The following is a 56,879-nucleotide window of genomic DNA, read 5'->3' on the forward strand; positions in this document are numbered from 1 at the left end:
GAATAGCCAACCCTGCTGATTACCTCTGCCCCGCAGTTGGGACAAAACGTGTCGCTGGCACCCGGCAGCTGGGCGTTGCCGATATAAACGTAGGAGAGTTTCTTTCGGGCTATTTCCCTGGCCTGGGTGGGTTTTCCCATAATTTGGGGACATACCTCGTCCCCAGAGATAGGCTACTAATAGAGATGTGTCCCCATTCCTCGACATTATTTGTCGACATTCCAAGGACGCCTGTTTACCGGGCGTCTTTTATTTTTTTAGCAGTATTTTTTGTTTTTTGGGCAAAAGTAATTAAAAGAATATAAAAAGCGGGGGGCTTTCGGGGTGGCTGAACAGGAACCTTCTATCGGCAAAATTGAAAAGGAAATTGACTGGTCAAGTTCAATCGGGGTGCCTATGCCAGTTTCTGAAGTTGAGGTTTACCAGCGGGTGGAGAAGATCGAGCCGTCTCTTTTAGAAAACGGTGTCCTGAGAATACAAGCGTTAATAAAACTCTTTGCCCTGACTGCAAGCAGTGTTGATGAAAAACATGTGTTTAACCCGGCCAAAGTTTTTACCAATGAAGTCGAGATTAACTCTTTTATCAACCTTAACGCGAAGATTAGCCGGGAAGACATATTGTCCATCGACCACCAGGCCGCCGTGAAAAATTATGCCATCAGGCCCGGTCACATCATTATCAGCGGGACAATGAAGTTAAACATAAATTATATCCTTCACCTGGTCCTGGACGGCACGGTAACAGACTTTGTCAACAACTCCCCGATCAACGGCGCCACTATTAATGTGAGAGCTATTGAAAGCGGTGAGATAAAAGCTACTACCAACACCGGGAGCAACGGCAGGTATTTTTTCAACAAGCTGCCGCCGGGCATCTACCAGATCGAGGCTAACACCGATACCCATATGCCCGATCAAAAAATCAGCGTGATTAAAACAAAGGACACAGTAAATTTTGTGCTGCACCAGTAGGGAAATAAGAGATAATTGGATGATTCTAGAAAAGGGCCATCAGAAATTTGCGCGTAAAAAACTCCATTATCATATATTAATTGATTGGTGAGCCTTAACAATTGCGAAGTAATTTCGTTTTGTCTTGCTTCCTAAAGCCATCCCCCTATCAGCACCCCATACTATCAACCCCATTAAATTAAATATTTGGAGAGTTTGGTAGGAATATCTATATTTTTGCAGAAATTCTTTAGTAAAGCCTAAGCATAGTACTTGTTAATGCAGCCGGGCCTGCCGGAAAAGAAGACATAATTTTATTTAGCCGAATATGAGCTCCTCCCGGTGCCGGGACGGGCTTTGTTTTTTTGTTTTTTTGATCCTTCCGTGATTAAAGATGCAAATGACCCTTTCATACACCAAAAGGACCCTTTCACGCAGACATGGCAGGAAGGGAAGTCCGTAAAAACTATCAACTTTTCGAAGCGGCAGCCAAAAGAAGTGTAATAGGGCTACAGATCATACTCCAGTATAGAATAGCTACTTTGCTTTTGGTTTTATCTTCACTGGTACTACCCCAATTAATACAAAAACTTCAGCATCACGGATTAAGATTAGCAAAAACAATACCAATAATTAGTTATTAAGTGAAAAATACAGAGTTATGCAAAACAAGGAGGAATGGTGTTTATGTCAAAAAAAATCAGTAATCACTTACAGGTGATGCTAGTAATTGTATTATCTATAGCATTACTAGCAACGCCAGCTATGGCAGGTTACGCTTCAGCAAAGGTTTTGTCGGAAAAATTTGAGGATATTGGCTCAGGTTGTGCTCCTTGTACTGAAGTAGCTAATATGATACAAGTTGACCCCAATTTGAAGTTCATATTTAATGGAAAAGATTTAAAAGACTCAAAACTTAGTGATGGTAAAATTGTTACTGAAAAGGAATTTACCGGAAGAGAGCTTGCTTACATTACAGAAACTGCCTTAGCTGATAAGCAAGTTAATGCCCTGTATCAGAATTTGGTTGAGCGTGGTTTTGTATTAGCAAAAGAAAATGTAATAGCTACAAAAATTACAGCTGAGTTCAATAATAGTGAGCTTGGTGAACTCGAGAAGATTGATAATACAATAGTGAATCTACATCTAGTTAAGAACGACACGAATGAGACAGCAATTATTAGCTTTGTATCAAATAAATTTGGCACAGGAGCGGCAGCTCTTGCAAAAAATAATGATAATTCCAAGAATCTTTTGTTCTATGATAGTAAGGCGGATAAAATAGTAGCATCCTCAAGTTTAAACTGTTGGGTTTGCCAACAAATAGTTACTTTAGTTAAGAACTGGCCTCAAGGTGTTAGCTGTTTGATAATGTGTGGTAGTCTTTGCTTGGTATTTGTTGAGTATCCACCTGCGATGGCTGCGTGTAATATCATATGCAACCCCGTATGCCGTTACGTTACCAAAAACCCAAACACTAATGCATATGAAGCCTGCCTAAATTTAGGTTATTGCCCGTAAGTATTTATAATAATGAATCTTTTTAAAAACATATTATGGATGAACAACAGTTTATATGATGGGGAGGCATTTTCACAAAGCGAGTATATAATATATAATAATATTAAAGGCGCGGATAAAAACGTCCGCGCTATCCTCTGTATAAACTAGAACTGTTGATTCTTAAATAATTGCTTTTGGGGAGGAATAAAGTTTGGTTCATAGTTTTAAAATAGCTCCTCTAGACAGGACTGGAAAATTTATGTCCAACCCTTTAATACTTGTGTTGACAATATGTAGCATAGGGTTTATCTTGTTAATTCCTTTTTTATTTTCGCCGCGTGGTTACATGATATCGACAGAAGGAATTGTTATTCTCTTAAGAACATACAAAAAATCTATTCCTAAGACCCAAATCAGATCTATTGAAATAGTTGAATACACACAGCCCGGAGTTGGGTTGACGTGGGTTACAGGTTTGTTCGGTTATGCCGGTCTTTTTGCTTTGAAAGATGGCAGTACAGCACAAGTTTACGCCACGCGTTGGGACCGTATGGTACGTGTCAACATCATAAGTGGAGACCCCTATCTTCTTTCACCGGCAGAACCAGAGACCTTTTTAGAAACTGCAAAAAAAATAATTTTAGAGAGGTAGATTTAAAAATGGTAATAAAAGAATTCTTAAGGGAAATTATTACAAAAGGGTATTTTAATAAAACAGTTCTCCTTTTTTCACTACTCAATGCTTTACTACTTTGCTATCTGGGATGGGAGAAAAACACAGGGTGTTCTCTATGTCATCGAGTACCCTTTCTGCCTGTAACAGACGTTACTTTAGCAGTAACAGGGGTAATTGCATCTTTAGCTTTAGCTATCATGATAGTATTTGCCAATCGAGTAAAACTATTGAACTGCGCGGCTTTTCTTTTAGCTTTTATTACTGCCAGTTTTAGCTTTTTTCTATTAACGAGTCAGGTGCTTATAAACAAGGCGCTTTGCTACCCTTGTCTGTTATCATCGATAATTTTTTATATTATCTTTTTTGTATTGTTTTACGATCTTGTTATTAAATCGGTATGGAGTAAACACTTATCCCGCTGAAAACGTGTAATTATGAGCTTAAGCGAACTTACCATCCTATGGCGTAATGTGCTCTACTTCCTTGAAAGCATGGGTCGAGTAGAAGAGAGCCTCACGGCTCGGCGTCCTCACGCCCTACTGAGGCATCCGGCTCCTCACAACACCCATTCACAGAGGTGGTGTCAAGGGGACGGGGTTATTGACAACATTCTGATTCCAGGTAAACTTGAATTGGAGGATATGGGGAAGCAAGGGGACGTTCTTTTTGCTTCCCTTTTTGCTTCCCAGTTTTCACCACTTTCCCTTATCCAACCATATAGATGCTTTACAGGCTGCTCTTGCCCTTGAAGCCGCAGGCAGGCAAAATAGATATTGGGATATGTATAACCTCCTAAACCCCCATGCCCATGAGGGCACAATCTATAATGAAAATGGGGTTATATCATAAGGATTTTCACAGCCGCATTCATTTCGGCGGGTTATATCCTGACCGCACCTTCTGAGGCAATGGAAATTGTTGACAATTTTTTTATGGTCTGTGCCGTAGTAAGACATCGGGTGCCCTCCAGGACAAAAGGGTGTGCCCTCATCGGTGTAATCCGAAGAAGTGTTCTTATGGCCACGGTGGTTAAGCTTGATGATTGCCTGACCGCCCTGGTCAAGTGCCTGGTTGTAGATGGGGGCAAGTAGGGACGGTTCTTGCCTTGGCAGGTAAAATATGTAAATAGTACCGTGTGCTTAGTGAATAAAAGCATTGACGCATGTAGATACTATGTATATACTTATATTAGAGGTGACGCACATGTATACTACCATTCAAAAATGGGGAAACAGTCAGGCGGTACGTTTGCCAAAAGGATTATTAGAGGATGCCGCCATGCGTGAGAACGACAGGGTGGAAATAAAAGTAGAAAACGGGTGCATCATTATTAGTCGTATAAATAAAAAACACAAAACGATAGAAGAACGCTTGGCTGATTATAATGGTGATTATAGAAGCACAGAGTGGGATACAGGTAACCCGCGGGGAAAAGAGGTGTGGTAATGGCCTCCTATACACCCGCACAGGGAGATATCATAACTCTTGAATTCGACCCACAGGCAGGACATGAACAAAAAGGCAGGCGTCCGGCGTTGGTGGTCAGTAATAACACTTTTAACAGCTTTACAAAAATTGCGGTTGTGTGTCCGATAACAAACACCAACCGCGGGTTTCCATTGCATGTACCTCTTGATGAAAGAACTGCCACCACAGGCGTGATAATGTGCGAGCAGGTAAAGGCATTGGATGTACTCGCCAGGAATGCAAGGTATAAGGAAAAAGCTCCGGCAGACATTCTTGAAGAGGCGGTTGATATATTGTTTGGGTTTTTTGAAAATGACAACAAGGACAGGAATTATCGAAATACTTGACGGGAGGAAGCCTCCATTGTTCTTTCTCCCGAAAGAGGCTGTCGCCTATATAATTCGGACAAAGCTAAAGACATGGCTGGCAACCGCGTAAGCGGCTTGGCCTTGACCGCCGTGGTAAAATTCCCAGGCGGGGACGGGCGAGATAACAATGATACCGTCTGCCATCACCCTCGCCCGTCCCCCATACATCTTAATCCATGGCGAGTCAAGACTTGCTGGCCAGGTCGCGGTAATAAAGCAACCAGTGATGGAATTAGAGTTGTTTTGTCCCAGATGGATATTTTTAAATTCTATGTAAACAAGAGAATAAGGGAGTAAACTCTAAAATTAGGGGTTTGAACGGCTTTACTTTTAATATGGGTGATACTACCACATATAACGGGTTTTTTAACTAGAAATAGGATTTACCGCGAGACCGACGTTATAGCGGTTGATTTTCATTTCCTGCGTCGTCACCTGCCCGGTGATCTCAGCGGTAAAAATATTATTACAAGCTCAAAACATACCCATCTAAAAGGCGGGATCAAAAAATCTCTGGCCTAAACATAGTGTCTGTCAATGCAGCCGGGCTTGCCGGAAAATAAAAGATATAATTTACGTTAAAAGGGTCTAACGACACAACTAAAACGTCCCCATGTGTCTACAAAACGTCCCCATGTGTCTATCCATTACCGGCTTAATTTATAGACCAGATATTGGTTAAGCGATATCCCTTCCTTTTGGGCCTCGATTGCTAGGCGTCTATGGAGGGATTTTGGAACCCTTACTATGAATTTTCCGCTGTAATTATCGTCATTTACCGGTTCCGGAATGTGGTCTCCGTGCTCAAGTTTGACGGACAGCCATCCTTTCATGGCTTCGCGAAGGTTCCTGCTGGCCTCTTCAAAGCTGTCTCCATGGCTCTGGCAGCCGTCCAGTTCCAGCACTTGGCCGTAATAATAATTGCCGCTTTCGTCGGAGAGCGAACGTATTAAAAAATTGTATGGTAAATTCATGTAGTAATCGACGCTCTTTTTTTCCATCGTTCCACAGGGGTTTTCGGCGATAAGATTATTTTCCGATCCTTCTGAGCACATCCCTGACATATGCAACTTTCACTGGCTGGCTCTTTTTAATCGTAACAACATCGCCGTTTTTATTGCGGAAATGGTGATGAGAACCGTCCGACCTCACTTCAATGTATCCGAAATAATTTAAAACCTTTGATATTTCTTCAAACCGTATGCCATGAGGTTGACGATTCATTTTTTCAACAATTTTTTCTACCCCTGCCATGTCACCCCCTCCCTTATATATAAGATACCAAATATAGTATCATTGTCAAGGGGGCTTTGTAGATTCATCCCCTTCTCTTTGCCGGCTTATCCCGGCGCTTTCGAACCGTCCCCTTCTTCCTTGTTGTAGACCTTTTACTTTCGGGCAGCCTTGCTCTTTCACGTTCCAATGCGGACCTTTCCAGTTTGGCCAGCCCTGCGTTCCCTTCCCGTTCGGAGGTTCCCAGTGCGGCGCCTTGGGAGGCTTTACCTGCGCCGGCCAGCAGTTTTTCGTGCGGGACGAGGGGACAGGTTCCTTGTCCCTAGAAAGTTGCAGAGGTATCAGGTAAGGGTTACCCTTGAGAATTCTTATTTCAGATTTTACTCAAAAATCTTCCCGACAAACTTGATCTCTGTGCCGCATTCGCTGCAGTTCCTGCCGGCCAGACCTACCCCGCGGGCTGAATAGCCAACCCTGCTGATTACCTCAGCCCCGCAGTTGGGACAAAACGTGTCACTGGCCCCCGGCAGCTGGGCGTTGCCGATATAAACGTAAGAAAGCTTTTTCTGAGCTATTTCCCTGGCCTGGGTGAGTTTTTCCAGAGGCGTGGCCGGCAGGGTAAGCTTGTACATGGGGAAGTAGCGTGAAAAATGCAGCGGGATATCCCGGTCCAAGGCAGCAACCCAGTCGGTAAGCCTCTCGATTTCGTCCGGCGAGTCGTTCAAACCGGGTACCAGGAGAGTGGTCAGTTCAACATGACATTCCCGGCAGGCTGTTTCAACCGTGCGCAGCACCGGCGCGAGACTGCCCTTGCAGTACTTTTTATAATAGTCTTCCGTGAAACCCTTTAGGTCTATATTCATGGCGTCAATAAAGGGGAGGATTTCGCGCAGGGGCGCCTCATTGACAGAGCCGTTGGTAACCAGGACATTTTTCAGGCCAGCTTCTTTAACCAGGCGGGCGGTGTCCAATACAAACTCGTACCACATAAAGGGTTCATTATAAGTGTAGGCAATACCTATATTGGGATAGCCCATGTCGATATAATCGCGCGCGTTCTCAACCAGCTGTTTGGGAGTAATATCAGTCATAGAAGGATCACCATGAGCAATCTGCCAGTTTTGGCAAAACTCGCAGCCAAAATTACAGCCTACAGTGCCGACGGAAAAGATATAAAAACCCGGGTAAAAATGATACAAAGGTTTTTTCTCAATCGGATCGAGGCCGAAGGACGACGCCCGGCCATAGTTTGCCGCCACAAGAGTGCCCCGCCGGTTTTGCCTGAAACGGCAGATCCCGGCTTTCCCTTCCCTGATCACGCACAGATGCGGGCACAGAGCACAGGCGACAGTATCTTTCTCCTTCTTTTCATAATACAAGGCTTCGCGCATTATTATCACCTCATACTTTAAGAATAGAGGAGTCAGTAGTCAGAATTCAGAATCCCGTCAACTTTTTTATTCTGTCTCCTGAATTCTGAATTCTGAATTCTGTCTTCTGTTTTACTATTTGTATCTTGTCACTTCAAACCGCTCCATCCTTACCGGTTCGTCTGGTCCGATGCCGGCTTTCTGGCGGGCAATCTCAACCTGCTCCACTGCCGAATTGATTCCTTCCAAATTAGGCAATAGCAGCCCGCTTTTCCTGCCGGAGCGGACGATGACCCCGTATTTTTTAGGATCAAGCTCATCTATATCATCTATTGGCTCGGGTGGCTGAAGCACATCCACGGAGTATTCCAGATCGCTCAATTCTTCCCGGCGCACCGGCTGGAACCGCGGGTCATGGATGCCGGCGTTGATGGCGTTGGCTGTTACTTCATCAACTATACTCGCTTTGGTTGGCTCAATGGTCCCTATGCAGCCGCGCAGGCTGCCGTTTTTCTTGATTGATACGAATACACCAGCCCTGCCCCTGAATTCTTCAGGCACCTCAGCTGTATCCGGAGGCGGCGACCCGCTGACGTGGCTTTCCAGAGTGGCGCGGGCAAGCTTGACCAGGTAGCTTTCCCTGGCCTGCCGCTGTGCCGCCTTTTCTTTCTTTTCAGCTTGTATTTTCTTAAACAAAGAGCGTTCCGGGTTTGCTCCAAGCGGCTGAAAAGAGGCTGTCAGGTAGCCCACACCGAAAGGGCCCTCGTAGGAAAGGACCTCTACCTTGACATCAAGCCCGTCCATAGCTCCCAGCATCATGATAATAGACCTGTAGCCGCACTCACCGGCCTGCTCGACCAGGTCCCGGTCCAACGTAACCACCCCATCAACATCAAAATCCGCTAACAGGCTTGCTAACTTCCTGTCAAACTCCTGGCCTCTCGGCAGGTAGCCGCCGGGCGCGTCATGGGTCAGCCCATGCGAGAGATCGCCGCTGGCAATTAGGGCTACCTTGCGGCCAAGTCTTTGCGCCGCCTGGCGCACAGCGAGGCCAAACAGGTAAAGTTTTTCAGGCGGCGCCACCGCCATAGAAACATGCACCAGAGGCAGTTTCACCCCGGCCTTGTGCAGGAAGTACCAAGGAACAACCACCCCGTGATCAAGACGAAGGCTGATACCGTAAAGGTCCTCCTCTTTAGCAGTCAGAGCCACGGCCATAATTCCCAAACCATTGGCCTGCGCACGGATATCCCGCGCCAGCTCAAGGTCGTTATCCAGCATGAACCTGACATGCCCGGCTCTGAAATTTCCAAGGTCGCCCATTAGCTCCGGTGCGAAATTGATGCCTACCATATCCCGGAAAACTGAAGCATGAGGTGAAATAATGACGATTGTCTCGGCACCGCTCTTTTTGATCAGCCTGCCTATCTCCAGCATAGCGTCCTGAGTGGCCGAGACCTTAGCTGCCTCATCGCCGCCCACTTCCGGCACAGCTATCGGAGGATGAGGGCAAATTCCACAAAATACTACAGTCATATTGTCTCACACTCCTAAAAACATTATTTGTTAGTTCAAGTATACCCTGGTTTTTTAGGTTAGCCGTTAATTCAGCCAGACATGCAAAAAATACTCGTTTTCAAGTAAAAATCCCGTAATAAATGAAGCCGCCGCCGAGTACTAAAAGAAAAATACCGCATGCTGCCAGAATGCCCCGGTAAATCTTGTCGCTTAAGAACTTAATACCGCCTGCCACTGCCGCCGAGACCAGGCTGTACCAGACCAGGTCCGCCAGAATGTGGCCGCTGAAAAACAGGGAAAGGCCCAAAACCCCTTTTTGCATAGACAAGGTAATATATCCCAGGCCGATTGTAGCCCACCACAATAACCAGTAAGGGTTGGAAACGCTAAACAAGATGCCTGCCAGAACCGGGTACAAGCTGTTAAGGCCGCTTGCCTGGCTAACATGTTTTACAGCAGCGTTATCTTGTGAGACAGGAGAACCGTCCCCTTGTCTCACCTGGCTGACTGCTTTTAGTGAAACCTTCCCGGTATAAGCATCCCTGGCTATACCCCAGCCCATATAAATTAAAAAAGCGCCGCCCAGCACAGCTATGGTATGGGACACAGAGGTTTTTGTCAAAAAGGCCGAAAGGCCGGCGGCCAGGGCCAGGATCAGGGCAAACTCAAGAGTCGCGTGTCCGAGTATAAGCAGCGGGCCGGCAAGAAAGCCCCGGCGGGCGCTTTCATTTATGGTTACAGTAAGCAGCGGGCCGGGCATCATCGCCCCTGAAAAGGCGACCACAAACGCAGATGTGAATATTGCAATAACTTCCAATTTATTACCACCTCCAGTATTCTCCAAGTTTCTTTCTTTTCATTAAAAATCCTGCTTTGAGAAAAAATCCTTTTAACACTCTTTACAAAAGGCAGATTAAGTACGATATTTTATTATATGAACATCTATGGAATAACAGCCATCCTGCAGGAATTGGCTTACCAGAGCAACAGCTTAACATCTCCCGCCGCCAGGACAGAAGCCACTGCGCCTGTGCATGACGTGACTATGGCGGCTCAAAAGGTGGTTGAGGCCGAAGGTTTAAACCTGGCGGCCGGACAGCCTGTGCAGGTAGAAGCGCAGCAAACTTCACCGCAGCCTCTTCCTGTTCCTGTCTTTCTTCCCCTTCCTCTGCGTTCGGATATTTTCCCGGAGGCCCGCTTTTTTGTGCGTCCGGAGGATGAAAAACCAGAGGCGAAAGCCGCGGAACATGATCAAATCATGGATATTTTTATCTGCCTGATCACGGAGACAATGGGACGCGTATGGGTGGGCCTTTTCTGCAGGAAGGAATACCTGTCGGTCAAGTGCTTTACTGATCAGGAAAGTACCAATAAATTATTGAGACAGAATTTCACCCCTTTAAGAGAAAGTTTAAAAGAGATTGGGTTTAAAGAGGTATCCTTAACCAGTCAGGCCAGGTTGGAACTCGGCGCCGTAGTGGAAGGATTGCTTCCTAAATTTGAGAGCCACCTTCTCGACCATAAGGTATGAGGTGAGGTCATGAAAGAAGACCTGAGAAAAGAATTTGCCACCGCACTGCGCTATGAGCCAGGCAAGGACAAGGCCCCTGTTGTAGTTGCGGCCGGACGGGGACTTCAGGCAAAACAGATTAAGGAAATAGCCGAAAAGGCGGGAGTTCCAATATATCAGGATCAAGCTCTGGCCAAAACCTTGTATGACCTGGGTATCGGCGTGGAAATACCACCCCACTTGTACGAAGCTATTGCCAAGATCATTGTTCACGTGGCGAGACTGGATAAGAAAGCTTAATTACAGAATACAGGAGTCAGGAGTCATAATGAAAAAACCAGCCAAGAACCTTCAGGATTTAATTGTCTGGCAAAAAGCTATCTATCCCCGCTAACATTGCTGAAGGCTTCAAAAAGAAAGGAAAAGCGGACAAAGCCCGCTTTTTTAACATAGCCCAGGGTTCCCTAGAAGAATGCCGGTATTATCTGATTTTATCAAGTGACCTAAACTACTGTAATTCCTCTCAATTAATACAACAGCTCGAAGAAATCAGCAAACTACTAGAATCTTATGCAAATTCCATCCTAAATCCAAACTCCTGAATTCTTTTAAATTCTTGTCTTTTATCCTTTCTCCTGAATTCTGAATTCTGAATTCTGTCTCCTATTAAATTTCAGTGCCGAAACGGCTTCCTGCATCTCGCTGACCACTTCGTCCAGGGTCTCCGCGGCAGCGGTGAACCTGTCAACCAGCGCTGTCTGATCAACAGTTGCTTTATTAACGCTGTTAATACCGTCAGTAACCTGCTGCGAGTATGCTATTATTTCCCTGACCAGGACGATCAGGTCTTTTAAGTCCGCGACCAGTGATTTGACAAACTGGGAAGCCTCGCTGGCGGCGCTGTATCCTTCCGAAACCACCTGCTGGTCCTTCTCCAGGCTGAGCGAAGCCTGACGGGCGTGCTGCAGCGCTTTTTCGAACAGGCTGTATATCCCTTTGGTAGCATTGGCGGCATCCTGAGAGCGTTTTTGGATTTCCGCGGCCAGTGCCGAAAAATTGCTTTCTTCTTTCGCGTCAGGCCCGGGCTCCTTAATAGTGGCTTGGGGCGCCGGTACTTTGCCCTCCTTGGATGTCGACATTTCCGTAACAGCTTTCTGGGCCAAAAGGTTGGCCTGGTCCGCTATCAGCGCTATAAACTGGATGATGTCACCGATCTTTTCCAGGTGAGATTCCAGTTCCTTGACCGACTCGCTGGTGCGCAGCATAGCGACACTGCTCGATTTCATCTGCTTCAGGAATTTTTCTGATGTTTCTTCAGCCCTGGTAAGGCTTGCCACTGTCTTTTCAGATACTTCGATTACAGCCTCGGAGCCCTTTTCCATCTTTTTCACTGTTTCCGAAAGCTGGTTCATTTTTGCCGCTGTGGTGTTTGAAGTTTCCGCTGCCTTGCGGATGCTTTCCTGCAGTTCACTGGTGTAATCGGCGACAGTATCGGCGGAGCGGTTGGTCCTTTCAACCAGACTTCTGAGTTTGTCCACCATGTTGCCGAAAGAGCGAATCAGGTTGCCAAGCTCGTCTTTTGAGGTGGTTTCCAGATTAATACCTGTAAAATCACCTTCGGCGATACGGTCGGCTTCAATCTCCAGTCTTTTTACAGTGCCGGTAATCCGGTTGGAAATGTAGATAATGACAAATAGCAGGGCGATGGTCAGAGCGGCTACTCCTCCAATAATCTGATTCCTGGCCACGGCTATTTGCCTGTTAGTTTCATCAATGGAAAAGCCGACTCTGAAAGCCCCCCAGTGGCGCCCGTTAACATATATGGGCGACGATATGTCCCACATGATCTCCCCGGTGTCGCCCCTCTGGTAAACCTGCAGCAGGTAGGGCTCTACGTTGAGTGACGCAGCCAGGCCAACGGTGTCGTTGAAAATCCGCTTGGAGCGCGCGGGGTTGTCCCCTATGCCGCCGGGCAGAAAAACCCCGCTCTTGGGATATACGTTATTGTGAGTAGGTACATAGCCGTTTATATCCTGAGTTACCGCGTAGATAACCACCTTGTCATTGAGAAAGGTATCCTGCACACTGCTCAGATTGGTGTCTGTAAAAGAATCAAACGCAGTGTGGTATTTGGGAGGTTCGACATTGGGGATACGCTGGTAGTTCGTGTCAAATACCTGTTCATCCGTCAGGGTACCGTTTTTGATGGAGTCGGTCAGTATTTTCCCGGAGGCGGCGGCGCCCGTCTGAGCGAGAATAATACCCCTGCCCAGCAATGCGTTGCGCAATGTCTCGGACTGCCGGTACAAGTCATACGCTAAAAAGCCGATAAGTAAAGGCAGCATTACACTGATAATGATAATGCCATTCTTAAGTTTCAAAGATCTCGGCTTAAAAAGTTCCATCACAGTCCCCCCTCTGGTATGGTCTTGCTGGAACGCCTGAATTATCCGGTCTTTGCAGCTGACTTTATCTCCAAAACCATGGATTTCTTGCGCTAATAATATAATAGCAGAAAAAAGAGCTTTTTATATAAATAGTAGTATTTTCAAAAAAATATTGTGCGAAATGAATTCGCACTTACGAATTGAGAAGTGAGACATGAGAAGTAAGAAGTGAGGGATAGACTCAAGGGTTAAAAAAGACCTGAGAGAAATACCCGGATACTCACGACTCACGACCCACGACTAAAATGTCCCACGTCTCATTTCCCACAACCCATTTATATACCAAGGTACGCTTCTTTGATGTGCTCGTTATTCAGGAGTTCCTGGCCGGTGCCTTGAATAAATACTTTACCGTTCTCCAAAACATAGGCCCGGTGGCACATGTTCAGGGTCTGCACCACATTCTGCTCAACCTGCAGCACAGTGACACCCTCGTTGTTGATATCCCTTATATTTTCAAAGATCTGTTTGACCAGAACCGGCGCCAGGCCCAGGGACGGCTCGTCCAGAATAAGCAGCTTGGGCAGCGCCATCAGTCCCCTGCCCAGAGCCAACATCTGCTGCTGGCCGCCGCTCAGGGTGCCTGCTTCTTTATGCTGCTTTTCCTCCAGGATGGGAAAGTGCTCAAACACTTTTTTCATGGTTTCCTTACGTTTTGACTTTGCTTCGGGAAACAGCGAACCCATTTCCAGATTCTCCCGGACGGTCATTTCCGGGAAAAGCCGCCTGCCTTCAGGCACGTGAATAATTCCCAATTCCGCTACTTTATAGCCGGGTATTTGGGTTATATCTTTACCCATAAACTCGATGCTGCCCTTGCCAACCTTGAGCAGGCCGGAAATGGCGTTAAGCGTGGTTGTTTTGCCGGCCCCGTTGGCGCCGAGGATGGCGACAAACTCCCCTTCTTTCACCTCAAAAGAAACATCCCACAGCACCTGAACGTCTTTATAGGATACATTAATATCTTTTACCTTAAGCATAAGCATCTCCTAAATATGCTTTAATTACCTCAGGAGTATTGGCAACTTCCTGCGGTTTTCCCATGGCAATTTCTTTGCCGAAGTTGATCGCCAGGATCCGGTCGGAAATACCCATCATTACTTTCATGATGTGTTCAATAATGATGATGGTCACACCGGTGTCACGGATACGCCTGATCAGCGCTATGGCTGCTTCAGACTCTTTGGGGTTAAGCCCGGCGCAGGTTTCATCCAGCAGCAGCAATTCCGGTTCCGTGGCCAGCGCCCTGGCAATTTCCAGCCTTTTGCGCAGCGGAATGGGCAGTCCTTTGGCCTCCCGGTCGGTATACTTGCCAAGGTTGCAGAACTCGATTATCTCTTCCGCCTTGTGCCTGGCCTTGCTGATGCTGCCTGTGCGCAAGAAGGCGCCGGCCATAACATTTTCAATGACGGTCATGCGTCTTAGAGGCTTGACCACCTGAAAAGTCCGGCCGATCCCTATTTTACAAATGTCATGCGCGGGCAGCGTATCGATCCTTTTACCTTTAAAATATATCTCGCCCGAAGTAAGCGGGAAAAAGCGGCTGATCATGTTGAAAACAGTGGTCTTCCCGGACCCGTTGGGTCCGATGACACCAAATATTTCCCCCTGCTCAACGGTAAAACTTAAATTTGAGACCGCGGTCAGGCCGCCAAACTTTTTAGTGATTGCCTTTGCTTCAAAAAAACTCATCTACACACCCCCGGACAAGCTTGCTTTTTTGCGCTGAGTTAAACGTTTCAGTAAATCCAGCTCACCTGCGATACCATTGGGCAGGAACATGATAATAAGACATACCAGGATACCAAAGATAAGCACGTTGGCCGAACCGAGCGTGGTGCGGAAATACTCACCCAGGAAAATGTAGATGGCCGCGCCGATAGTCGGGCCCCAGGTAGTGGCGACACCACCGAGCATGACCACCAGGATTACCATAACAGAAACGTTAGTCAGGTTGAACACAATGTTCGGATCGATAAAAGCCACGTAATTCATATAAAAGGCTCCTGCCAGGCCGGTAAAGAAGGCGCTCGGCAGCAGCGCCAGGTTCTTGTATAAAGTTGTGGGTATGCCCAGGGAAGTGGCAGCGTCCTGGTCTTCCCTGATGGAAACCAGGTAGTAGCCGATCTTTGAGTTCACGATCAGGTAGGTTGCCAGCAGGGTCAGGGCGAGCATGCCCAACCCGGTGTAATAGTAAAACATTTTATTAGTAATGGCCGGCATAATCAGAATACCCTTGGCGCCATTGGTAAAGTCCGTGAGATTCAAAAAAACCAGCCTGAAGATTTCACCCAGAGCCAGCATGGCCAGGGCAAAATAAGGGCCCCTCAAACGGAAACAAATCATCCCGATGGGCAGGGCGGCCAGCGCGGCTACCAGCGGGCCCAGGAGTATGCCCCACCAGGGGGAAAGGGCGCAGTGCAAAGTTAAAAGACCCGCCGAGTAAGCGCCCAGTCCAAAGAAAGCGGCGTGACCGAATGAGACTTGACCCGCGTATCCGCCTAAAAGGTTCCACGATGTGCCGATGATGGCCCAGATGATAATCAAAATTAATATGTGCAGTTGATATGGGGCCTTAATAACCACTGGAATTAATACAGCTAATATTATAAAAGCAATTGTCAATAAAAACTTTTTATTTAACATGTTCATTCTCACCTCTTAACTAAACTCCTGAAACCACCGGGCAGGAACAAGAGCACAAGTATAAATATAACTAGGCCCACTACATCTTTATAACCCATGTTTATATAAGTGGCGCCCAATGATTCCGAGAGCCCCAGGATCAGCCCGCCAACCGCGGCGCCCATGGTGCTGCCCATGCCGCCCAAAATTGTAATGATAAAGGATTTGGCGGTAAACAGGTGGCCAACATCGGGAAAAAGGTAAAACAGCGGCAGCAGCAGCGACCCGCCGGCAGCGGCCAGGGCGGCGCCTATGCCAAATGTGATCATGGTGATTTTTGAGGAGTTTATGCCCATATACACTGCGGCGTCCCGGTCCTGGGAAGTGGCCCTGATCGACTTGCCGATATCTGTTTTGGTTAGGAACAGGTGGAGCAGCAAAGTAAAGACCATGGCAATAAAGAAACCGATTAACAAAGGCACGCTGATCGACATGGCTCCCAGGAAGACCGTATCGGAGGAATAGCTGGTGGTAACTGAGCGGTAATCAGACTTGAACATCAGCCTGGCCGCCTCGGTTAATACCAGCATGATGCCGACCGTGAGCAGCACCTGGTTTTCCGGCAGGATGGAATCTACTTCAACCAGCCGGTTAATCATGTATTTTTGAATAAGGCAGCCCAGTAAAAACAGAACCGGCATCGCTATGAACATGCCGATATAGGGATCTATGCCATAATTTTTGGAACAAACGTAGGTTACATACATTCCTACCATCACCAGAGCGCCGTGCGCCAGGTTGATGATTTTCATGACACCCATGATCAAGGTCATACCTATAGCAATTAAAGCATACATCCCCCCCAGCAGCAGGCCGCAAATAATTGTCTGTCCTAACAACATCTCAAATGTACCCCCTAAGTTCTAGCAAAAAGTTCTTTCTTTTATCCGGTGCAAACGGAAGGAGCCTGCGCTCCTCCCGTTCTGCACACTATATTCTTGTCAGCGGGACTTACCTCTCACTCCACTTGGGGGCGGGGTAAACATAACTGGCGGATTTTACGTCTTCAGGCCAGATAACTTCCAATTTCCCTTTTTGCCATTGTACTACGTAGGTGTTGGGCCTGTCCTGGTTGGTGTAGCCATCCCAGTCCTCAAACTTGATCGGCCCCATGATAGTCATCATATCGGTTTGCTTCAGCGCCTGCTGGATCCCGGTGTTGGTCATGTCTTTGGCCCTGCCGAGTGCATCGGCAATGATGTACATGGTAGCGTAGGCCTGCGCTCCGTGGTAATCCGGCTCTTTCCCGTATTTTTGCTTGTACTTGTTGAAGTAGTCAGCCGCGCCAGGCCATGTCACGTTGGGAACCCACAAAGCTGTGGAAGCGACATAATCCGTAGCCGCACCGGCATTTTCATAGAACTCGGGCATGGTGTAGCCGGCGCCGTTGCCGACAAATAGCTTGGTGTTGAAATCAAGCTCTTTCATCTGCTTGACAATCATGGAAGCGTCCATGACGTAGGAAGTCGCGAAAATCATATCAGGGTTGGTGCTTCTCATATTGGCCAGCATCGGTTTGAAGTCGATGGCGCCGTGCTCGTAGGCCTGGTCAAAAGCTATTTTTATGCCTCTCTTATTGCATTCTTCCCTGAAGCCTTTAGCCCCCGAAGTGCCAAAGTCAGTATTTTCATAAATGATAGCGACGCTTTGCGGCTTCACAACCTTCTCGAGCATATCCCAGAAGGATATGGTATACTTGCTGGCGGGAGCGGCAGAGCCTCTAAATACATACTGCCAGCCTTTTTTGGTGATGTCATCGGAAGAGCCCGTTACCACCAGGAACGGTGTGTTCAGCGTCTGGGCTGAACCGGCGATAACGTTGGTGCAGGCGCTGCTGTAGCCGCCGCTGAGCATGTTAACCTTGTCCTGGTTTACCAGCTTTTCAGTAGCGGATTTCGCCACATCCTGCTTGCCCTGGTCGTCTTCATACATGAGCTTGATCTCTTTGCCGCCCACAGTCGTTTTGCCGGCAGCTTTCAATTCCTCATAGGCCAGTTCAAAAGAGTTCTTTTCCATTTCCCCGAACATGGCTTCACTGCCTGTTAAGGGTAGTATTATACCTACTTTAACCGTGTCTTTTCCACCACTGCTGCTGCCGCCGCCGCAGCCGCCGGCAAGCAATCCTACTAAAGCGACAACCAATAATACAGCTATGATTTGCCACCTGAATTTTTTCACTTAAATCCCCCTTACACTAAGTAGTTGACCGAATAACCCATTCGTGCTATGTAACCCTCTAAATGTCTTTCCGCCCAAACTTTTAACCCCTAAGAACAGTTACACTAGTCCAGTTAAAGAGAGATCATTAGCCATAAGTTTTACGTAATTTAACGCTGCTCCAACCACCTCCCTGGCCAGTTTTTACAATTGGTGTGGTAGACACACATTATTAATTAACCTTTTTGATAACCTATCGATTAATTCTGTTCTTCTCAGGCATTGTTAGGCAGTATTATTATAACACAATAAGTATCAGGTCCAGCTATAAATTTTCACAATTTTCTATGTATTTTGAATACATGAATACACGGATACAAGCATACAGGAATACCGGGATACATGAATACATGAATACATGAATACATGAATACATGAATACGTGAATACCTGAATACAATAATACATGAATACAGTATAACAATTGATTCGTTTTAGTGGGTTGCCGGTTAAACAGCTGGAATCAAAAAGCCGGGGCACATATTGCTCCAGCTTTCCGATAGAACTTTATATTATAAAACCGTATTGGGTGTGGTTTTTCTAAGCTTGGCTTTGAAAATCTTCGCCTAACCAACCAAAATTTTTTCTTCCGGATAGCGAAGGTGTGATTTTAATTTTGACCTGGATAAAGCGAAGGCTAAAGTTAAGGGGCCTACCCTGCCCAGGAACATGGTGATTATTATTAAAATCCTGCCCATGGAAGTAAGTTTTGGCGTAACTCCCATGGAAAGGCCCACCGTGCCGAAGGCGGAGGTTGTTTCAAACAGCAGTGTCAGGAAATCGGCTTTTTCAGTAATAGAAAGCAGCAGGGTTACAACTACAACTAATAAAGAGGCTATGAACATAATCGCCAGTGATTTGAACACTAAATCCTGCCCAACCCGGCGCTCGAACACTTCAGCCTCCGCTTTGCCTTTGATCATGGACCAGACGGAAATAACCAGGGCGCCGAAAGTGGTGGTCTTGATGCCGCCGCCCGTGGAACCTGGCGAGGCGCCAATAAACATTAAAATAACTATAAAGAACTGGGTGGCTGAATGAAGCGCCCCTATGTCAAGGGTATTGTAACCCGCCGTCCTGGGTGTAACAGCCTGGAAGTAAGAAGCCAGCACCTTGCCCAGAGGGTTAAGATTTTGTAATGTGTTGTCATATTCAAGTAGAAAGATAATTACCGTGCCGCAAAAAATCAGCAGTCCCGTAACAGTAAGAACCATTTTGGTGTGCAGTGAAAGATGTCCCCGTTCTTTTAACCGCCTGACCAAATCCATTATTACACTGAACCCTATACCGCCGATGATGATCAGCGTCGTTATGCATAGTGTTACTATGGCGTCCCCGTTGTAATCGGTCAGACTCTTGAAGTTGCCAAACAAATCAAAGCCGGCGTTATTGAATGAGGACACTGAATGAAATAGGCCAAACCACATTCCCTTGCGCCAGCCCAGTTCAACCGACCAGCGGAGCGCCAGGATCACTGCAAAACTTATTTCAACGGCAAAAGTAAATAGCAAAACATACCTTGCCAGCCGCACGATACCGGCCAGGTTGGTCTGGTTCAATGATTCCTGGATCATGAGGCGCTGTTTTAATCCAATACGGCGCCCCAGCACTAAATATAGAAATGTGGCCATGGTCATAAAACCCAGGCCGCCTACCTGGATTAAGGCCAAGATTACGATATGCCCGAAAGTAGTCCAGTGAGTCCCTGTGTCAACCACTACCAGGCCGGTTACACAAACAGCGGAAGTGGCTGTAAAAAGAGATGTCAGGAAACTGACCTCTCTGTCAGGCTGGACTGAAACCGGCAGTGTCAGTAAAACAGCCCCGAACAATATGATAGCGGCGAACCCGATCACCAGGGTTTGGGCGGGGGTGGTCCGTACCGTAAACCTTTTTTGATCGCCGTTGCCGGTTAGTTTTCGCTCACTCAAGTTAAATAACCCCAAGTTTGTTGTCCTCTTTTCATTACGACTTATGTTATGATAACCCAAAAAACATAAACCCAGGCATGCAAAATAAAGCACCCGGGTTTTTGGCAGATCAAATAAGCATTAATCAAATCATCCTTCTTTCAACGCTTACGAGGTTAGCTGACGGATTCGGGCCGAAAGAATTAACCCTACAAATCGGTAGTAGGTTGTGGGTTGTCGGTTGTCAGATTCTTTTGGAAATCGTCTTAGACGATTTCCTTCTTAAGTTCTGACTACTGACTACTGACTACTGACTACTGAAATGATTCACCCCGGTAATTGGGTCCCCCGCTTCTTCTGGTGAAGAATTAAGCGATTTTTTCAATGAATATATTATAAATCCGCTGTCAAAAAAAGCAAGTGTTTTTTGATTTGCTATTATGGTATTTATGTATAGTTCGGCAGGATTTTGCCGCATTAAAGCGAATAAAGCCTTAAACCAGCCTGCTTCACCCCGTATTCTAAGCCGGGGTTTTTGATTTATTTCGTACATGGGATGGTTCTGGAACTGGTGGAGCAAATTTTCCTATAACGGGCTGGTCTTAATGGAAGATGCATGTGCTGATCAATTCGTTAGAGGAATGATGGTACACAGTCTAAGGAACGGGGACACACCTCTAAGGAACGGGGACACACCTCTATTATAGGCATTCCTTTTAGGATGAGGAATGTCCCCGAGGGAAGGGGTAAGGGATTTTTAGTATGAGAAAATTTTATGCTGCTGCGCTGTTAACAGTTACTTTTGTTATGTTTCTTACTTTCCTGCTGCAGGGATGCGCCAAAACGACAAAGGTTGCGAGCGGGCCTGGTTTTCCCATGCAGATTACAGATGACCTGGGCAGGCAGGTAACCATAAAAGAGGCGCCGCAACGGATTGTTTCCCTGGCGCCGGCAATAACAGAGACCCTCTTTGCCCTGGGCCTGGGTGATAAGGTTGTGGGAGTAACCAATTACTGCGACTACCCGGCCGAGGCTAAAACAAAAGCAAAAGTCGGCGGTTTTTCCACCCCGAGCGCGGAATTGGTGGTAGCGGCCAAGCCGGACCTGGTACTGGCTCCAAAAATCAATGAAAACTACGTGCCCCAGTTGGAGCAAGCCGGGCTGACCGTGGTCACCATTGAATCTCTCAACCTGCCGCAGGTGCTGGAGAATATACGGCTGATCGGGCAAGTTACCGGGGCGTCTGAAGCGGCAAACAGTTTAACAGCCGATATGCAACAACGTATTGAAGAAATTACCACCAAGGTCGGCGGCCTTACCGACGAACAAAAACCTGCCGTTTATTTTGAAATATGGCCGGACCCCCTTACCACAGGCGGCTCAAAAAGTTTTGTCAACAGCCTTATTACTATGGCTGGGGGTAAAAACATCGCGGGCGACGTGGAACAGGACTGGGTGAACCTGAGCCCGGAAATGGTACTGGCACGGGACCCCAAGGTGGCTATTTTATGCCATCATGGTTCATCCCAGCAAACAGTGGAGGAGTTTAAATCCCGCAAAGGTTGGGAGCAGGTTTCCGCCATTAAGAACAACCGCGTCGGACTGGTCAGTGACGAGAACACGGTGGTCCGCACCGGCCCGCGTGTGGTAGAGGGTTTTGAGTATATGGCCAGATTGATTCACCCGGAACTTATAAAATAATCTACAAAAAGGGATAACACTAAGTCCATGGTGTTGAAACAAGCTGCTCCATTGCGTAGCGTCGTAAGTGAACTCAGCGAAGCTGAGGTTGCGAAATTGGATGAGCGAACAAGGATGTTCGCGAAAGCCTGAACTGAGCCAGGACGGCGAATTGAAGGCGGTCCAATTTCGCCCGAAGCAAGCTGTTAGTTCACTCGACGCGGAGCAGAGGAGCCAAGCGGGTTTCAACACCATGGACGACTCTGTCAACAACCTGTGTGCGAATGAATTCGCACCTACAAAAATCAGTTATGGACATGTTTACTGGAGGTTTTTGGTGAATAGCTATGATGAACGGGTTTGGCGGTGGAGGGCGTTAATCTTCATACTGCTGGCTGTGCTGGGACTGACCGTGCTTTTATGCGCCACTATCGGCCCGGCGCGCATTGGCTTTGGCGAAGTCTTAACCATGCTGTTGCGCCGCCTGCCATGGGCCGGGAGTTTGATCCCGCGCGGTGACTGGCCTGACAACTATGAAACAATCGTCCTGCAGATGAGGCTGTCGCGGGTAATTCTGGCGGCGCTGGTCGGCGCCGGCTTAGCCGCCTCCGGCGTGGTGCTGCAGGGTCTCCTCCTGAACCCGATGGCCGACCCGTATATACTGGGTATTTCCCAGGGCGCCGCCCTTGGCGCCACGGCAGCCATGCTTTCCGGCATAAGTATGCAGGTACTGGGAATTTACGCGGTACCCCTGGTTGCCTTTGCAGCCGGACTGGGCACTTCGATTATGGTATACAATCTGGCCAGAGTGGGCCATAAGGTGCAAATGTCGACATTGCTTTTGGCCGGGATAGCTGTTGGGCTGTTTCTTTCCGCCATAACCTCATACGCCATGATTACCAGCGGCCAAAACGTTCACCAGATCCTGTTCTGGATGATTGGCGGGTTCGCGGGGCGCGGCTGGGACCACGTAAAAGTTTTATTGCCGTATATTTTCATCGGTTATACCCTGATGCACCTCTCAGCCCGCAAACTGAACGTAATCCTGCTGGGAGAAGAACCGGCGCAACACCTGGGCATTGATGTGGAAAAAATGAAGAAAGTTTTGCTGGTTGCCGCCACCTTGACTACCGCATCAGCTGTTGCTGTCAGCGGTGTTATTGCTTTTGTCGGCCTGATCGTACCCCATGCCGTGCGCCTGATGGTCGGACCCGACCACCGTGTCCTTCTGCCCACGGCAGCTCTTACCGGCGCTATTTTTCTGATTATGGCCGATGCCCTGGCCCGTGTCGCCGCGGCCCCTGAAGAAATACCAGTGGGTATCATTACAGCCTTATGCGGCGGCCCCTTTTTTATCTACCTGTTGAGAAAAAAGAACGACCCGGGCTTTTAAGCAGCAATTGTGTTCAGGTCAATTCCTGGAGGTTTGAATAATGTCTGTGATTTTAAGAATAGAAGACATCGAATGTTCCTACGGGGCGGTTAAAGTGCTGAGAGGGTTGACCTTTTCCATAGAAAGCGGCAGTTTCACCGGTATCATCGGTCCCAACGGCTCAGGCAAGTCAACCCTTTTAAAATCATTAAGCCGTGTGCTGAAGCCAGCCAAAGGGGCAGTGCTTCTTAATGAAGAAAACCTGTACAACCTGGACACGCGGGAAGTTGCTAAAAAAATGGCGGTGGTCCCTCAGGAGACTGCTGTGAACTTTTCATTTACGGTTAAAGATGTGGTGATCATGGGCCGCTCCCCTCACCTGGGCCGTTTTCAAAGCGAGGGAAAAAAAGATTTTGAAGCAGCCCGGCTGGCCATGGAACTGACAGGCACCGGCCACCTGGCTGACCGGCTGATCACGGCAGTCAGCGGCGGAGAAAGGCAAAGGGTGATTATTGCCAAAGCCCTGGCCCAGGAGCCAAAAATTATTTTACTTGACGAGCCGACTTCACACCTGGACATCAACCACCAGATTGAAATTCTAAGTTTGTTAAAGAGCCTGAACAGGGAAAACAACCTTACTATTATTGCGGTCTTCCATGATCTGAACCTGGCCGCGCAGTACTGTGACAGGCTTATTCTAATGAAAAGCGGCCTTGTTTTCACCATGGGCGATCCGGCGGAAGTCCTCACGGCCGATAATATTAAGCAGGTATACGGCGCCAGTGTTCTGATCAGAAAACATCCTGTAACCGGCCAGCCTTCCATAATACTCCTGGCCCAGGATGCTCAAGCCGCTGTAAAAAAAAGCAGGGTCCATGTAATCTGTGGGGGCGGAGCTGGCGCTGCTGTGCTTGGTTTATTGGCGGGCCACGGGTATGAGGTCAGCGCCGGTGTTCTCAACTCAGGTGATATTGACTGGGAAACGGCTAATTTTCTGGGGATACAGCTGGCTGAAGAAATACCTTTTTTGCCAATTTCAGAACGAAGCCACAATGAAAACATAAAACTTATTAATGAAGCCGCGGCCTGTATCCTGGCCAATATCCCCTTTGGCCGGGGCAATTTAAAAAACCTTGAGGCTGTATCTCTTGCCCTTGAACAGTCAAAGCCTGTTTTAATTATAGAAGAAACGGACATTGAGGAACGCGATTTCACCGGCGGCAAAGCTGCGTCGCTGTACAACGGGCTGAAGGAAAAGGGCGCGGTTGTACTGCGTGAAAAAATCCTGGTCCTGGATTGGCTGCAGGACTCATTGTCCAATACCCGTTAGTTCGTTAAAACCGGCAAGAGTACTGGCATATCTCATCTCTTCCAGCAGTTGAGGCTCTGACATGGATAACATTTCCAGCTGACTGCGCATTTTAGTCACATCGTCATATAAAATATCCCTTTCTTTCTTGAGTTGAATTAACTGGTTGGCTAACTCTTTCGTTTGACGCATAGCCTCAGTTTTTTCGATATCCTCAGATATTCTATACTGTAGAGATAACAGTACTCCGGTTATCCCTATTAAGAGCAGACTCCAGTAAACTTCCTTCAGCTTCACCGTACCCCTCCACTTGAATACTGTGCTAAATATTCTTTAAAGCCGGAAGCCAATTTCGACTGCACAAATTGTTCCATGACTTTTGCCCATACCCGTTGTGTTTCTAAAAACGCGCGGAAATGTATTCTGACGTTCTTGTGGTACTTATCCAGTTCGTCCAGGATGTTTATAAAGTCCGGCCGCCCAAAATACACGCAGATTTTTGGCAGTGTCTCCCTCAGTTGATTTCTCATCTCTTCAATCTTTTCCTCATAACTATCAGGTGTTGTAATATAGAGCAGTAATGGCTTATAGCGAATCCAACCTATACAAGCCCTGTAAAAGCGAGTAATAATTTGATCATTATCAGCCCTGATAAATTTCAGCCGTGTTGGGAGAACACCTTCTAAAAGGTGGTTATAAGTGGAAAAACCGTCATGGAAGGTGTAGCAAGGCACACGTAGAACTTTTCTATCGCTCAGGCAGGTACTCAGAAAAGTATCCTCGCCCCTGGCTCCCGGCGGGTTGTAAAACGGAAAAACCCTGCGGGGATCGGTAAGGTTGATACACAGGTTGGCGCCTGAGATGAATTTGGCACGGTTAATTTCCCGCACCTCTGAAGCAGCACCGCTTGTCAGCACCCCGGTATCCGCGTAAGTTACTCCACCGTTGCTCATTACCGCCTTAATATTGTCCCAGTTCAAAATATCATTACTGATGGCTTCAATAAAAGCACGAAAATTCTCCTCAGTCATTATCTCGCCGTATTCCACATATGGGATGGGGGATACATAGCCGCAGTGATTTCCATGGGTTATATCCGCTTGAGCAATATGTTTCAGGTGGGTTGCCAGGACATGCTGCCCTCCCCAAATTGCTGTTTCATGTGTGTTTGTAACGGCTACCGGGTATTCGTCGTCATCCAGAAAAATCAGGCAATCCATATTATCCTTTATGGCGTTATAGAGCAACGCGTTTCGTTTCGCTGCGTATCCCTTACCGAATATCAAGCGCGCTTCCCGGATACTGACAACATTATTTTGAGCCAGCCAGTCGATTTCTTCTTCTATGGAAGAGCTTCCAATAAACCGGCTGCTATTGATCTGCTCCATTAGTTCAGGTTTTATGTTGGTGTAATCAGTTACTTTGGTTTTGTGATAGTCAAGATCGTATGCGATATAGAGATTTAAGCTAATTTTCTCGTTTCCTACCAGGCCGGATTCATTCCAGTTATGAATATAAGTCCTCAGGACCTTTTGGAAACTCTTCCTTCCTGTTGCAAAGCCGATTCCGACCTTGATTTCCCGCTGCCTCATAAAAATCATACCTCCTTTTTTAGTTCCGGACACGGTCCGGTAAATCGAATCAATCAAACAACTTTATATATTGCGTGAAGTTGTCTGTTTGGTTAAAAATTAAGGGTGGCCAGCCAGCAACCTGACTTCCCACCCCAGAAGCCTTTACCTTGAAAACGAACCGACTTGGTACGTCCAACTCGTAAAATGCACCTTATTTTTTTCCATATTTTATCACATTTAATTATTATTTTCAACAGAACTATCTTTTATAGAGAAGCGATTTTCGGAATGACATCTCAGATCTCCTGGCTATTATAAAAAATATTTGTATATTCATTTAATATTGTAATTTTGTATATTTAGTATTGCAACTGACAACTTTTTTTGATATAATAAGTTGTAGCAAATATTTAACAATTAAATAGCGGCTGCCTTATTAAACCGCTCAATTCTTTAAGTAGAAGCGGGGGAACCATTTTTCACCGGGGTGAATCAATTTGGTCGTGAGTCGTTGGACTTTGGTAGTTGGGCTGCTTGTTGGAATTCGGTTTACCGAATTCCTTCTAAAGACTAACCCCCAACCACCCACCACTCACCACCCAAATTGTAGGGCTATTCTTTCGGCCCGAATCCGTCAGCTAACCTCGTCAGCGTTGAAAGGGAAGCAGTTAACAATTCAAGCTGTTGAGTTTTTGCCTTGCTCATTGCTTATCCCTTTTTGACCCCGGTGTTTTAAACCGCGGGGTTTTTTTATCCAAAATTTAAAAATGGGAGGGGATCAAATGTCCACAACAGTAAGAGTAGCTCTTTTTGGTTTCGGACGTATGGGCCAGGCTGTAGCCAGGAATCTGTTAAAAGACCCTTCTGTAAAGCTTGTGCTGGTGGCAAGCCGCAGCGGCGGTGAAAAAGTGGGCAGAGACATAGGAGATATTTTAGAAATTCCTGATACAGGGCTAATTGTAAAGGGAAGTGATCAGCTTGTTCAGTCTTTGACAGCGACACGCCCGGATATTGTAGTCGATTTCACCAACCCTGAGGCGGGCCTTATCAATCTAAAGACCGCGGCCAAATACGGCGCTCATCTAATTGTAGGAACCACGGGGTATACAAAGTTCCAGGCCGAGGCGCTACGTTCTATCGCCAATATGTATGAAGTAAGCCTGGTTATGGCTCCAAACCTCTCTATCGGCATAAATATGCTGATAGATTCTGCTAAAAAGATGGCTAAAGTCCTGTCTGGTTTTGATATCGAGGTAATAGAGGAACACCACCGCTATAAGAAGGACGCGCCCTCCGGAACCGCAATACGTTTGGCCAAAATAATTGCGGAAGGAGTGGGCATAAATCCCGAGAAAGAGTTGATCTTTGGCAGGCAAGGAAATAAAAGCAGTAAAGGAAGAGAAATCGCCATACACGCTATACGCGGCGGGGGAACTATAGGAGTCCATAAAATAGTTTTTGTCAGCGACAACGAACGCCTGGAAATTAAGCATGAATCGATAAACCGTAATGCTTTTACCGACTGCTTAAAAAAAGTAATAAAATACATCCACTCTCATCCGGCTGGTATATATTCAGTAGAAGAAATTTTAGGGTTGGAAACGCCCGTACCCGAAAAACAGATGGTAAAAGTGGATGTTTCATGACGGAGTGTAAAATGTGTGGACGGTACGGTTTTATCTTCAGCTTGATATTCATGTGTTTTAGACAATATTTTTTAGTGGACAAATAGTTTAGTTGATGTTAGGATCTTTTTAGCTAAAAAAGAACTGACCAGGTACCCCTTTAACGGGGTGAAAAGGGAACCGGGTGAAAATCCCGGACGGTCAGGCCACTGTATGTGGGGAGCGGCTCCCTTGAGTGCCACTGGGTTGACGATAAGCCCGGGAAGGCGGGAGATTAGCTGAGATCCACAAGTCAGGAGACCTGCCTGGTCAGATGGTTACCGCCTTCCGTGGAAAGGCCGGGGCTGTTTTTATTTTTCACAAGGTTTATACCTTTGGAAAACCCGGGTTCATAGCGGAGGAAACCGGGTTTTCCATTTATCTCCTTCTTCCAAACATGTTTTATGCCTGATCCGTTCACATTGAACGGGTTTTTTTTCACCTGAAAAGGAATTTGACAATTTATAAAATAAATATATGCTAGAACCATAAGAGCTTAAAACAAACTGATAGGATTAACAAGATTTGAATTGATTAACAGGATTTTAAATACATCCAATTTAAATATTAACTCTATAGACAAGGATATATTGTTTTAAACTTAAGTAATTATTTATATCCTGTAAATCCTGTCAATTTGTTTACTTGGCAGTAAAAACGTCCAATAAGTACAGGGAGTGATGTTTGTGAGCAGGCGAAGAAGCGCCAACCGGAAGTTTAAGGGAAAACATCAACCGGAGAAACAGCAAAGTATGACGTCGAAGCAGCCGGGAATGGAATTAGAAAGCAAAGATCTTTATCAGGAAAACCCGGTCAGGGAAAAGCAGGCAGAGAAAGAAGGCTGCCTCCCGCTTGCGGTAATCCTGGAGATACTTGCCGCGGAGTATGAGGAAGGAAGGCAGGGGGACGCGCTGTGCAGGGCCGCAGTGCGCCTGGCTGAAGAGAGCGGGGAAATCGCCAGTTACCGGGCCAGGTGGGACGCGGCTCAAGAAGAATCGTCCGGCAGCCAGTCGATATACCTGTTCGACCGCCGCCAGGCCATGGAACTGATCCGGTATCATCAGAACAAGGGGAACGGGGAGGCTCTGAAAAAGGAAAAAGAAAAGCTTATAATAGCGGAGGGCCGCCTGCTTCTCGGCCAGTCTCCGCCGCTGAAAATTACCGGCGACGACCTGAAGAAACTGGAGGAGTTTATCAGGGAAAGCGGGTTTTAAGCAATATTGATTGACTCTCCGCTGTATAAGCCAGTTATGTCGCACTAATGGAGATAACGGAGCAGCAAGTAAACCATGGAGATAGCCACCGACATCAGCATCATCGGAAAGGCTACTTTTATAAAGTTCACAAAGGTAATAAGCACTCCTCTTTTCTCGGCCATACCTGCCACAACCACATTGGCTGAAGCGCCAATAAGGGTCCCGTTACCGCCAAGGCAAGCCCCCAGGGAGAGCGACCACCATAGTGGGTTCAGGTCGGTTATGCCTCCTATCCGGCCCATATCCTGGATCAGAGGGATCATTGTCGCCACAAACGGGATATTATTATGGCCAGATACTCGAAGACTCCGGTGTGGCGGGTTATTCCCACGATGACCATCATACCGATGAGGAGGCCGATGGTGTTGAAGTCGATAGCGCTGACGGCCCTCTCCTGGGTGATGATTCCCGCCAGCAGGATTAACATCGCGCCGCACAGCGCCACTACAGTGCGGTGAATCTTATCCGCGATCAACAACAAGTAGGTTCCCAGAAAAACCGCGGAGGCAAATACAACTTGATATGTCACTGGCACTTTCTCCTTTTAATATCTTACATACCTAACTGATTTTTTATAATTTCCTTATCCATAACACAATCCAATCGCTTGACGATCTTACCTTGATCTAATACAACGACTGCCGGTACCTTCTCTATGTTGTATTCTGCCGCCAGGGTCTTCTTTGTCGCCATATCAACCTTGACAATTTTATATTCATTGCCATTCCCGGAATTAATATTCTCAATGAGTGAAACAAATGTCAAGCTTTCTGTTACCTGTGCGTTAAAGAATAACAACAATACCTTTTTGTCACTTTATCTTCGAGTACCGGGACTACATCTTTGCACACATGACAAGTTTTCCTTGAAAAAATCACCAAGCAGGGTTCTCCGTTGTCATATATAATTTCTTCAAATGTTTTCGAATCCAGGTGTTGCATCTTTTATTCCACTCCTTTTTTGTTCTCAAAAGAATTTTATTGTACTTGATCAGTCGTTAAACTCTTGCTGATCTATTAATTGCTCTAACGCTTTTAAATCTTTAACAATAATTAGGCCTTTTCGCTTCTCCACAATACCAATTTTCTCAAGTTCGGTAATATATCTTGTAACATTACTTCTATGTGTTCCAACAATTGAAGCAATATCTTTACGACTTGGTAAGTTTTTAATAACAATCTGCCCATTTTCAATTTTCTTACCTAAAACATTAGCAAGTTGGTAAATAAAACTATAAATTTTAGTATTACAAGAGTAGATATTTTCATTTAATACTTGTTGCATACAAAAAAAATAACGTTTATTAACTCGTTCAATGTAAGTTTCCAAATTACCTCGACTGCTTATAATATGATCTAAGTAGTCTTCTCTCTTAATGTATAGAATTTCCGAATCGATTTCTGCAACAACTCGTTTACCGAATGAACAATTATAAGGTATTGGATTTATTTCTTGTATATACCACATTAGTCTTTCGTTACCTGCGGCATTGGACATGTAAATTTTAAGTAATCCTTTATTTAAAAAAGCATGCCTCTGTGGATATAACCTTACATTATCGCCCTTCTTTATAATTGTTTTATACTGACAACGGCGAATAAATAAATCCCGCAAATCTGCTCCTTCACCATCCATAAATGGGAAAAACTCATACATGCTCATTGACAGTATACCTCCACATGTTAATTTAAATAAATTATAACATGAAGGGATAGCTGATACCCAAACCATTGAATCAACGATTTGGGTACAAAAAAGTAATATAAATTTTTTTCTAAATTTTAATCCCCAATAATTTGATATATAGGCGCACAGCTAAATTCATTATAGCAATAGCAAAACCTTATTGATTTGTTGACCAACAACTTTGGGTTCTTAAAATTAAACTTTTTCCGAAGATATTTTACTCGAAGTATTCCTCAAGAAGGATGCGATCATCGCCAATACCGTTAATACAATTAAAAAGGAAAACAGAATTTTATACCCGCGAGTAATCAGATAGAGTTCATTTAGTTCCAGATTTGCATTCGCTCCGGCATAAATTGCATTCTTTAAATAACCCGGCAAGCTGCTCGTAATAACCATTAAAGAAAATGCGGTACTAATTACACTCCCCATATTTTGCAGCATTGAACGCAAACCGTTGGCGATACCCCACCTGTTGGGCGGCACCGACATCATAATGGAATGGGTGTTGGGAGTTTGAAAAATACCGGTTCCCACACCGACAAGCAATAGCCCCATAGTGATCCATACGGGCGAATTATATACATTTAGATTCACCATGAGTAAAACCATTCCAATACAAGAAATAAACAGTCCGGAAGTAGAAAGCTTATAGGTACTGTATTTACGGCACAGTGTTCCTGCTAAAGGCGATGCCAGAATCATGCCTATAGTTAATGGCAGTCCTTTGATTCCTGCCTCAAAGGGATTCTGCTGACAAACAACCTGAAAGTATAAAACAACAACCAGGAGAATGGACGCACGGGCCAGCGAGTTTAAGAATGTCGCCAAGTTGGCCATAACATACGCGCGATTGTTGAATAGGGAAAAATCAATCATAGGAAACGGAATCCTTCGTTCGATCCATAAAAAACAAACCATAAAAATAATAAAAAGGGCAAAACCAATTATCACCGGATAGGTATGCCAGCCAATGACACCTCCCTCTGAAAGCGCAAGGATAACCCCCACCAGCGACAAAAAAATAAACAGATTTCCCCAAATATCCACTTTCTCTTCTTTTGCCCGTCCCGGTACCGGACGAAGAATAATTATAGACCAGACTAAGCCAATCAGACCCATTGGCACATTAAACCAAAACACCCAGCGCCACCCCAGGGTATGAACCAAAAGCCCCCCGACAACCGGGCCCATAAGCTGTCCCGCAGAAGCAACAACAATGTTGATTCCTAATGCTGTGCCCAAAAATCTCCCTGGAAAAGCATCCGTAATCATAGGTATCGTATTGGTGATGATCAGTGCGCCGGTAATCGCTTGTAAAGCTCTAAGAATAATCAATACCCAGACATTCGGCGCCAGTCCGCACAAAAAACTCATGATCGAAAATCCGCTTAAACCTATTAAGTACAATCTGCGCCTGCCAAAAATATCCGCTAATTTGCCGAAGATTAAAATAAAAATCGTATTAAAGAGCATATAAGATATCAATACCCAACTGGTTTCCACCGGACCCGCTTGAAAATAAGCGGAAATCGCGGGTAATGCAACATTCAGGGAACTTATATTTAGCATCACCAGCAATACTCCGAAACCGGTGGATGAAAGTAAAAACCAAGGGTATAACGGTTTATTAATTCTAATCGCCTTCAATCCTTCATCATTCTGTCATGGATTACATCCATACGGGTTAATCTTTTTTACAGCAACTGCTTGATGCACCTTATCGGGTTAGGCGCCCATGCATGGCATTACAATCGATCCCCGGTACGAGACGTACCGGGGATCGATTTTTCAATACTTCCTTTCTTTAAGCGCTAACTGTGCAAAAAACCTTTAACAATCCCACATCCTACGTCATTTTCACTTATTCGCCAGCACAATAAGCTTATTTAATTGTAGCATTAACTTCAAATAATAAGTTGTCAACCAACAACTTTTAACTTAGATCCGGTAAGTAAAATTTGAAAACCTGCTGCAACATAAACTCAAAAAAGTCAAATCACACTTGTTTAGCAAGTATGCCTTAATAGTGCACGTACGGTTTGATAGGGGAGCCACGTGAGTAGTTTCCCTAATCTATTACCTAGTGGAGATAGCGAAGCAGCAAGTAAACCATGCAAATGGCAACCGACATCAACATCATCGGGAAAGCCACTTTGGTGAAGCTCATAAAGGTAATTAACACTCCTCTTTTCTCCGCCAGACCGGCCACAACCACGTTGGCTGAAGCGCCAATAAGGGTCCCGTTGCCGCCCAGGCAAGCCCCTAGTGAGAGCGACCACCACAAGGGGTTCAGGTCGGTTATACCTCCGATCCGGCCCATATCCTGAATCAGAGGAATCATCGTCGCTACAAACGGGATATTATCCACAAAGGCCGAAGCTATGGCTGATAGCCATAGAATAAGTATTCCTGTAGGAACCATTGCCCCACCGGTCAATTCCAGGGACTTTCTGGCTATGTATTCTATTACTCCCACTTCATCCAGCGCACCGACCACCACAAACAGGCCGGCGAAAAAGAAGATTACCGGCCATTCCACCGCGCCGAGAGCGTGTTCAGGGTTATCACGGGTCAACAGCAGCAGCAGCGCCGCGCCGGAAAGGGCAATAGTGGCGGATTCCAGGTGCAGGAACTGGTGCAGTACAAAGCCCAGGACAGTAAGGCCGATAACCCAAAGACATTTTTTGAGATTAACCGGGTCTTTGATTTCCTTTTTCTCATCCATTTCCATAATACTTTTTTGTAAATCCGGAGTGGTTACCAACTGCTTTTTATAGAGAATCTTAAGCCAGATCATGTTGGCGATATGCACTACAATGACCACCGGGGTCAGCGCAATCACAAAATCCATAAAACCCAGGCCTGTGGCGCTGCCGATCATAATGTTCGGCGGGTCGCCGATCAGGGTGGCGGTCCCGCCTATGTTTGAAGCAATTATTTCAGCAAAAAGATAAGGAACCGGGCTGATTTTCAGCTGCCGGGTAATGGCAAAGGTTACGGGGACTATCAGCAGTACAGTGGTCACGTTGTCGAGTAAGGCAGAAACCACGGCGGTAACAGTAGCCAGGGCTATCATGATCCGGACCGGATCGCCCTTTACCAATTTGGCTGCCCATATGGCCAGATACTCAAAGACGCCGGTGTGACGGGTTATTCCCACGATTACCATCATGCCTATGAGGAGGCCGATGGTGTTGAAGTCGATAGCACTGACAGCCCTTTCCTGGGTGATAATCCCGGCCAGCAGGATTAACATCGCGCCGCACAGCGCCACTATGGTGCGGTGAATTTTATCCGCAATCAACAACAAGTAAGTTCCAAGGAAAATTACGCAGGCAAAGGCAATTTGATATGTCGCCGGCACTTTTACTTTCCCCTTTTTAAATTATTAGCTTAAAATACTTTATACAATGTTAAACCCGTAGTAAAGTATATTTTCCTTATAAGCTATTTTTTATATTATCAGATACCTGCTAAGGACTGATTGGTGTTTATATAAGTGGTGACAAATCCCGCCTGCAGCTTATCTTATCGGAGATAAGCATGCCTGGAAGGCTCTTTTGGGGTATAATTATAAAAACCCGCTGGGATACTTTTGGTGAGTTTGTCTAAAAAACAAGGGGCGTTCGTGGATAAATGATTATCCATAACATACAGCTAATCTTCATTCTTTTGGCACTGTCGGTTGGTGTGACGGCACTGGCTAAAAGGCTTAACAAACCATACCCTATCGCTCTGGTGATTATCGGGGCGGTCGTCGGGCTCTTGCCGCTGGGAGGGGTTCTTGAAGAAATAAGGAATTTCTTTGCTTCTGATGAAGTCTTTCGCACAGCTGTTATTTCTATTTTTCTTCCGGCTCTATTAGGAGAGGCTTCTTTAAAACTCTCCCACACGGAAATCAGCCAGAACCGCCGGCCCATTGTTTTGCTTGCTTTCCTGGGCACTGTAATTGCGTATGTTATAACAGGCGGCCTGTCCCATTTGGCTCTTGGGCTGCCCGTTCAGACGGCGCTGGTTTTTGGCGCGTTGATGGCAGCGACCGATCCGGTAAGCGTCATCTCGGTATTCAAAAATCTTGGGGTCAACCGCCGCCTGGCAGTTATCATGGAAGGAGAGAGCCTGGTCAATGACGGCGTTTCGGTAGTGCTTTTCAAGCTGTCCGTTTACTCCCTGACTTTTATCTTCTCTTTAGGTATATGGGGAGCGGCTGTCGGGGCGGCTATGTTCCTTAAAGTGGTGGTTGGAGGCACACTGGTAGGTCTGTCACTTGGCTTTTTAATATCACAGGTAGTTCGCTATTTTGACGACTACCCGCTGGAAAACGCACTTTCCGTTGTGCTCTTTTTCGGCACATATATTATCGCGGAAAAAATAGAAGTCTCCGGTGTTATTGCCGTGGTGGCGGCAGGATTGGTATTAGGGAATTACGGCAAGGTAATCGGCATGTCTCCCACCACAAGATTCAGTATCTCAGTGTTCTGGGACACCATTGTACTGGCCGCGAATTCCCTGGTTTTCATTCTGGTTGGCCTGGAAATATCCCACATCAACATTATTGAGCATGGGTTGCAAATTTTAATAGCCACAGTATTGGTAGTAATCGGGCGGAGTGTGGCCGTTTACGTTGCAACCCTCGGCGATAAAATGCCAATATCATATAAGCATATTATAAACTGGGGCGGACTGAAGGGATCACTGTCTCTTGCCCTGGCCTTAAGCTTGCCTTTGGATTTTACCGGCAGGGAAACAATAATCGCCCTTACTTTCAGTGTTGTGTTCTTCTCCCTGGTTGTACAGGGGTTGACCATTTCCCCGCTGATTCGCGTCCTGGGGCTTCAAAAAACTGTAAGCGGCTTAAAAGAGTATGAACAATTATTGTTTGAATTTCAACAGGCCGCTGCCGCGGTTGCTGAACTCAACCGCTTATTTAAAGAGGGGCAGGTTTCTCCACAGATCTTTAACAAAATTGAAAAGGAAACTGCTGAAAGAATTCTGAAAGTTAATCAAAACTTAAGCGCCCTTTACGACAAATATCCGGAGCTTCTTCAAGAACAGGAATTCAACGCGCGCAAGAAGCTCCTCTATGCCGAACACTTATCCATCGAAAAGCTTTTGTCGGAAGGTGTTTTAAGCGAGGAGACGGGAAACGAGAGAAAATATCTTGTCCTGGAACAAATTGAAGCCTATGATAGAAATGAGATACACAATACTAAAGCGGATACCGAAGACAATTCAAAAGACTGAACATTACATTCGTAATTAAAATTCTCACCTCTTAATCCTTGGTTATCAGAACCGGACACCTGGCATTCTGGATTACATAGTTGGAGACGCTCCCCAGTCCTAATATGAGTCCTTCAATAAGACCCCGGTTGCGTGAACCCATCGCAATCAGGTCTATTTTCTCTTTTTCGGCGAACCGGACGATTGCCGCACCGGGACTGTCCTGCACAATTACATGCTGCACCTGAACGCCCTCTTTTCTGATCTTTTCTTCGGCCTCTTCCAGCTCACTTTTAAAATAATCGAAACTTTTTTCCTCCAAATCCCTGAGCATATCATGGCCTGCTACCGATGAAACTATTTCAGGCATTTTGACGGAGGTAAAGATGTAGATTTCCGCATTGCAGTTTTTTGCTATTTCTGTCGCAATCTCAAGGGCTTTAAGGGATTTTTTCCCACTGTCATACGCCACAAGAATTTTCTTAATCATCCTTTAGAACCTCCTTCAATAAATAATCTTCTAACAACGGCGATCAATTCCTGCTTTAAAAAATAAAGGATTTTTATTATAAAAGAACTTGTTCTGTAAAAAGTGATATGTTAAAGTAATGGAGTACATTTTTATAATAGTCTTTCCGGGTTGGGCGAATTTTTTTATTCGTTTTCAAGGTTTAGTCTTCTGGGGTGGGAAGTCATTTTATATGACATCCCACCTTTTTTAATTAAAAAAACATTTTGGCAAATGATATAAAAACGTTGTAAGAGGTGAAGGTTTTGATAGAACAGTACCAGGTGATCATAGCAACATCGGTTTTCTTAATTACTTATATCGTGATAGTATCCGAAAAGGTTCACAGGACAGTTGCCGCCCTGGTCGGGGCCGCCCTGGTGGTATTAACCGGCATCATTGATCCGGAGAAAGCTGTAGATGCCATTGATTTCAATACCATCGGCCTGCTGGTCGGAATGATGATCATTGTAGGCATCACCAGGCACACCGGTATATTTGAATTTCTGGCAATTAAGGCCGCTAAAAGTTCGCAAGGTGAGCCGCTGAAAATTATAGCCGCCTTGTCCCTGGTCACAGCCATACTATCCGCATTTTTGGATAATGTTACCACTGTACTTTTAATTGTGCCGGTAACTTTCGCCATCGCCAGACAACTCAAAATTACACCACTGCCGTTCCTGATTGCCGAGATCATGGCATCCAACATTGGCGGAACAGCCACATTAATAGGTGACCCGCCGAACATTATGATCGGCAGCGCTACCGACCTCGGCTTCATGGACTTTGTTTTCAACCTGACCCCTATTGTGCTGATTATTTACGTTATGACCATACCGCTGCTCCAGTTCATCTTCCGGAAACAGCTTTTTGCGAAAGAGGAACTGAAAGAAAACATAATGCGGCTGAATGAACGGGAAGAGTTAAAGGACCCCGTCCTGCTGCGAAAAAGTCTTCTGGTGCTCTCCCTGACCATTTTAGGGTTCGTCCTGCACCAGTATGTCCATCTGGAATCGTCGGTGATAGCCCTGTCGGGGGCCACGCTCTTGCTTCTGGTCACAAAAGAGGACCCCGAACACGCCCTGCAGATCGTGGAATGGCCCGTAATCTTCTTCTTTATCGGGCTTTTTGTGGTAGTTGGAGCTTTGGAAGAGGTGGGGGTTATAGAAGCGGTCGCCAGGTGGTCTTTGGAAATGACCGGCGGGAACGTGCTCCCGACAGGGATTCTGATCCTCTGGCTGTCCGCTGTTGCCTCAGCATTTGTTGACAACATCCCCTTCGTGGCGACGATGATCCCGCTGATTCAAGATATGGGCCGCATCGGCGGCATCGCCGACCTTAACTTTCTCTGGTGGTCATTATCTCTGGGAGCCTGCCTGGGGGGCAACGGGACTGTCATAGGCGCCTCTGCCAATGTTGTAGTAATTGGTATGGCTGAAAAAAGAGGCCAGTATATAGGTTTTATCGACTTCTTCAAAATAGCGTTTCCACTGATGCTGATGTCAATAGTAATATCAACCGTTTATCTTCTTTTCTGGTATGTTTTCCACACTCAGACCGCAATGCTTGTTACATTCGGTACCGGGATAGTGATGGCACTGTTCTTGAGGCCGGTAACCGTTATGCTTCTAAAAAAGAGAGTGCGGGATAATTGTTAAAGAAGTCCTGGAAGCACATTCCTACTTTTCTTCCAGGTCTCTTAACTTGTCATTGCGGCCAACTACCACCAGAACGTCCCCGTCATTAACCACATGCTTCGCGCCGGGGGAAATGATCACGTCGTTGCCCCGCCTGATGGCGAGCACTGTTGCGCCGTGCTTCATCCTCACATTTCCTTCAGCCAGGGTTTTGCCGACAAACTCAACCGGGGCCATCAGCTCTATAATACTGTAGTCCGGTGAAAGGTTGATCTGGTCCATGATATTTTTCGAGACAAGCGCCTGGGCGACCCGGACTCCCATATCACGCTCCGGGAAAACCACTTTGTCGGCGCCGATCCTCTCCAGGACCTTCCCGTGCAGTTCGGTCACAGCTTTGGAAACCACTGTCTTAACACCTAAATCTTTCAGCATTACTGTGACCAGGATGTTCGTCTGGATGTCCTGCCCAATGGCCACTATCACCACGTCAAAGTTTCGAATGCCGAGCGCCTTGAGAGCCTGTTCGTCCATGGCGTCCACCTGGACCGCGTGGGTGACTTTCTCCATGATGTTGTTTACTTTTTCCTCGTTGGTATCAACCGCAAGAACGTCGTAGCCCATTCTGGTAAGGGTCAGGGCCAGGCTTGTACCAAAGCGCCCCAGACCGATGACGGCAAACTGTTTCATTTTTTAGTCTCACCTTATTCCCAGATTTTATAGGCAGATCCTTTTTGCAGAACCTGCCTTCAGCCAATCAAAATATAAAGAAATTATATATAAAACTCTGTGAAAAGAAAAGAATAAGTATTACTTTTCCCTAACGTTATTCTTAAGCGATGGGAAGGCGGACGGTGAATGTGCTGCCTTCTCCCACTTTGCTCGCCACACTGATGGCGCCTCCGTGTTCCGTGGCGATCCACCCGGCAATAGCCAGCCCCAGTCCGGTGCCTTCACCTGAGCGGGCCTGGTCGGCCCTGTAAAATCTCTCAAAAATATAGGGCAGGTCGGATTCCGCGATACCAATACCGCTGTCAGTCACGTTAATTTCAAGGAAAGAACCGTCTGTCCCGGCTTCCAGGCGCACCTGCCCGCCGGCGGGTGTGTATTTGAAAGCGTTTTCTATTAATATGAGAAAAATCTGCTTCAAATAATCCGCGTCACCGACCAGTTTGTATCCTTCCAATGCGGAAAAATCGCCTGCCTGGAAATCTACTTCCCCGGAGAGGGCCGAACCTGTACGTGCGGCGTCTGTGAGCAGGGTTACCGGATTGATTTCTTCTTTCTTCAACTCAAGTTTCGAGTCTGCTCTGGCTAAAACCAGCAGGTCCGACACTAGCCTGGACATTCTTTCAGCCTCTCCGGCTATGTCTGCCAATGCCTCCGCTCTGGTCGCGGGGTCGGCGTCTCCCATCTTCCTCAGCAGTTCCACGTTGCCGCGTATGGTTGTAAGAGGCGTGCGCAGTTCATGAGAAGCGTCAGAAACAAAGCGACGCTGCGCCGCTTCAGCCTTTTCGAGGCCGTGGTAAGCATCCTGGAGCCGGTCCAACATGTTGTCAAGTGTCCCCGCCAGCCTGCCTACTTCATCACCAGGACCGCTATAATTAATCCGCCTGCTCAAATCCCTGGCCTGGATGGCTGAAGCAGTCTCAGTAATCCGGTTAATAGGCTTCAGGGCGGCGCCCGCCAGAAGCCAACCCGCGGTTCCGGCCAGAACAAGGATAACCCCCCCGCCAAATAACAAAAGCAGCCTGAGCCTTTTCAGGGCTGCTTCGGTCGGCCCAAGGATCCGGCCGACCTGCAGCACGCCGATTACCTGCCCCTCCAGGACAAGAGGACGGTTATATATCCGCAAACCCTGGCTGCCGGACATAACCGTCTCAAAAAAATCGCTGCCGCCGGCCGCCCGCCGCAGAGTCTCCTCGCTAAGAGGCATGATCTGCCCGCCCAGGTTGTTTGACTGGGCGGCGACAGTCCCGCTTCTGTCCACAACCTGGATATAGGTGTTGGGAGTGGCAAACACGTCCACATCGGGCAGTACTACCTGCCGCAGGCTGCCCACAATTTTAGTTGAGCGGATAACTTCCCCGGCGATCCCGGCCACAGCGCTGTCAGCCTCGTAATTGAGGTTGCGCTCCATAAAATAATAAACCAGCGCTCCAAAAATCAGCATAGTCAAAGCCAGGACCGTACTGTACAAAAAGGTAAGCTTGAGACGAAGGGACATTTCTTACATCCTTCCTGGCCTTTTTTTATGTCAGAATACAGAATTCAGGACAGAAGTCAGAATACAGAATAATTATTAAAACAATATTAATAATTTCTCTTGCCTTTTTATTCTGTCTTCTGGATTCTGAATTCTGTCTCCTTTTTAAGCACATACCCGACCCCGCGCACTGTTTTAATCAGCCTTTCCCCGCCGGACTCTTCCAGCTTCTGCCTTAACATGCCTATATAAACTTCAAGAACGTTGGACTCACCCAAAAAGTCGGCGCCCCAAACCCGGTCCATTATCAGATCCCTGGTCAGGACCTGGCGCGGGTGTTCCATAAACAGGGCCAGGAGCTCAAATTCCTTGGCCGTAAGATATAACGGCCTGTCGCCGCGCCTGACCTCCCTTGTCATATAGTCGAGTACAAGGTCGTCGTACGACAGCGGCAGCATTTCTTCCTTACCGGGCTTTTTTCTGCGCAGCAGCGCCCTGACCCTGGCCAGCAATTCTTCTAACGCAAATGGTTTTACCAGGTAGTCATCAGAGCCCAGATCCAGTCCCTTAACCCGGTCGGCTACTTCATCCCTGGCAGTGAGCATCAGTACCGGCAGGTCGCTGACAGCCCGCAGCCTGCGGCATACCTCCCAGCCGTCAAGCCCCGGCATCAGCACGTCCAGAATAACCAGGTCGGGCTGCCAGGACGCCGCCAACCTAAGCCCCTCTTCACCGCCTCCCGCCGCCTGCACGTCATATCCTTCAAAAACCAGCGAGCGGCGCAGCAAGGCGGTAATTCTTTTATCGTCATCAATAACCAGGATTTTTGACATTATCCTAAACCTCCGGCGGATTCTACATTTTATAAATTCGTTTTAAATTCGTGGTTTTTAATGAAAAACCCTTCAGCATGTACAGGGGTTTTATTAAAAACACTATGGTGTTTTTTACCTTCTACATTAAAAGGTTTCTAGGCAAATTCGTCGAACTATGTTGGAATATTGTAGAAAATAATGGTCGGGTTTTAACAGGAAATTTGTACAATTAGTTAGAATATTTAAAAAGGATGGCGATATTAAAATGGAAAAATTACTGTTATTTCTTATGCAAGGCATACCAGAATCGGCGGGATACTTCTCTTTAAGCCTGGCTCTGCTGGGCGTCCCCCTGCGCTGGAAGCGCATTGTGGCGGCGGGGACGGTGCTGGCCCTTGTTTTTTATGCGGTAAGATCCTTTCAATTGACTTTCGGTTTTCACATGGCAGTAGGAATATTTTTAATTGTTGTGGCTATTAACAAATCTACTCATATTCCGTTAACGAGAACTTTCGTAGCAGTACTTACTAGTTTTGTAACCCTAATCTTACTTGAACTAATAGGGATGAAAGTATTCTTTACTGCGACGCATCTCGACCCGAACACAACCATAGTGGAAAATAACAACGTCTTATGGGTGTTGTCGGGCCTGCCGCAAGCTTTTCTGCTAAATATATTTGCTTTATTAGTCGCCAAGTTCAATAAACCACGAGAGGATACCTGGAAGATATGAGTTACCTTGCTTTCAGCAAAAGCGCGGCTAGGTTTTTAACCGAAAAGACGGGCCTTTCCCCGGAAAAGGAAGTCGTCCTGGCCTATTCTATAGAATTGCTGGCGCTCAACCTGGGCAACATCCTGTTCACCCTCCTGCTGGCCGCGCTGCTCGGCGTGCTGCCCGGCGTCCTGTCCTGCCTGGCGGCGGCTTTCCTGTTCAGGCACACGGCCGGCGGCGCCCACTCCAACTCTCCCTGGCGCTGCGCCGCGGTCACCATCGCCGTATATCCGGCGATGGCCCTGCTGGCGGTGTTTCTTTCACAGTACGGCCAAACGCTTACCGGCGTCCTGGCGGCCGCCGCCCTTTTAACCGGGCTGGTCACGCTCGCTGTTTTAGCGCCGGTCGACTCACCGGCCGCCCCCATCATTTCCCCGCACCGGAGAAAGAAACTGAAAGTGCTTTCGTTCGCGGTGCTGGCGTCGGTCGCGGCAGCCATATTTTTCTTCCGCCGGAGCGACTGGCTTTACGCTCCACAAATCCAGGTGTGTCTGGCGTTAAGCGTCCTGTGGGTCAGTTTCATGCTCGGCAAACCAGGGCACCGTTTAATGTGCCTTGTGGACAGAATAAAGATAAGGGAGGTGCGTAATTTATGAGTAAAATCGCGGTAAGACTAATTGTTTTCGCAACAACCACACTACTTTTTCTAGCAAACGTTTTTGCGGCGTCCGCATGTGGCTCTTATCATTATCAGCCGGAAGTGCCCGAATCGCTGAGGAGGTAAAAAAGAGGTGGTCCTTCCACCTCTTTTTCAACGGATAAGTTCGTTGGTGGTGAACACTTTTGAAAATGGAAAACGATATCATGAACAGGCAAGGTTATTTTTACGAGCACCTGTCCACCATGCAAACGTTATGTATATTTATATTGCTGCTGGGCTTTATCAAGTATAAACATACCTTCATCTTTTACCCGCCAAATGGCATGCATATTTTTTTTGGTTTATTGTTCTTAATCGGGCTGGGAACAGTTTTATTATATAATTCTTTTTCTTTTCGTGATATTAAGATCAGAGGGAGTCAGCCTCAAGATAATTCCAATCACAGTTCATTAATCAAATATGTATATACAATCATCCCGTTTCTAATTGCTTTAATATTGCTTTTCATCAGGGGAAATGGTCTTTTGGTGGAGTCCATCTTCATCCTGCCCGTTTTGTTCGCCGCGACGGTGCTGGGCAAGAAGGCCAGTTATGCCATGGCCGCGACCTGTACTCTTGTCTTAATCTTAAACCAGTCAGAAGTTAAGGTAGTCTCATTGATGCAGTCGCTGGAATCAAACATATTTCTGATCTGCGCCATGTTCACGGTGGGCTGGTTTGTAGGCGGTTTGATGGACATTGAAGCCCAAGACCGGAATCAGGTGAAACAAAGTGTGTTGTCCCTTAAAGAAGAAATTGACCGGCGGGAACAGATGGAGAAGGAAATGGCGCGTCTTGACAGGCTGAATCTCATAGGAGAAATGGCGGCAGGCATCGGTCATGAGATCAGGAATCCGATGACAACCGTGCGGGGGTTTTTACAATTAATGCAGGAAAAAGAAAGGTATGCGCAAGACAGAGAATTCCTCACACTAATGATATCTGAGCTGGACAGGGCTAATTCAATTATTTCCGAGTTTCTTTCGCTGGCAAAAAACAAAGCGGTGGATTTGAAAGAGCAAAGCCTCAATTCAATAATCGAGACCCTTTTCCCTTTAATCCAGGCGGACGCTATGGTTTCAGACAAAAATATTACAATAGATTTGGAAGAGATCCCTGACTTATTCTTAGACGAAAAAGAGATTCGCCAGCTGATTCTAAACCTGGCTCGCAACGGGTTTGAAGCTATGCCTGCCGGCGGCGAGTTAAAAATTAGAACTTTTACTGTGAGTGAAGAGACGATCCTGGCGGTCCAGGATCAAGGAAAAGGCATCGACCGGGATATACTGGATAAAATTGGAACACCATTCTTCACCACCAAAGACACCGGGACAGGTCTGGGTTTAGCGGTGTGTTACAGTATCGCCGCCAGGCATAACGCCGAAATTAATGTGGAAACGGCGACGACGGGCACTACCTTTTACGTTAGATTTAAAATATTAGAACCAAAAACTGATTCAAAAACAATTGTTCAGGTTTCTTAACTGGTTTCCTCATATCTACCTGTCCCCCTTGAAATACTGCAAAGCCTTCCCCCCCCCCCCGCAGTACGCTTCCGAATCTTTCTTTCCTAATATACAATTTAGATAAATCAAATAATAATTTCCGTTTAACAGGAAAATAGAAAATTTTATCGAAATTTAGCAGAAAATCAAAGGTTGGCGCCATGAAATGGAAAACCGCAAGAAGCCGCCTGGAAAATATAAACTAAAAAGATTAAACCTAAAAAAAGGATTCTCTAAAAAAACATCTACAAGAGGTGGTCCGCCACCTCTTTTTTACAGGTACTTTCTTGAAGGGTGCATGTTATCGATATGAGAAAGGACACCGGAAAAAGACAGTATTCGTTTTATGAGCATCTGTCCACCATGCACATGTTTTGCATGTTTATATTAATGCTGGGGTTTATAGAATACAAACACAGTCCCTTCATTTACCCTGCATTCAATTTAATAGTGTTTACATTCCTGAGTCTGGCCGGCTTAGGAATAGTATTATTCCTCAATCCCTCTTCTTATCACAATACTAAAGAAGGGCAGTTCCTGGATAGTTCCGCACCTGATCTAAAAGTAAAACTATTTTATATGGTTTTCCCGTTTCTTGTAGTACTAACATTATATTGCCTTAAAGACAATGGAGTTTTATTAGAAACACTTTTTGTGCTTCCCGTTTTATTTACCTCGACAGTGATTGGTAAAAAAGCAAGTTATGCAATGTCCACAGTTTGCACTCTTATTTTAGTTTACACTCCTGAGCTTACACTGAACTCTCTGGTAACAGCGCTGGAATCGAACATATTCATTATCGGCGCCATGTACGCGGTAGGCTGGTTTGTCGGCGGGATGATGGATATCGAGGCGCAACACCGGAAACAGCTAAGACAAAGTGTACTTGACCTCAAAGCAGAAATTAACCGGCGGGAACAGATGGAGAAGGAAATAGCCCGCCTGGACAGGCTGAATATGATTGGGGAGATGGCGGCCGGCATCGGGCATGAGATCAGGAACCCGATGACAACCGTGCGAGGTTTTTTACAATTATTGCAGGGAAGAGACAAGTATGCCGGTGACAGGGAATTTTTTGACCTGATGATAGAGGAGTTGGACAGGGCAAATTCAATCATTGCCGAGTTTCTTTCTTTGGCCAAAAACAAAGCGGTAGTTTTAACGGAACATGACCTCAACTCAATAATAAATAATATTTACCCCTTGATCGTGGCGGACGCTATGATTTCAGACAAGAATACCATTAAAGAGCTTGGAGAGATCCCTTTATTATATTTAGATGAGAAGGAAATTCGCCAGTTGATTTTAAACCTGGTGAGAAATGGGCTTGAAGCAATGTCCCCCAATGGAGTATTAACTTTAAGGACCTTTATTGACGGGGAAGAGGCGGTCCTCGCGGTCAAAGACGAAGGCAGTGGTATTGCGTTGGATATACTCGAAAAGATAGGCACTCCCTTCTTTACCACTAAAGAAAACGGGACAGGATTGGGTCTCGCTGTCTGTTACAGTATCGCAGCCAGGCATAATGCCGTGATAAAAGTGGAAACTGCTGCCACAGGGACCACATTTTATGTGAGGTTTAAGCTGCCCGGCATAAATCAATGACTATTATTCCTCATCACGTATATGCTTCAAAGCGCTGTCCATAAGCGCCCCCAGGTTTTTGTCACTCAGTGAATAATAAACAAATTTGCCTTCCCTGCGCTGCCTGGCCAGCCCCATATTACGCAGGAGCCTTAAATGATGGGAGGCCGTAGCCACATTAGTGCCAAGGATACTGGCGACGTCACATACACATAGTTCTGAGTCCCTCTAACCTGAATACCAGCAACGATTCCGCTCCTAAACCAGACATTATTTAAGTCTCCTGTAATTTTTTTAAGACAATAACACTATAACGTTCATATGATTATTTGAATATCATCATATACCAATTTTAGTTTTTGTCAATATCTCTGCGTAAACAAGGAAATTCGGAGTATTTTCCAAGACTGAAATCCAGCTGTGTATAATCCATCAAATCCGTACAAAACCATCAAAGAACTGGCCAGAGAATGTGAGACCGTAGTTAAAATGACGAATACCACGGGTAAGGAGCGTGAAAGACTCATTTAGACTCAACGAAGCCCTTGGAATACCAAGGGCTTCGTTAGTCTCTTTAATATCCAGCTTTCTTTCCGGTCATTTCTTTTATTTCTATTTTTAGCACTTGCACCTTTGACAGTGATTCTTCCCGGTATTCAAACGCTGTGGCCCCTGCATATTTCTCCGTCAGTATATTCAATGCCGCCAGCTTTTCTTGCTTTTCATTTATGAATACTACTTTGCCTAACCCTATTACAATTTTCTCCTCTTTCATTGTCGCTGCGGGTTAAACGCCAAAATTCTATTCTCTTCCATCTGTATTTTCCCATAGGCACTTTCAACATGGGCGATTGCCTCTTTTAGCCATAGTTTTTCAGCTTCTAAACAATCATTTGCTTCACCTATCATTTTCTCAACCGAATCTTTACCGGGACCTCCGATACTCTTTTTAGATTGTACATTTTTGTGAGGTTCCAACACGTCGTTAATCTCATCCTGGCTTAAATCCAGTCCCTTCCCCAAAATCTCTTTAGAAACTTTTTTAATAAGAGAACTATTCATTGCTTCGATAGTCAAACCTTCATCCAGTACTTCCGCTACCATGCCTCCGACAATATCATGCGCTTCGGAGAAAGATATGTTAAATTTAAAAACCAGATAGTCGGCAAGTGCGGTCACTGTTGAAAAGTTGTTTTTCGCCTTTTCAAAAGCTATGCTTTTCTTCAAATTTGAGTGCTTGATGGTTTCTGTTAGGAGGCCCAGACTATGTAAAACTTCTTCATGAGCATCCCAATACTGGCTATGTGATTCAAACAAATCCATACACAGCGAAAATGGGGTATTCTTCAGGGAGGATAAACTAGATACCAGCGCTCCCATAATATGCGCTGCTTTTGCCCTCGCAAGTTCCAGCGAAACGGGATTCTTTTTCTGCGGCATTATGCTGCTGCAAACAGCTATCTCTCCGCCAATATCTAATAATCCGAATTCATCTGTGCACCATAAATAATGGTCCTGGGCCATTCTGCTGATATTAACCATCATGATCGCCAGTGCCGATTCCACTTCCAACAGGTAATCTTTGGAACCGACACAATCAAGAGCGTTGGATAAAATGCCGTCAAAGCCCAACAAATCACTTAAGGTCCGGCGATTAACAGGGAATCCCGTACCGGCAAGCGCCGCGGCTCCGTAAGGCGATAAATTTGTTCTGGCATAAGCATTTTTTACTCTTTCAAAATCGCGTTGCAGGACATTAAACGCGGCAATATAATAGAACCCCAGGGTAACCGGTTGTGCCGGCTGCATATGTGTATATCCGGTTAAAACAGTTTCTATGTTTTCAGCCGATTTTTTCAGGAGTGCCTCTTGAAGCGCAATAATCCTTTGTGAAATAACCCATACCGATTTTCTTACCTCCATACGCCAAAGTGTCGCATAGATATCATTTCTGCTTCTTCCCGCATGCAGTTTTCCGCCGGCTTTAACTCCAACTTCTTTAATTAAAGCCTGTTCCACATTGAAATAAAGCTCTTCATATCTGCCGTCAAGATCTTTTAATGTTAAACCGTTTTGTACTTTTTTCAAACCCTGGAGAATTAATTTGCCATTAACTTCATCTATTAGCTTTTCCTTTACCAGCATTATAGCGTAAGCCTTGTTTAATAAGATCATTTCGTTAAAACCAATCTTATACTCCTTAACAATGCCAGGAAATAAAATTTCGTTTTTAAAGTAATCTGACAACTCCGTTTTAATTCTACTTCTCATTTCTATATCTCCTCGTATAATGGATTTAGAACCACCGGACAACCATAATTCCAATTAAGGAAAGTCCTACCGTTTGTCATTGCGAGCGTTAAGCGAAGCAATCTCCGGCTCTTACCCCCGCTTTATACTGTGAGATCGCCACGTCGCTTTCGCTCCTCGCGATGACAGAACGGTCTTTGCAAACCGACTTTCCGAAATTACTCTTTATAGATAGTAATTGAGACAATTATACATTAAAAAATAAATCTTCATCAAAAAACAAACAAGTTGTTACCACGACCTCTAATCAGAAAGTGAAGCCGCGGGAAAAATATTTTTATGGGAAAAGCGCCTGAGGCTCCATAATTTAGAGGGATTCAGGCGCCTTTCTATCAGGGTTGTCTCATTTCTGCCAACAGTTACGGGCTTTCCATTTTTTTGATTTATTGGTCTTATTTAAAAGAGCTTGGCCAATCCATATCCTACGGCTAGTGAAACAACTGTTGTTATCAGCCCCGGCATCATATAACTGTGATTTAAGACATACTTTCCTATCTTCTTCCGGATCTTGATCAAGGTCTTTGCCCATTCTGCTCGCATAAATCGCGCCGGCAATTACTCCTATTAAGGTAGCCGGCACACAAACTAGAATAATACTCATCAGGTTAATCTGCCGAACAGATCTTGGGATTAGATAAAAATCTTATAATAGGTCAATCAATAAATGGTATATTCCCTTATACATACATCTTAAATGAAATCATTTCCGGGAAGAATTTTACATCAAAAGAAATCACTTGCCAGATAGGCAAAAAGAAGCACCGCATAATTTGCACCGCAAAACCGATACTAACTGATCATTTATTAACAGGTATTGTATTATCCTTTATTAGGTTATCCGACGCCAAAACTATGAATAAAGACTTTTCCGAAAGTCAACAAGAGTACGCAATTAATATGGAAGATGATAATTACATTAAAATAGATAATCTCCCAGAATATTTGCGGATAAAATACTCAGATAAAAAAATCATTTCAACACCTCTGGAAGAATATGAAAAAGAACTTATTGCCACAACCCTGGAGAGGTATGGCAATACCTTAAGAGGCAAGGAAATGACGGCAGTCTTTTTAGGTTGGAGTATGGCTACTTTATATAGGAAAATAAAGAAATATGGTCTATAAAATACATGTATTTTCTTAAACCAAATCTTTTTATTTCTCAATTTTGCGAATAAGATTTTTAAACTTATCGCTTTTGAGAAATTTAGATATGCCCACGAGCCACATAAAAAGCAGGATCATTAAAGATCCTGTTTTTTTATTTTAAAACTGTATCGATTCTGACATGTCGGCAAACACCATGTTGTCACAAGAGTTTCTCAATCAACAACCACAGAATTTTACAGTGTGATTACCTGGTCCACCCCAACACCGCCCAGCGCGGCGTAGAGCTGCGGGAAGCAGCCGATCTGCGCGCCTGGGATCAGTTTTTCCTCGATACCGCGCTCGATGGCGCACTGGTCGCAGGCCATGAGCAGCATCCCGTTCATTTCCTGGATCTGGCGCAGCCTGTCCCCCATTTCGGTGCCGTCCAGCAGGAAAAAGGTGTTGTCCATAAAGAAGAACATCCCCGCCACATCTACACCGTGTGTGCCTTTTTCCAACTGGGGAATGATCATGGTGTTCAGGATTTTTTGTGAAGTGGTCGAACTGAAAACATAGGCTATTTTCATTATTAAAGTCCTCCTTCAATTATTTTAAGTTAATTTAAAAAGCATCCTGGCTACTATGAGCGCTTCTTGTCCATCTTTCTGACTATGGATCTGTATCCAGACGCCGCAGCGCGGCTGCCTGTTTTAAGCTGCTGATGCTGACCGGCCCGCCTTTTGTTATAATCTGGTCCAGCAAATGAAGCCTTAACAGCCGTTCTTCCCCGGTTAACCTGGAGGAGATGCTGTCAATGACTAGCCTTTCAGCTGGATAGTTTTTGAATTCAACTTTTTCTAATACTCCTGCTAATATCGCCACGTTATTATCTCTCCCTTCTCTCAGGCCAGGCACAGCTTTCTCTCCGTCTCCGCCGTCTCGGCCCGCCTGCCCATGGCGGTCCTGAGGGCTTCGACCAGGTGCTCCTTGTGTTTATGATACTCCGTACCCTGGCGGTCACGGGGCCGGGGCAGCCTGACAGGCATGTCTTCCACTATTTTTCCTTCATGAGCTGACATGACTATCACCCTGTCGCTGAGGAAAATAGCTTCATCGACATCATGGGTCACCATCACCACAGTGGTCTTGTCTTTCAGCCAGAGCGACTCCAGATCTTCCTGCAAAGACTGCCTCATCTGCATATCCACCGCTCCCAGAGGTTCGTCCATCAGCAGCACTTCCGGCCTGCCGGCCAGAGCACGGATAAAGGCGACCCTCTGCTTCATGCCCCCGGACAGCTGGTGCGGAAAGAGCTTTTCCTTGCCCTCCAGCTGGGCCATGGCCAGCAGTTCCGCCAGGTGTTTTTCCCGTTCTTTGCCAGGCACCTTGCGCTGTTTCATCGGGTAGAGGATGTTGTCCCTGACCGTCATCCAGGGAAAGAGCGCGTAGTTCTGAAAAACAAAACCCCTGTCCGGCCCCGGCCTGGCTACCTGCCGCCCGTTGATCAGGACTGTTCCGCCGGAGGCGGCCTGAAACCCGGCGATGATCGTCAGCAGGGTGGTCTTGCCGCAGCCGGACGGACCCAGCAGGGTCACAAACTGGCCTTCACGCACGGTAAAGTTCAAGTCTTTAAGGACTGTCTGGACATTGTTTTCATTATTAAAACTCTTAGAGATATTTTCCACTCTCAGTTCCATTACTGGATATACCTCCATTTGGTCAGAGACCTGTTAAAAAACTGCAAAATACGGTCTATGCCATACCCGATCAGGGCGGCTATAATCATCAGGGCAACCAGCTTGCCTGTCTGCATCCTTGTTTGAGCTTCCACCATAGAGTAGCCGAAGCCGGCACTCGTCGCGATAAATTCCGCTCAGATAACCGACATCCAACCCAGCCCGACGGCAACCCTGCCGCCAATCAGGATGTCCGGCAGCGAAGCGGGCACAATGATGTGGGCGAAAATGCTCCAAGGCCCGGCCCCCATGCTGCGGGCCGCATTGTAATAATCTCTGGAGATATTCTGTACTCCGGCCACGGTATTGAGCACAATGGGGAAAACCCCTGCAAAAGCGATTAGAAATATTGTCGGACCATCGCCTAGGCCGAACCAGACTATGGTCAGCGGCACCCAGGCCATGATCGGGATCTGCCTGAGTGAATCGATTAAGGGGTCAAACAACTGCAGGGCCGTCTTTGAGTAGCCCATCAGAAACCCCAAAGGCACGCCTATCATCAAAGCGTAGAGAAAACCCGTCAGAACCCTTTTTAAAGTTATCATCAGGTTCTTAACAACCTCCGGATCCTGTACGACAGAGGTGAAGGTAACCATCGTTTTCCAGGGAGACGGCATCATAAATTCACTGTGGTAATGGTTGGCGGCTAATTGCCAGACACCAAAAACAAACGCGATGGTAATCAAACGATACAACAACTGTTTTTGACCAAAGGCTCCCATGACTTTTTCACGCATTAACCGCGTATTCCTGGAGTTGTAAAAACGTGCCTTATCCCCAACCGGTTCCATTGTTCCACCTCCTCACGTGTAAATTCGATATTTTTATATTTCATGATTTCTTCTAACAGCGCATCAGGTTTGTTTAACTCTTCAACCGACACCCGAAACAAGCTTATGAATTCATGGTAACGGGAATCTTTCTTAAAACTTTTATTCACAACCAGCACGTAGGTGATATGTCCGTCAGGCACAGCCGGCGCGGGTATTTTCTCGCCGGCCATGGTAAACCCCCTCAGGGCGTCCACGACCACTCCGTCAACCGCGTTTTTCTCATAAGCGTAGGGGATGGCCGCCGGCAGCATGGGAGCCGTTGCGACATCCGGGCCAAATACACCGGCGGCGATTTGCTCCTGGTGAGAGCGGTTCTGGGCCACCCCGATTTTTTGAGGTACAACTCCCGGCCGGACTACCACAATGTCCGAATTGACCAGGCACGGGCTGACGATTTCAAACCGCCCGTCCTTTTCCAGCAGGCTTGCGGCCGCATCGGGACACATAACCGCAAGGTCGAGCAAATCGCTGCTTAAAGCCCACTGGGAAGTGCTGGCGCAGCAGTCCTTAACCGGATAAATTTCAAAGTCTCCCTGCGTCTCTGCGTCACCGTACCCCTTTTCGTTAATCAGGTAGTGTATAATCATGCCGCCTGTGTCGTCAGGAGCGCCGATTTTTACCTTCCCGTTGTTTTCTTCCCGCTGCGGGAAGGCTGAGAATGCAACCAGAAACAACAAGACTGAAGCCACTAGGACGGCAAATACCTTTTTCATAAGTACTTTTAAGCCTTTTTCCCTTCCAGTTCGTAAGCTTTTTTCTTCCACTCCTCATAAGGCATGCCTACCGGGAAGACCGGGTCCACCTTTTCTTTAATGAAGGTGTCAAAATTATCCGCCCCGCATCCTTCAAGCAGCTTGGTGTCAATAAATTGATCCAGCGTCGGGGCTGTTTCCAGAGTTTTTAAACCCAGTATATAATCAACTTCATCCTGAAAATTTTTAGGGTTGACTTTCCAGGTCAGGGTCCTTCCTTCATCAACCGTCTTCTTATAAATAGTCATCAGCGCCACTTCCTGGGGTACATAATAGTTCGCCGCGAATATTTCAGACGACCGGACAGGGTGGGTGTAGACGTATTCGATAGCCTTCGTGTGAGCCAACAGCATCTTTGCAGCTATCTCGGGGTGGTCTTTGGCAAAGTTGCGATTCATGGAATAGACACAGCAAGAGCCCCAATCACCTGTGGGCAGTTTCCCTACTGCCTTAACAATGTGTCCGGACTTGTCGTATTCAGCCATTGACCCCCATGGGTCGCAGCAGAGGTAGCCGTCGAGTTGACCTGCCTTCACGGCAAAAAATTCGTCTTTGTCAGCCATATCAAAGTTTTGATAACTTTTCTCATCAAACGGTATGCCGATATCATTGGCCATACGGACCCAGTAAGAGTCGGTCACATCACCAATAGCCACTTTCTTGCCGACCAACCCTTTGGCGTCCTTGATCTCATTTGAAGCCACCAGGTAGAAGGAACCTCCCAGGTGGTTGTTGGCGGCCACAAAAATCGGCGAGCCTTTTTGGAAAGCCCGGATTAACCCTTCTGTACCTATGTAGCCCACATCCATCTTGCCGGCGGCCATGGCCTCGGGGACCTTGCCGTTGCCGGTCACGTTCACTTTAAGGCCCAGTTGGTCGAATATTCCCGCGTCCTTGGCTATGCAGGCGGCGGTCATGTGGTCACAGTTGTAATAGCCCAGGTTGACGATGTAGTCCTTGTCTTTTTCCGGAATGCCCGCCGTTGTGTTTTGAGCCGTCTGCTTTTTACCTCCGCCGCAGCCTGCCAGCATGATCAGCGAAATAATTAATAATACAGAAAGCGGCAGAGCACGTTTAATTTTTGTCATGGTTTATTCCATCCTCTCTAAACCGGTATCTTTTGTAAAATAAAGCCTGGTGAGGAGAAGTCGGATTCGAACACGACTCCCGCCTGCCTGACAGGCGGACAAACGGGTTTGAAGCCCGCGGGGGACCATCCCCATTTCTCCTCGAATTTAATAAAACCTAGCAGCAGTCTTTCATCCCTTCCCCAAATAAATCTTCCAAGCTGGTTCCTTCCACACGGTAGATTGCGTAACCGACGTTGGCTCCTTTCATGCCCTGGACGATAAACTCCAGGGGTGGCTTATTGTCAATATCTTTAAAAGTAATCATCTGGTTGGACACCGGTGCCGGCACTTCATTTGTGCACTGGCATTCACCGGTGCCGCCCAGCACCACCAGCATGCTGTTTTTCTCTTCGCTCTCCCTATAAATCACCACCAAATCTTCAATATTGTCGCCGTTAAGGTCGGCGCTAGCGCATTTTATCACCTCTTTGCCCTCATGGGTCAAAGCAAAAAAACTGAGACAAGGGGACGGTTCTCCTGTCGCACTTACTCTGCTTGTATCACTTTGCTCTCCTTTGTTAACTGACATTTTGCCGCAGCCGGCCGCCGCTGCCCCGGCAAGCAGACACATCAGCAAAACGCAGATCAGCCAGCGGCGGGACATCAGGCGGCCCTGACCCTGGCCAGCGCCTTTTTAAATCCCGGCCACAGGGCGTACAGACCAAGCAGCAGGACAACCGCTGTACATAAATAGCGCAGGGGCTCCGGCGCAGCAAAGATAATATTATTAGCAAGGCCGACTGTCTGGCGGGTTTTGCTCAGGTCAAAAAATGGTGTGAAACCAGGCAGCAGCATTATATTGGTGATATATCCCACTAAAAAAGAGGTGCTGATTAATACAGAAGTGTAAATCAGAACTGTCCTCCGGCCAATTAATTTGTACATGCTGATCAGCTCAGGCAGGTTGGTGGCCGCGCCGGTCATCAGAAAGGTTATGGCCAGACCCGGCGCCGCCCCGCTGGCTATTAGAGCAGCGATAAACGGGATATGTCCCACCGCGCAAACGTACATGATCGCGCCCAGGATAGCGATGCCGGCGACAGAAATCATGCCCGGGTTGCCCAGGTACTGCTGGATAAAGGCCGGGGGCGCCAGAACAATAATCAGCCCTGCCAGCAGCATACCCACGCAAACGTATTTGCTCACGGAAACCCCCATATCGAGGAAGCCCCACTGCAGACCCGCCTGCAGCTTTTGGGACAGGCCGGCCTGCTCCCCGGATTCCATTTCGGCCAGAACCACGGGCACCTCAGAACCGGGAGCGTGGATCTCAGGCCCGGCAAGCTTGTTGGCAATGACACCGATCAGCATCGGAACAACAAACCCGGTCAACAGGTAGATAGTGGCGATCTGCGGCCCCAGGAACCCGTAAGCTAGCAGGACGGCCGCCGGGTTGATGATTGGGGTGGCCGTCATAAAGGCCAGGGTCGGCCCCAGGAAGGCGCCGGAATAGTACAGGCCAAGGCCGAGCGGAATCACCCCGCAGCTGCAGATAGGAAGAAGCATCCCGGAAACCGTGGCTTTGGCCAGCGCCGGGATACTCCGGTTGCCCAGCATGCGCTGCAGCCTGTCCGGGCTGATCAAATTGTGCATCAGCCCCGCCAGAACAAAGCTTATGATCAGCCACACCGAAGCGCCGTTGAGGATGTCCAGGGCGGTCAGGATGACTTTCTGCAACAACTCCAGGATCAAAATACCATCATCCCCTCAGCGCTTCTTCCATAGCTTTTTCAATTATTGTCTTTGACAGGTTGTCAATTTTCTTCCTGCCGTCTATGATCATGGTCCCTTTTGTCACCATGCCGTACTTCTTCAGGTAGTCGAAATCCTTGCCAGCGTAGTAAATCTTCACTTCCACGTCGTTACCGTATTTGGCGGCCGCGTTTTTTATGGTATGCACATGTTCATCACAGCAGGGGCAGGTGTTGATAAACTCCACTTTAACCTTTGGCACTGTAATCCCCCCTTCCTCAAGCTTTTTCAATCTGGCACAAAAGGGCCTTGAACACGGGAAATCCTGAAACAGGGTCCCTGTTGCTGAAGTCCGCTAAATCATTCACGTTGGCCAGGCGCCAGGCCTCGACCTGGGTCGGGTTCCCGCCGCCCATGTTAACCTCTGTCTGGCCCGGTAAAACTTTTTCAGTCACATCAGCGTAAAAGAAAACCCGTCCTCTCCTGGTGCTTACCGCAACCCTGTCCCCGCTGCTGATGCCCCGCTCCGCCGCGTCAACCGGGTTGATCAAAGCCTGCGGCTTTTCCTGCAGCTTGACCAGTCCGGGCACGTTCAGGTGCTGGGAGCGGAAGGTTGACTGAATCCGGGCGCCCGTGTTCATTACCAGAGGAAACTCCCTGCAGAGTTCAGGGTTTTGCAGGGGGCCTTCCGCCGGCTCGGTGTAGACAGGCAGCGCGTCATAGCCATGTTTGGCCATCAGGCTGGAAGTAATCTCCATTTTGCCTGAAGGGGTCGGGAAGCCGGGTTCACGGTCTTTCCTCAAAAGGCCCAATTCATATTTTTTATAACGCCGCTCCGGATATGGGAGCTTAACCCCGTCAGGGCTGTTTTTTAAAGCTTCAAGCAGCCCGGGGTTCCCGGCAAAAGCCTTTTCAATAACCTCTTCCTCACTTTGCGGGTAGAGGTGGCCGTAACCCAGCCTGTTGGCCAGTTCAGCCATAATTAAAAAACAATTCTTCGACTGGCCCACAGGTTTTATTACTTGTCTCCTGAGTCGTACGTAACCAGGGTAGCGCTGGTAGGAATTGATCTCATAATAAGTGGCCGACGGCAGCACCACATCGGCAAACAGCGCGTCCCGGGTCATCACAAGGTCAATTACCATCATAAAATCCAGGCTGCGGTAGGCCTCTTCAAAGATTGCAGGCTGCGGGTAAGATGTCAGAGTGGAGGACCCGTTGATCAGCAAACCCTTTACCGGGTAAGGTTTTCCTTCCAGGACCGCCCTGGGGAATTCCATGTAGTGGGCGCTCCTGGTCAGTTCATAAAACAGCGGGTATTTATCAGCGCCGATGGGCAGCACCCCCGCCGGCGCCTCTATTTTCTCGCGTTGCGCAGGACTGGCAGGCGGGGCGGACAAGCATAAACCGCCCGGCACGTCCAGGTTGCCAGTCAGCGCCCACAGGATATAGAGCGCCCTGATGTTCTGCACGCCGCTGTTGGTGTATTCAAGGCCGGTGTAAGTGCGCAGGCTGACTCCCTCTGTGTTGGCTATTTCCCTGGCCAGCGCCGTCACGGTCGCTGCCGGCACCCGGGTGATGCTCTCAACCTTTGCCGGGGTGAAATTCCTCACATAATCGCTGAGCTCCGCAAAGCCCAGCGTCCAGTTTTCCACAAAATCACGGTTGTACAGCTGCTCATTGATTACCACATTGAGCAGGCCCAAAATCAGAGCGCCGTCCGTACCCGAGCGCACGCCCACCCACTGGTCGGCTCGCCCGGCTATATCGGAGCGCATCTGGTCCACAGCTATGACTCTGGTTTTTTTGCGCTGCGCCCTGGCTATCCTTTTAAAGAAAATTGGCGGGGAATCGGTGACCGGGTTAGTACCCCATACAACGATCAGGTTGCTGTTTTCCAGGTCCGGGGTCAGCCAGGCTCCGGGCAGGCCGAAGTTGGCCATGGGCGCCAGGATGCCGTATGAAACAAAGCACAAAGAACCGGTGCTGGCAATATTCGGTGAGCCGAACGGCAGCAGCAGGTTGTTGGCCACTGAATCGCGTGAGTT

General features: G+C 46.9%; 59 protein-coding genes, 1 tRNA gene, 3 pseudogenes, 3 riboswitches and 2 other annotated features (1 of these 68 running past the window's edge). Of the genes and pseudogenes, 22 read left to right on the forward strand and 41 right to left on the reverse strand.

What is annotated here, in order from left to right; all coding sequences use genetic code 11:
• The first annotated feature begins 324 nt into the window (after positions 1–324).
• From Pmgp_RS08375 to Pmgp_RS08405, 6 genes are all read left to right on the forward strand, one after another.
• Positions 325–972: a carboxypeptidase-like regulatory domain-containing protein gene (locus tag Pmgp_RS08375; protein WP_134213542.1), complete on the forward strand. Its 648-nt coding sequence runs from the start codon at positions 325–327 to the stop codon at positions 970–972.
• 666 nt (positions 973–1,638) lie between these two features.
• The gene (locus Pmgp_RS08380) at positions 1,639–2,472 is read left to right on the forward strand and encodes a hypothetical protein (protein WP_134213543.1); all 834 of its coding nucleotides are present in this window, start codon (positions 1,639–1,641) and stop codon (positions 2,470–2,472) included.
• Positions 2,473–2,665: 193 nt separating this feature from the next.
• Entirely contained in the window at positions 2,666–3,106 is a 441-nt protein-coding gene (locus Pmgp_RS08385; RefSeq protein WP_134213544.1) for a PH domain-containing protein, read from the forward strand.
• 8 nt (positions 3,107–3,114) lie between these two features.
• On the forward strand, positions 3,115–3,552 hold the full coding sequence (locus Pmgp_RS08390) for a hypothetical protein (RefSeq protein ID WP_134213545.1): 438 nt from the start codon (positions 3,115–3,117) through the stop codon (positions 3,550–3,552).
• Positions 3,553–4,333: 781 nt separating this feature from the next.
• Positions 4,334–4,576 carry an AbrB/MazE/SpoVT family DNA-binding domain-containing protein gene (locus Pmgp_RS08400; RefSeq protein ID WP_134213547.1) on the forward strand — a complete coding sequence of 81 codons (243 nt, stop codon included), beginning with the start codon at positions 4,334–4,336 and terminating at the stop codon, positions 4,574–4,576.
• A complete protein-coding gene (locus tag Pmgp_RS08405; protein ID WP_134213548.1) occupies positions 4,576–4,944 on the forward strand; it encodes a type II toxin-antitoxin system PemK/MazF family toxin in 369 nt (122 codons plus the stop codon). The genes Pmgp_RS08400 and Pmgp_RS08405 overlap by 1 nt, the downstream gene beginning before the upstream one ends.
• A 45-nt stretch (positions 4,945–4,989) precedes the next feature.
• On the opposite strand, the gene Pmgp_RS20570 is transcribed toward Pmgp_RS08405, so the two are convergent.
• The 6 genes from Pmgp_RS20570 to Pmgp_RS08430 form a co-directional block, all read right to left on the reverse strand.
• A complete protein-coding gene (locus tag Pmgp_RS20570; RefSeq protein ID WP_282432893.1) occupies positions 4,990–5,112 on the reverse strand; it encodes a hypothetical protein in 123 nt (40 codons plus the stop codon).
• A gap of 500 nt (positions 5,113–5,612) precedes the next feature.
• On the reverse strand, positions 5,613–5,966 hold the full coding sequence (locus tag Pmgp_RS08410) for a type II toxin-antitoxin system HicB family antitoxin (protein ID WP_134213549.1): 354 nt from the start codon (positions 5,964–5,966) through the stop codon (positions 5,613–5,615).
• A 28-nt stretch (positions 5,967–5,994) separates the two neighbouring features.
• The gene (locus Pmgp_RS08415) at positions 5,995–6,219 is read right to left on the reverse strand and encodes a type II toxin-antitoxin system HicA family toxin (RefSeq protein WP_134213550.1); all 225 of its coding nucleotides are present in this window, start codon (positions 6,217–6,219) and stop codon (positions 5,995–5,997) included.
• 359 nt (positions 6,220–6,578) lie between these two features.
• Positions 6,579–7,589: an AmmeMemoRadiSam system radical SAM enzyme gene (amrS, locus tag Pmgp_RS08420; protein WP_134213551.1), complete on the reverse strand. Its 1,011-nt coding sequence runs from the start codon at positions 7,587–7,589 to the stop codon at positions 6,579–6,581.
• Between the two features lie 114 nt (positions 7,590–7,703).
• Positions 7,704–9,104, reverse strand: a complete 1,401-nt coding sequence (amrA, locus tag Pmgp_RS08425; protein WP_134213552.1) for an AmmeMemoRadiSam system protein A — start codon at positions 9,102–9,104, stop codon at positions 7,704–7,706.
• 100 nt (positions 9,105–9,204) lie between these two features.
• Positions 9,205–9,903, reverse strand: coding sequence for a LysE family transporter (locus tag Pmgp_RS08430; protein ID WP_134213553.1), 699 nt, complete (start codon positions 9,901–9,903; stop codon positions 9,205–9,207).
• Positions 9,904–10,020: 117 nt separating this feature from the next.
• Between Pmgp_RS08430 and fliK the strand changes: the two genes are divergently transcribed.
• The 3 genes from fliK to Pmgp_RS20845 all read left to right on the forward strand — a co-directional run bounded on the left by fliK (position 10,021) and on the right by Pmgp_RS20845 (position 11,198).
• A complete protein-coding gene (fliK, locus tag Pmgp_RS08435; protein ID WP_134213554.1) occupies positions 10,021–10,617 on the forward strand; it encodes a flagellar hook-length control protein FliK in 597 nt (198 codons plus the stop codon).
• Positions 10,618–10,626: 9 nt separating this feature from the next.
• Positions 10,627–10,896 (forward strand): EscU/YscU/HrcU family type III secretion system export apparatus switch protein, encoded by a 270-nt coding sequence (locus Pmgp_RS08440; RefSeq protein ID WP_134213555.1) that lies wholly within the window; start codon positions 10,627–10,629, stop codon positions 10,894–10,896.
• Between the two features lie 62 nt (positions 10,897–10,958).
• Positions 10,959–11,198: a four helix bundle protein gene (locus tag Pmgp_RS20845; RefSeq protein ID WP_205077986.1), complete on the forward strand. Its 240-nt coding sequence runs from the start codon at positions 10,959–10,961 to the stop codon at positions 11,196–11,198.
• A 21-nt stretch (positions 11,199–11,219) separates the two neighbouring features.
• On the opposite strand, the gene Pmgp_RS08450 is transcribed toward Pmgp_RS20845, so the two are convergent.
• The 7 genes from Pmgp_RS08450 to Pmgp_RS08480 form a co-directional block, all read right to left on the reverse strand.
• A complete protein-coding gene (locus tag Pmgp_RS08450; protein ID WP_134213556.1) occupies positions 11,220–13,001 on the reverse strand; it encodes a methyl-accepting chemotaxis protein in 1,782 nt (593 codons plus the stop codon).
• Between the two features lie 317 nt (positions 13,002–13,318).
• The gene (locus Pmgp_RS08455) at positions 13,319–14,023 is read right to left on the reverse strand and encodes an ABC transporter ATP-binding protein (protein WP_134213557.1); all 705 of its coding nucleotides are present in this window, start codon (positions 14,021–14,023) and stop codon (positions 13,319–13,321) included.
• A complete protein-coding gene (locus Pmgp_RS08460; RefSeq protein WP_134213558.1) occupies positions 14,016–14,735 on the reverse strand; it encodes an ABC transporter ATP-binding protein in 720 nt (239 codons plus the stop codon). Before Pmgp_RS08460 ends, Pmgp_RS08455 begins: the two co-directional genes overlap by 8 nt.
• On the reverse strand, positions 14,736–15,629 hold the full coding sequence (locus Pmgp_RS08465) for a branched-chain amino acid ABC transporter permease (RefSeq protein WP_243119779.1): 894 nt from the start codon (positions 15,627–15,629) through the stop codon (positions 14,736–14,738).
• Positions 15,630–15,697: 68 nt separating this feature from the next.
• Entirely contained in the window at positions 15,698–16,570 is an 873-nt protein-coding gene (locus Pmgp_RS08470; RefSeq protein ID WP_134213559.1) for a branched-chain amino acid ABC transporter permease, read from the reverse strand.
• 109 nt (positions 16,571–16,679) lie between these two features.
• Positions 16,680–17,906 carry an ABC transporter substrate-binding protein gene (locus Pmgp_RS08475; protein WP_134213560.1) on the reverse strand — a complete coding sequence of 409 codons (1,227 nt, stop codon included), beginning with the start codon at positions 17,904–17,906 and terminating at the stop codon, positions 16,680–16,682.
• Positions 17,907–18,511: 605 nt separating this feature from the next.
• The gene (locus tag Pmgp_RS08480) at positions 18,512–19,876 is read right to left on the reverse strand and encodes a TrkH family potassium uptake protein (RefSeq protein ID WP_134213561.1); all 1,365 of its coding nucleotides are present in this window, start codon (positions 19,874–19,876) and stop codon (positions 18,512–18,514) included.
• A 129-nt stretch (positions 19,877–20,005) separates the two neighbouring features.
• A riboswitch (cyclic di-AMP (ydaO/yuaA leader) is annotated at positions 20,006–20,240 on the reverse strand.
• A 377-nt stretch (positions 20,241–20,617) separates the two neighbouring features.
• Between Pmgp_RS08480 and Pmgp_RS08485 the strand changes: the two genes are divergently transcribed.
• The 3 genes from Pmgp_RS08485 to Pmgp_RS08495 all read left to right on the forward strand — a co-directional run bounded on the left by Pmgp_RS08485 (position 20,618) and on the right by Pmgp_RS08495 (position 24,237).
• Entirely contained in the window at positions 20,618–21,556 is a 939-nt protein-coding gene (locus Pmgp_RS08485; RefSeq protein ID WP_134213562.1) for an ABC transporter substrate-binding protein, read from the forward strand.
• A gap of 100 nt (positions 21,557–21,656) precedes the next feature.
• A complete protein-coding gene (locus Pmgp_RS08490; RefSeq protein ID WP_205077988.1) occupies positions 21,657–22,928 on the forward strand; it encodes a FecCD family ABC transporter permease in 1,272 nt (423 codons plus the stop codon).
• 40 nt (positions 22,929–22,968) lie between these two features.
• A complete protein-coding gene (locus Pmgp_RS08495) occupies positions 22,969–24,237 on the forward strand; it encodes a heme ABC transporter ATP-binding protein (RefSeq protein WP_243119780.1) in 1,269 nt (422 codons plus the stop codon).
• Here the strand turns inward: Pmgp_RS08495 and Pmgp_RS08500 are convergent.
• Together Pmgp_RS08500 and Pmgp_RS08505 are read right to left on the reverse strand one after the other, a co-directional pair.
• Positions 24,217–24,513: a hypothetical protein gene (locus Pmgp_RS08500; RefSeq protein WP_134213563.1), complete on the reverse strand. Its 297-nt coding sequence runs from the start codon at positions 24,511–24,513 to the stop codon at positions 24,217–24,219. The genes Pmgp_RS08495 and Pmgp_RS08500 overlap by 21 nt on opposite strands.
• Positions 24,510–25,808, reverse strand: a complete 1,299-nt coding sequence (locus Pmgp_RS08505; RefSeq protein ID WP_205077990.1) for a hypothetical protein — start codon at positions 25,806–25,808, stop codon at positions 24,510–24,512. The genes Pmgp_RS08500 and Pmgp_RS08505 overlap by 4 nt, the downstream gene beginning before the upstream one ends.
• Before the next feature lie 123 nt (positions 25,809–25,931).
• Positions 25,932–25,988, reverse strand: a sequence feature (sodium ion sensor (DUF1646 type); this cis-regulatory element may regulate processes involved in with the transportation of sodium ions).
• Positions 25,989–26,222: 234 nt separating this feature from the next.
• A riboswitch (cyclic di-AMP (ydaO/yuaA leader) is annotated at positions 26,223–26,457 on the forward strand.
• A 115-nt stretch (positions 26,458–26,572) separates the two neighbouring features.
• Between Pmgp_RS08505 and dapB the strand changes: the two genes are divergently transcribed.
• Together dapB and Pmgp_RS08515 are read left to right on the forward strand one after the other, a co-directional pair.
• Positions 26,573–27,436: a 4-hydroxy-tetrahydrodipicolinate reductase gene (gene dapB, locus Pmgp_RS08510; RefSeq protein ID WP_192902855.1), complete on the forward strand. Its 864-nt coding sequence runs from the start codon at positions 26,573–26,575 to the stop codon at positions 27,434–27,436.
• Positions 27,437–27,548: 112 nt separating this feature from the next.
• Positions 27,549–27,738: riboswitch (cobalamin riboswitch) on the forward strand.
• Between the two features lie 402 nt (positions 27,739–28,140).
• The gene (locus Pmgp_RS08515; RefSeq protein WP_134213565.1) at positions 28,141–28,668 is read left to right on the forward strand and encodes a hypothetical protein; all 528 of its coding nucleotides are present in this window, start codon (positions 28,141–28,143) and stop codon (positions 28,666–28,668) included.
• A 44-nt stretch (positions 28,669–28,712) separates the two neighbouring features.
• On the opposite strand, the pseudogene Pmgp_RS20850 reads toward Pmgp_RS08515, so the two are convergent.
• The 7 genes and pseudogenes from Pmgp_RS20850 to Pmgp_RS08545 form a co-directional block, all read right to left on the reverse strand.
• Positions 28,713–28,997: pseudogene (locus tag Pmgp_RS20850) on the reverse strand (hypothetical protein); the annotation flags it as partial.
• Positions 28,970–29,137, reverse strand: a complete 168-nt coding sequence (locus tag Pmgp_RS20855) for an SLC13 family permease (RefSeq protein ID WP_427910024.1) — start codon at positions 29,135–29,137, stop codon at positions 28,970–28,972. The pseudogene Pmgp_RS20850 and the gene Pmgp_RS20855, both read right to left, overlap by 28 nt.
• 125 nt (positions 29,138–29,262) lie before the next feature.
• Entirely contained in the window at positions 29,263–29,508 is a 246-nt protein-coding gene (locus Pmgp_RS08525) for a thioredoxin domain-containing protein (RefSeq protein WP_345789134.1), read from the reverse strand.
• A 20-nt stretch (positions 29,509–29,528) separates the two neighbouring features.
• Positions 29,529–29,651 (reverse strand): annotated as a pseudogene (locus Pmgp_RS20270) (YbbN family protein); the annotation flags it as partial.
• A 49-nt stretch (positions 29,652–29,700) separates the two neighbouring features.
• Positions 29,701–30,372 carry a Crp/Fnr family transcriptional regulator gene (locus Pmgp_RS08535; protein ID WP_192902856.1) on the reverse strand — a complete coding sequence of 224 codons (672 nt, stop codon included), beginning with the start codon at positions 30,370–30,372 and terminating at the stop codon, positions 29,701–29,703.
• 219 nt (positions 30,373–30,591) lie between these two features.
• Positions 30,592–32,046, reverse strand: coding sequence for an MFS transporter (locus Pmgp_RS08540; RefSeq protein WP_205077992.1), 1,455 nt, complete (start codon positions 32,044–32,046; stop codon positions 30,592–30,594).
• Positions 32,047–32,479: 433 nt separating this feature from the next.
• Positions 32,480–33,763 (reverse strand): ArsB/NhaD family transporter, encoded by a 1,284-nt coding sequence (locus Pmgp_RS08545; RefSeq protein ID WP_134213568.1) that lies wholly within the window; start codon positions 33,761–33,763, stop codon positions 32,480–32,482.
• 272 nt (positions 33,764–34,035) lie between these two features.
• Between Pmgp_RS08545 and Pmgp_RS08550 the strand changes: the two genes are divergently transcribed.
• Positions 34,036–35,643, forward strand: a complete 1,608-nt coding sequence (locus tag Pmgp_RS08550) for a cation:proton antiporter (protein ID WP_134213569.1) — start codon at positions 34,036–34,038, stop codon at positions 35,641–35,643.
• Between the two features lie 31 nt (positions 35,644–35,674).
• On the opposite strand, the gene Pmgp_RS08555 is transcribed toward Pmgp_RS08550, so the two are convergent.
• Positions 35,675–36,112: a universal stress protein gene (locus Pmgp_RS08555; RefSeq protein WP_134213570.1), complete on the reverse strand. Its 438-nt coding sequence runs from the start codon at positions 36,110–36,112 to the stop codon at positions 35,675–35,677.
• 148 nt (positions 36,113–36,260) lie between these two features.
• Positions 36,261–36,316, forward strand: a sequence feature (sodium ion sensor (DUF1646 type); this cis-regulatory element may regulate processes involved in with the transportation of sodium ions).
• An 80-nt stretch (positions 36,317–36,396) separates the two neighbouring features.
• Between Pmgp_RS08555 and Pmgp_RS08560 the strand changes: the two genes are divergently transcribed.
• Positions 36,397–37,788, forward strand: a complete 1,392-nt coding sequence (locus tag Pmgp_RS08560) for an ArsB/NhaD family transporter (RefSeq protein WP_134213571.1) — start codon at positions 36,397–36,399, stop codon at positions 37,786–37,788.
• Positions 37,789–37,809: 21 nt separating this feature from the next.
• On the opposite strand, the gene Pmgp_RS08565 is transcribed toward Pmgp_RS08560, so the two are convergent.
• From Pmgp_RS08565 to Pmgp_RS08575, 3 genes are all read right to left on the reverse strand, one after another.
• Positions 37,810–38,457: a potassium channel family protein gene (locus Pmgp_RS08565; protein WP_134213572.1), complete on the reverse strand. Its 648-nt coding sequence runs from the start codon at positions 38,455–38,457 to the stop codon at positions 37,810–37,812.
• Positions 38,458–38,599: 142 nt separating this feature from the next.
• A complete protein-coding gene (locus tag Pmgp_RS08570; RefSeq protein WP_134213573.1) occupies positions 38,600–39,994 on the reverse strand; it encodes a sensor histidine kinase in 1,395 nt (464 codons plus the stop codon).
• Between the two features lie 107 nt (positions 39,995–40,101).
• Positions 40,102–40,806 (reverse strand): response regulator transcription factor, encoded by a 705-nt coding sequence (locus tag Pmgp_RS08575; protein ID WP_134213574.1) that lies wholly within the window; start codon positions 40,804–40,806, stop codon positions 40,102–40,104.
• A gap of 247 nt (positions 40,807–41,053) precedes the next feature.
• Between Pmgp_RS08575 and Pmgp_RS08580 the strand changes: the two genes are divergently transcribed.
• The 5 genes from Pmgp_RS08580 (at position 41,054) to Pmgp_RS08600 (ending at position 45,310) form a co-directional block, all read left to right on the forward strand.
• On the forward strand, positions 41,054–41,521 hold the full coding sequence (locus Pmgp_RS08580; RefSeq protein ID WP_134213575.1) for a hypothetical protein: 468 nt from the start codon (positions 41,054–41,056) through the stop codon (positions 41,519–41,521).
• Positions 41,518–42,156, forward strand: a complete 639-nt coding sequence (locus tag Pmgp_RS08585) for an accessory gene regulator ArgB-like protein (RefSeq protein WP_134213576.1) — start codon at positions 41,518–41,520, stop codon at positions 42,154–42,156. Before Pmgp_RS08580 ends, Pmgp_RS08585 begins: the two co-directional genes overlap by 4 nt.
• Positions 42,153–42,284, forward strand: a complete 132-nt coding sequence (locus Pmgp_RS08590) for a cyclic lactone autoinducer peptide (protein ID WP_134213577.1) — start codon at positions 42,153–42,155, stop codon at positions 42,282–42,284. The genes Pmgp_RS08585 and Pmgp_RS08590 overlap by 4 nt, the downstream gene beginning before the upstream one ends.
• A 65-nt stretch (positions 42,285–42,349) precedes the next feature.
• The gene (locus Pmgp_RS20700; RefSeq protein WP_345789136.1) at positions 42,350–43,684 is read left to right on the forward strand and encodes an ATP-binding protein; all 1,335 of its coding nucleotides are present in this window, start codon (positions 42,350–42,352) and stop codon (positions 43,682–43,684) included.
• Between the two features lie 729 nt (positions 43,685–44,413).
• On the forward strand, positions 44,414–45,310 hold the full coding sequence (locus Pmgp_RS08600) for an ATP-binding protein (protein ID WP_243119781.1): 897 nt from the start codon (positions 44,414–44,416) through the stop codon (positions 45,308–45,310).
• Between the two features lie 3 nt (positions 45,311–45,313).
• Here the strand turns inward: Pmgp_RS08600 and Pmgp_RS08605 are convergent.
• The 4 genes and pseudogenes from Pmgp_RS08605 to Pmgp_RS08620 form a co-directional block, all read right to left on the reverse strand.
• Positions 45,314–45,502, reverse strand: a pseudogene (locus tag Pmgp_RS08605) (ArsR/SmtB family transcription factor); the annotation flags it as partial.
• Positions 45,503–45,863: 361 nt separating this feature from the next.
• Positions 45,864–46,064: a pyridoxamine 5'-phosphate oxidase family protein gene (locus Pmgp_RS08610; protein ID WP_134213580.1), complete on the reverse strand. Its 201-nt coding sequence runs from the start codon at positions 46,062–46,064 to the stop codon at positions 45,864–45,866.
• Positions 46,061–47,560 (reverse strand): argininosuccinate lyase, encoded by a 1,500-nt coding sequence (gene argH / locus Pmgp_RS08615; RefSeq protein WP_134213581.1) that lies wholly within the window; start codon positions 47,558–47,560, stop codon positions 46,061–46,063. Before argH ends, Pmgp_RS08610 begins: the two co-directional genes overlap by 4 nt.
• A 382-nt stretch (positions 47,561–47,942) precedes the next feature.
• Positions 47,943–48,230, reverse strand: a complete 288-nt coding sequence (locus tag Pmgp_RS08620; protein WP_345789137.1) for an anaerobic C4-dicarboxylate transporter family protein — start codon at positions 48,228–48,230, stop codon at positions 47,943–47,945.
• Here Pmgp_RS08620 and Pmgp_RS08625 point away from each other — a divergent pair.
• A complete protein-coding gene (locus tag Pmgp_RS08625; RefSeq protein ID WP_134213583.1) occupies positions 48,224–48,724 on the forward strand; it encodes a helix-turn-helix domain-containing protein in 501 nt (166 codons plus the stop codon). The two genes, Pmgp_RS08620 and Pmgp_RS08625, sit on opposite strands and share 7 nt — an antisense overlap.
• Before the next feature lie 218 nt (positions 48,725–48,942).
• On the opposite strand, the gene saoD is transcribed toward Pmgp_RS08625, so the two are convergent.
• The 11 genes from saoD to Pmgp_RS08680 all read right to left on the reverse strand — a co-directional run.
• Positions 48,943–49,275 (reverse strand): DsrE-related protein SaoD, encoded by a 333-nt coding sequence (gene saoD / locus Pmgp_RS08630; RefSeq protein WP_134213584.1) that lies wholly within the window; start codon positions 49,273–49,275, stop codon positions 48,943–48,945.
• A gap of 82 nt (positions 49,276–49,357) precedes the next feature.
• Positions 49,358–49,603: a hypothetical protein gene (locus Pmgp_RS08635; protein ID WP_134213585.1), complete on the reverse strand. Its 246-nt coding sequence runs from the start codon at positions 49,601–49,603 to the stop codon at positions 49,358–49,360.
• On the reverse strand, positions 49,591–50,385 hold the full coding sequence (gene saoA, locus Pmgp_RS08640; RefSeq protein ID WP_134213586.1) for an ABC transporter ATP-binding protein SaoA: 795 nt from the start codon (positions 50,383–50,385) through the stop codon (positions 49,591–49,593). The genes Pmgp_RS08635 and saoA overlap by 13 nt, the downstream gene beginning before the upstream one ends.
• Positions 50,385–51,215 carry an ABC transporter permease subunit SaoP gene (saoP, locus tag Pmgp_RS08650; protein WP_239591051.1) on the reverse strand — a complete coding sequence of 277 codons (831 nt, stop codon included), beginning with the start codon at positions 51,213–51,215 and terminating at the stop codon, positions 50,385–50,387. Before saoP ends, saoA begins: the two co-directional genes overlap by 1 nt.
• Positions 51,161–51,970, reverse strand: a complete 810-nt coding sequence (saoB, locus tag Pmgp_RS08655) for an ABC transporter substrate-binding (seleno)protein SaoB (protein WP_134213589.1) — start codon at positions 51,968–51,970, stop codon at positions 51,161–51,163. The genes saoP and saoB overlap by 55 nt, the downstream gene beginning before the upstream one ends.
• A gap of 8 nt (positions 51,971–51,978) precedes the next feature.
• A complete protein-coding gene (saoX, locus tag Pmgp_RS08660) occupies positions 51,979–53,097 on the reverse strand; it encodes an ABC transporter substrate-binding subunit SaoX (RefSeq protein ID WP_134213590.1) in 1,119 nt (372 codons plus the stop codon).
• Between the two features lie 47 nt (positions 53,098–53,144).
• A tRNA-Sec gene (locus Pmgp_RS19495) sits at positions 53,145–53,240 on the reverse strand.
• Between the two features lie 14 nt (positions 53,241–53,254).
• Positions 53,255–53,743 carry a Cys-Cys-COOH (seleno)protein SaoC gene (gene saoC, locus Pmgp_RS08665; protein WP_153189197.1) on the reverse strand — a complete coding sequence of 163 codons (489 nt, stop codon included), beginning with the start codon at positions 53,741–53,743 and terminating at the stop codon, positions 53,255–53,257.
• Entirely contained in the window at positions 53,743–54,831 is a 1,089-nt protein-coding gene (saoE, locus tag Pmgp_RS08670) for an efflux transporter SaoE (RefSeq protein ID WP_134213592.1), read from the reverse strand. Before saoE ends, saoC begins: the two co-directional genes overlap by 1 nt.
• A gap of 7 nt (positions 54,832–54,838) precedes the next feature.
• Positions 54,839–55,093 carry a thioredoxin-like (seleno)protein SaoT gene (saoT, locus tag Pmgp_RS08675; RefSeq protein ID WP_134213593.1) on the reverse strand — a complete coding sequence of 85 codons (255 nt, stop codon included), beginning with the start codon at positions 55,091–55,093 and terminating at the stop codon, positions 54,839–54,841.
• Positions 55,094–55,109: 16 nt separating this feature from the next.
• Positions 55,110–56,879: the 3' portion of a molybdopterin-containing oxidoreductase family protein gene (locus Pmgp_RS08680; protein WP_243119783.1), read on the reverse strand. It continues 357 nt past the right edge of the window; 1,770 of the gene's 2,127 nt are visible here — the last part of the coding sequence; its start codon lies off the right edge, out of view; it ends in the stop codon at positions 55,110–55,112.

Origin of the sequence: Pelotomaculum propionicicum, assembly GCF_004369225.1 — a bacterium.
Taxonomy (GTDB): Bacteria; Bacillota; Desulfotomaculia; order Desulfotomaculales; family Pelotomaculaceae; genus Pelotomaculum_B; species Pelotomaculum_B propionicicum.

Coding starts and splice junctions, on each gene's coding strand:
- Pmgp_RS08535 (WP_192902856.1), bottom strand. CDS start 30,372: ATGAGCATGTATGAGTTTTTCCCATTTATGGATGGTGAAGGAGCAGAT.
- Pmgp_RS08490 (WP_205077988.1), top strand. CDS start 21,657: ATGAGCGAACAAGGATGTTCGCGAAAGCCTGAACTGAGCCAGGACGGC.
- Pmgp_RS08570 (WP_134213573.1), bottom strand. CDS start 39,994: ATGTCCCTTCGTCTCAAGCTTACCTTTTTGTACAGTACGGTCCTGGCT.
- Pmgp_RS08400 (WP_134213547.1), top strand. CDS start 4,334: ATGTATACTACCATTCAAAAATGGGGAAACAGTCAGGCGGTACGTTTG.
- Pmgp_RS08555 (WP_134213570.1), bottom strand. CDS start 36,112: ATGATTAAGAAAATTCTTGTGGCGTATGACAGTGGGAAAAAATCCCTT.
- Pmgp_RS08590 (WP_134213577.1), top strand. CDS start 42,153: ATGAGTAAAATCGCGGTAAGACTAATTGTTTTCGCAACAACCACACTA.
- Pmgp_RS08550 (WP_134213569.1), top strand. CDS start 34,036: ATGATTATCCATAACATACAGCTAATCTTCATTCTTTTGGCACTGTCG.
- Pmgp_RS08495 (WP_243119780.1), top strand. CDS start 22,969: ATGTCTGTGATTTTAAGAATAGAAGACATCGAATGTTCCTACGGGGCG.
- argH (WP_134213581.1), bottom strand. CDS start 47,560: ATGAGAAGTAGAATTAAAACGGAGTTGTCAGATTACTTTAAAAACGAA.
- saoX (WP_134213590.1), bottom strand. CDS start 53,097: ATGACAAAAATTAAACGTGCTCTGCCGCTTTCTGTATTATTAATTATT.
- Pmgp_RS08585 (WP_134213576.1), top strand. CDS start 41,518: ATGAGTTACCTTGCTTTCAGCAAAAGCGCGGCTAGGTTTTTAACCGAA.
- saoC (WP_153189197.1), bottom strand. CDS start 53,743: ATGTCCCGCCGCTGGCTGATCTGCGTTTTGCTGATGTGTCTGCTTGCC.
- saoB (WP_134213589.1), bottom strand. CDS start 51,970: ATGAAAAAGGTATTTGCCGTCCTAGTGGCTTCAGTCTTGTTGTTTCTG.
- Pmgp_RS08485 (WP_134213562.1), top strand. CDS start 20,618: ATGAGAAAATTTTATGCTGCTGCGCTGTTAACAGTTACTTTTGTTATG.
- Pmgp_RS08455 (WP_134213557.1), bottom strand. CDS start 14,023: ATGCTTAAGGTAAAAGATATTAATGTATCCTATAAAGACGTTCAGGTG.
- Pmgp_RS08410 (WP_134213549.1), bottom strand. CDS start 5,966: ATGGAAAAAAAGAGCGTCGATTACTACATGAATTTACCATACAATTTT.
- dapB (WP_192902855.1), top strand. CDS start 26,573: ATGTCCACAACAGTAAGAGTAGCTCTTTTTGGTTTCGGACGTATGGGC.
- Pmgp_RS20700 (WP_345789136.1), top strand. CDS start 42,350: ATGGAAAACGATATCATGAACAGGCAAGGTTATTTTTACGAGCACCTG.
- Pmgp_RS08565 (WP_134213572.1), bottom strand. CDS start 38,457: ATGAAACAGTTTGCCGTCATCGGTCTGGGGCGCTTTGGTACAAGCCTG.
- Pmgp_RS08610 (WP_134213580.1), bottom strand. CDS start 46,064: ATGAAAGAGGAGAAAATTGTAATAGGGTTAGGCAAAGTAGTATTCATA.
- Pmgp_RS08575 (WP_134213574.1), bottom strand. CDS start 40,806: ATGTCAAAAATCCTGGTTATTGATGACGATAAAAGAATTACCGCCTTG.
- Pmgp_RS08390 (WP_134213545.1), top strand. CDS start 3,115: ATGGTAATAAAAGAATTCTTAAGGGAAATTATTACAAAAGGGTATTTT.
- Pmgp_RS08600 (WP_243119781.1), top strand. CDS start 44,414: ATGTCCACAGTTTGCACTCTTATTTTAGTTTACACTCCTGAGCTTACA.
- amrA (WP_134213552.1), bottom strand. CDS start 9,104: ATGACTGTAGTATTTTGTGGAATTTGCCCTCATCCTCCGATAGCTGTG.
- Pmgp_RS08405 (WP_134213548.1), top strand. CDS start 4,576: ATGGCCTCCTATACACCCGCACAGGGAGATATCATAACTCTTGAATTC.
- Pmgp_RS08460 (WP_134213558.1), bottom strand. CDS start 14,735: ATGAGTTTTTTTGAAGCAAAGGCAATCACTAAAAAGTTTGGCGGCCTG.
- Pmgp_RS08580 (WP_134213575.1), top strand. CDS start 41,054: ATGGAAAAATTACTGTTATTTCTTATGCAAGGCATACCAGAATCGGCG.
- Pmgp_RS20855 (WP_427910024.1), bottom strand. CDS start 29,137: ATGTTAATCCTGCTGGCGGGAATCATCACCCAGGAGAGGGCCGTCAGC.
- Pmgp_RS08450 (WP_134213556.1), bottom strand. CDS start 13,001: ATGGAACTTTTTAAGCCGAGATCTTTGAAACTTAAGAATGGCATTATC.
- amrS (WP_134213551.1), bottom strand. CDS start 7,589: ATGCGCGAAGCCTTGTATTATGAAAAGAAGGAGAAAGATACTGTCGCC.
- Pmgp_RS08505 (WP_205077990.1), bottom strand. CDS start 25,808: ATGAGGCAGCGGGAAATCAAGGTCGGAATCGGCTTTGCAACAGGAAGG.
- Pmgp_RS08470 (WP_134213559.1), bottom strand. CDS start 16,570: ATGTTGTTAGGACAGACAATTATTTGCGGCCTGCTGCTGGGGGGGATG.
- Pmgp_RS08415 (WP_134213550.1), bottom strand. CDS start 6,219: ATGGCAGGGGTAGAAAAAATTGTTGAAAAAATGAATCGTCAACCTCAT.
- Pmgp_RS08380 (WP_134213543.1), top strand. CDS start 1,639: ATGTCAAAAAAAATCAGTAATCACTTACAGGTGATGCTAGTAATTGTA.
- saoA (WP_134213586.1), bottom strand. CDS start 50,385: ATGGAACTGAGAGTGGAAAATATCTCTAAGAGTTTTAATAATGAAAAC.
- saoD (WP_134213584.1), bottom strand. CDS start 49,275: ATGAAAATAGCCTATGTTTTCAGTTCGACCACTTCACAAAAAATCCTG.
- fliK (WP_134213554.1), top strand. CDS start 10,021: ATGAACATCTATGGAATAACAGCCATCCTGCAGGAATTGGCTTACCAG.
- Pmgp_RS08440 (WP_134213555.1), top strand. CDS start 10,627: ATGAAAGAAGACCTGAGAAAAGAATTTGCCACCGCACTGCGCTATGAG.